This is a genomic window from Mycobacterium sp. IEC1808 (assembly GCF_002101935.1).
Classification (GTDB): Bacteria; Actinomycetota; Actinomycetes; order Mycobacteriales; family Mycobacteriaceae; genus Mycobacterium.
On the sequence record NZ_LQPV01000067.1, the window covers coordinates 1 to 57671 of the forward strand.

General features: G+C 68.4%; 55 protein-coding genes and 1 pseudogene (1 of these 56 running past the window's edge). 9 read left to right on the top strand and 47 right to left on the bottom strand.

Annotation, left to right across the window (positions count from 1 at the left end; translation table 11 throughout):
* From AWB92_RS25770 to AWB92_RS25790, 5 genes are all read right to left on the bottom strand, one after another.
* On the bottom strand, window positions 1-936 hold a 936-nt coding region (locus AWB92_RS25770; RefSeq protein ID WP_142282320.1), incomplete at its 3' end, for a 13E12 repeat family protein.
* Between the two features lie 35 nt (window positions 937-971).
* Window positions 972-1895: a DUF4436 domain-containing protein gene (locus AWB92_RS25775; RefSeq protein WP_068104543.1), complete on the bottom strand. Its 924-nt coding sequence runs from the start codon at window positions 1893-1895 to the stop codon at window positions 972-974.
* A 147-nt stretch (window positions 1896-2042) separates the two neighbouring features.
* Window positions 2043-2903 carry a DUF4436 domain-containing protein gene (locus AWB92_RS25780; RefSeq protein WP_067158790.1) on the bottom strand — a complete coding sequence of 287 codons (861 nt, stop codon included), beginning with the start codon at window positions 2901-2903 and terminating at the stop codon, window positions 2043-2045.
* Window positions 2904-3196: 293 nt separating this feature from the next.
* Window positions 3197-4087 carry a formylglycine-generating enzyme family protein gene (locus AWB92_RS25785; protein ID WP_085190735.1) on the bottom strand — a complete coding sequence of 297 codons (891 nt, stop codon included), beginning with the start codon at window positions 4085-4087 and terminating at the stop codon, window positions 3197-3199.
* Between the two features lie 33 nt (window positions 4088-4120).
* Complete coding sequence (locus tag AWB92_RS25790) at window positions 4121-5062, bottom strand: DUF4436 domain-containing protein (RefSeq protein ID WP_085190737.1); 942 nt, start codon at window positions 5060-5062, stop codon at window positions 4121-4123.
* Window positions 5063-5409: 347 nt separating this feature from the next.
* Here AWB92_RS25790 and pstS point away from each other — a divergent pair, with 347 nt between their 5' ends.
* Entirely contained in the window at window positions 5410-6486 is a 1077-nt protein-coding gene (pstS, locus tag AWB92_RS25795; RefSeq protein ID WP_085190920.1) for a phosphate ABC transporter substrate-binding protein PstS, read from the top strand.
* A 4-nt stretch (window positions 6487-6490) separates the two neighbouring features.
* Here the strand turns inward: pstS and AWB92_RS25800 are convergent, their stop codons facing one another.
* From AWB92_RS25800 to AWB92_RS25865, 14 genes are all read right to left on the bottom strand, one after another.
* Complete coding sequence (locus AWB92_RS25800; RefSeq protein WP_085190739.1) at window positions 6491-7417, bottom strand: DUF4436 domain-containing protein; 927 nt, start codon at window positions 7415-7417, stop codon at window positions 6491-6493.
* A gap of 137 nt (window positions 7418-7554) precedes the next feature.
* Complete coding sequence (locus tag AWB92_RS25805; RefSeq protein WP_085190741.1) at window positions 7555-9912, bottom strand: arylsulfatase; 2358 nt, start codon at window positions 9910-9912, stop codon at window positions 7555-7557.
* Window positions 9913-10106: 194 nt separating this feature from the next.
* Window positions 10107-10466, bottom strand: a complete 360-nt coding sequence (gene rpsQ / locus AWB92_RS25810) for a 30S ribosomal protein S17 (protein ID WP_082964266.1) — start codon at window positions 10464-10466, stop codon at window positions 10107-10109.
* 9 nt (window positions 10467-10475) lie between these two features.
* Complete coding sequence (gene rpmC / locus AWB92_RS25815) at window positions 10476-10712, bottom strand: 50S ribosomal protein L29 (RefSeq protein WP_085190742.1); 237 nt, start codon at window positions 10710-10712, stop codon at window positions 10476-10478.
* Window positions 10712-11128 (bottom strand): 50S ribosomal protein L16, encoded by a 417-nt coding sequence (rplP, locus tag AWB92_RS25820; protein ID WP_067012938.1) that lies wholly within the window; start codon window positions 11126-11128, stop codon window positions 10712-10714. The genes rpmC and rplP overlap by 1 nt, the downstream gene beginning before the upstream one ends.
* A gap of 3 nt (window positions 11129-11131) precedes the next feature.
* On the bottom strand, window positions 11132-11968 hold the full coding sequence (rpsC, locus tag AWB92_RS25825) for a 30S ribosomal protein S3 (RefSeq protein WP_068129310.1): 837 nt from the start codon (window positions 11966-11968) through the stop codon (window positions 11132-11134).
* The gene (gene rplV / locus AWB92_RS25830) at window positions 11968-12525 is read right to left on the bottom strand and encodes a 50S ribosomal protein L22 (protein ID WP_085190744.1); all 558 of its coding nucleotides are present in this window, start codon (window positions 12523-12525) and stop codon (window positions 11968-11970) included. Before rplV ends, rpsC begins: the two co-directional genes overlap by 1 nt.
* Window positions 12522-12803 carry a 30S ribosomal protein S19 gene (gene rpsS, locus AWB92_RS25835; RefSeq protein WP_025738376.1) on the bottom strand — a complete coding sequence of 94 codons (282 nt, stop codon included), beginning with the start codon at window positions 12801-12803 and terminating at the stop codon, window positions 12522-12524. The genes rplV and rpsS overlap by 4 nt, the downstream gene beginning before the upstream one ends.
* A gap of 15 nt (window positions 12804-12818) precedes the next feature.
* Window positions 12819-13661 carry a 50S ribosomal protein L2 gene (rplB, locus tag AWB92_RS25840; RefSeq protein WP_085190746.1) on the bottom strand — a complete coding sequence of 281 codons (843 nt, stop codon included), beginning with the start codon at window positions 13659-13661 and terminating at the stop codon, window positions 12819-12821.
* Between the two features lie 16 nt (window positions 13662-13677).
* Window positions 13678-13980, bottom strand: a complete 303-nt coding sequence (rplW, locus tag AWB92_RS25845) for a 50S ribosomal protein L23 (RefSeq protein ID WP_067012931.1) — start codon at window positions 13978-13980, stop codon at window positions 13678-13680.
* Complete coding sequence (gene rplD / locus AWB92_RS25850; RefSeq protein WP_068104439.1) at window positions 13980-14645, bottom strand: 50S ribosomal protein L4; 666 nt, start codon at window positions 14643-14645, stop codon at window positions 13980-13982. Before rplD ends, rplW begins: the two co-directional genes overlap by 1 nt.
* Entirely contained in the window at window positions 14645-15298 is a 654-nt protein-coding gene (gene rplC, locus AWB92_RS25855; RefSeq protein ID WP_067159527.1) for a 50S ribosomal protein L3, read from the bottom strand. The genes rplD and rplC overlap by 1 nt, the downstream gene beginning before the upstream one ends.
* 14 nt (window positions 15299-15312) lie before the next feature.
* Complete coding sequence (gene rpsJ, locus AWB92_RS25860) at window positions 15313-15618, bottom strand: 30S ribosomal protein S10 (RefSeq protein ID WP_003873519.1); 306 nt, start codon at window positions 15616-15618, stop codon at window positions 15313-15315.
* A 330-nt stretch (window positions 15619-15948) separates the two neighbouring features.
* A complete protein-coding gene (locus tag AWB92_RS25865; RefSeq protein WP_277622337.1) occupies window positions 15949-16560 on the bottom strand; it encodes a TetR/AcrR family transcriptional regulator in 612 nt (203 codons plus the stop codon).
* Between the two features lie 242 nt (window positions 16561-16802).
* On the opposite strand from AWB92_RS25865, the gene AWB92_RS25870 reads away from it, so the two are divergent.
* Window positions 16803-18356 carry an MFS transporter gene (locus AWB92_RS25870; protein WP_346962961.1) on the top strand — a complete coding sequence of 518 codons (1554 nt, stop codon included), beginning with the start codon at window positions 16803-16805 and terminating at the stop codon, window positions 18354-18356.
* Between the two features lie 552 nt (window positions 18357-18908).
* Entirely contained in the window at window positions 18909-19766 is an 858-nt protein-coding gene (locus AWB92_RS31200; RefSeq protein ID WP_085190752.1) for a PE family protein, read from the top strand.
* On the opposite strand, the gene mftG is transcribed toward AWB92_RS31200, so the two are convergent.
* From mftG to mftA, 7 genes are all read right to left on the bottom strand, one after another.
* Complete coding sequence (gene mftG, locus AWB92_RS25880) at window positions 19763-21184, bottom strand: mycofactocin system GMC family oxidoreductase MftG (RefSeq protein WP_085190754.1); 1422 nt, start codon at window positions 21182-21184, stop codon at window positions 19763-19765. The genes AWB92_RS31200 and mftG overlap by 4 nt on opposite strands.
* A gap of 15 nt (window positions 21185-21199) precedes the next feature.
* Complete coding sequence (mftF, locus tag AWB92_RS25885) at window positions 21200-22612, bottom strand: mycofactocin biosynthesis glycosyltransferase MftF (protein WP_068187584.1); 1413 nt, start codon at window positions 22610-22612, stop codon at window positions 21200-21202.
* Window positions 22609-23340 (bottom strand): mycofactocin biosynthesis peptidyl-dipeptidase MftE, encoded by a 732-nt coding sequence (mftE, locus tag AWB92_RS25890; protein WP_085190756.1) that lies wholly within the window; start codon window positions 23338-23340, stop codon window positions 22609-22611. The genes mftF and mftE overlap by 4 nt, the downstream gene beginning before the upstream one ends.
* A 229-nt stretch (window positions 23341-23569) precedes the next feature.
* A complete protein-coding gene (gene mftD / locus AWB92_RS25895; RefSeq protein ID WP_085190758.1) occupies window positions 23570-24751 on the bottom strand; it encodes a pre-mycofactocin synthase MftD in 1182 nt (393 codons plus the stop codon).
* Between the two features lie 2 nt (window positions 24752-24753).
* Window positions 24754-25920 (bottom strand): mycofactocin radical SAM maturase, encoded by a 1167-nt coding sequence (mftC, locus tag AWB92_RS25900; RefSeq protein WP_085190760.1) that lies wholly within the window; start codon window positions 25918-25920, stop codon window positions 24754-24756.
* Window positions 25917-26189, bottom strand: coding sequence for a mycofactocin biosynthesis chaperone MftB (gene mftB, locus AWB92_RS25905; RefSeq protein WP_173817493.1), 273 nt, complete (start codon window positions 26187-26189; stop codon window positions 25917-25919). Before mftB ends, mftC begins: the two co-directional genes overlap by 4 nt.
* A 5-nt stretch (window positions 26190-26194) precedes the next feature.
* Window positions 26195-26284 (bottom strand): mycofactocin precursor MftA, encoded by a 90-nt coding sequence (mftA, locus tag AWB92_RS25910; RefSeq protein ID WP_066934826.1) that lies wholly within the window; start codon window positions 26282-26284, stop codon window positions 26195-26197.
* Window positions 26285-26374: 90 nt separating this feature from the next.
* Here mftA and mftR point away from each other — a divergent pair, with 90 nt between their 5' ends.
* The 4 genes from mftR to AWB92_RS25930 are packed head-to-tail and all read left to right on the top strand — an operon-like array spanning window position 26375 to window position 29823.
* On the top strand, window positions 26375-26968 hold the full coding sequence (mftR, locus tag AWB92_RS25915) for a mycofactocin system transcriptional regulator (RefSeq protein ID WP_085190764.1): 594 nt from the start codon (window positions 26375-26377) through the stop codon (window positions 26966-26968).
* Window positions 26965-28017 (top strand): DUF2332 family protein, encoded by a 1053-nt coding sequence (locus tag AWB92_RS25920; protein ID WP_085190766.1) that lies wholly within the window; start codon window positions 26965-26967, stop codon window positions 28015-28017. The genes mftR and AWB92_RS25920 overlap by 4 nt, the downstream gene beginning before the upstream one ends.
* A 52-nt stretch (window positions 28018-28069) precedes the next feature.
* Window positions 28070-28591 carry a sigma-70 family RNA polymerase sigma factor gene (locus AWB92_RS25925; RefSeq protein ID WP_085190768.1) on the top strand — a complete coding sequence of 174 codons (522 nt, stop codon included), beginning with the start codon at window positions 28070-28072 and terminating at the stop codon, window positions 28589-28591.
* Window positions 28588-29823, top strand: a complete 1236-nt coding sequence (locus AWB92_RS25930; RefSeq protein WP_085190770.1) for a VOC family protein — start codon at window positions 28588-28590, stop codon at window positions 29821-29823. The genes AWB92_RS25925 and AWB92_RS25930 overlap by 4 nt, the downstream gene beginning before the upstream one ends.
* Here the strand turns inward: AWB92_RS25930 and AWB92_RS25935 are convergent.
* The 12 genes and pseudogenes from AWB92_RS25935 to AWB92_RS25985 all read right to left on the bottom strand — a co-directional run bounded on the left by AWB92_RS25935 (window position 29805) and on the right by AWB92_RS25985 (window position 41991).
* On the bottom strand, window positions 29805-30803 hold the full coding sequence (locus tag AWB92_RS25935; RefSeq protein ID WP_241523590.1) for a D-2-hydroxyacid dehydrogenase family protein: 999 nt from the start codon (window positions 30801-30803) through the stop codon (window positions 29805-29807). The two genes, AWB92_RS25930 and AWB92_RS25935, sit on opposite strands and share 19 nt — an antisense overlap.
* Window positions 30800-31972: an FAD-dependent oxidoreductase gene (locus AWB92_RS25940; RefSeq protein WP_085190775.1), complete on the bottom strand. Its 1173-nt coding sequence runs from the start codon at window positions 31970-31972 to the stop codon at window positions 30800-30802. The genes AWB92_RS25935 and AWB92_RS25940 overlap by 4 nt, the downstream gene beginning before the upstream one ends.
* A 25-nt stretch (window positions 31973-31997) precedes the next feature.
* Window positions 31998-32825: a mycofactocin-coupled SDR family oxidoreductase gene (locus tag AWB92_RS25945; protein ID WP_068187607.1), complete on the bottom strand. Its 828-nt coding sequence runs from the start codon at window positions 32823-32825 to the stop codon at window positions 31998-32000.
* A gap of 49 nt (window positions 32826-32874) precedes the next feature.
* On the bottom strand, window positions 32875-33705 hold the full coding sequence (locus tag AWB92_RS25950; protein ID WP_085190777.1) for an SHOCT domain-containing protein: 831 nt from the start codon (window positions 33703-33705) through the stop codon (window positions 32875-32877).
* Between the two features lie 85 nt (window positions 33706-33790).
* On the bottom strand, window positions 33791-34591 hold the full coding sequence (locus AWB92_RS31205; RefSeq protein ID WP_085190779.1) for a PE family protein: 801 nt from the start codon (window positions 34589-34591) through the stop codon (window positions 33791-33793).
* 133 nt (window positions 34592-34724) lie between these two features.
* Window positions 34725-36446: a PE family protein gene (locus AWB92_RS31210; RefSeq protein ID WP_085190781.1), complete on the bottom strand. Its 1722-nt coding sequence runs from the start codon at window positions 36444-36446 to the stop codon at window positions 34725-34727.
* 160 nt (window positions 36447-36606) lie between these two features.
* Entirely contained in the window at window positions 36607-37797 is a 1191-nt protein-coding gene (tuf, locus tag AWB92_RS25965; RefSeq protein ID WP_066934798.1) for an elongation factor Tu, read from the bottom strand.
* 99 nt (window positions 37798-37896) lie between these two features.
* Window positions 37897-40002, bottom strand: coding sequence for an elongation factor G (gene fusA / locus AWB92_RS25970; protein ID WP_068104580.1), 2106 nt, complete (start codon window positions 40000-40002; stop codon window positions 37897-37899).
* A 70-nt stretch (window positions 40003-40072) separates the two neighbouring features.
* A complete protein-coding gene (gene rpsG, locus AWB92_RS25975; protein ID WP_067012878.1) occupies window positions 40073-40543 on the bottom strand; it encodes a 30S ribosomal protein S7 in 471 nt (156 codons plus the stop codon).
* Complete coding sequence (gene rpsL / locus AWB92_RS25980) at window positions 40543-40917, bottom strand: 30S ribosomal protein S12 (protein ID WP_003879423.1); 375 nt, start codon at window positions 40915-40917, stop codon at window positions 40543-40545. Before rpsL ends, rpsG begins: the two co-directional genes overlap by 1 nt.
* 245 nt (window positions 40918-41162) lie before the next feature.
* Window positions 41163-41341: pseudogene (locus AWB92_RS30875) on the bottom strand (hypothetical protein); the annotation flags it as partial.
* On the bottom strand, window positions 41338-41991 hold the full coding sequence (locus AWB92_RS25985; protein WP_085190783.1) for a TetR/AcrR family transcriptional regulator: 654 nt from the start codon (window positions 41989-41991) through the stop codon (window positions 41338-41340). The pseudogene AWB92_RS30875 and the gene AWB92_RS25985, both read right to left, overlap by 4 nt.
* A gap of 114 nt (window positions 41992-42105) precedes the next feature.
* Here AWB92_RS25985 and AWB92_RS25990 point away from each other — a divergent pair, with 114 nt between their 5' ends.
* Window positions 42106-42471, top strand: coding sequence for a DUF3060 domain-containing protein (locus tag AWB92_RS25990; RefSeq protein ID WP_085190785.1), 366 nt, complete (start codon window positions 42106-42108; stop codon window positions 42469-42471).
* 36 nt (window positions 42472-42507) lie between these two features.
* On the top strand, window positions 42508-42990 hold the full coding sequence (locus AWB92_RS25995) for a DUF3060 domain-containing protein (RefSeq protein ID WP_068133370.1): 483 nt from the start codon (window positions 42508-42510) through the stop codon (window positions 42988-42990).
* A gap of 10 nt (window positions 42991-43000) precedes the next feature.
* Here AWB92_RS25995 and AWB92_RS26000 read toward each other — a convergent pair whose 3' ends face one another.
* The 9 genes from AWB92_RS26000 to AWB92_RS26040 form a co-directional block, all read right to left on the bottom strand.
* Complete coding sequence (locus AWB92_RS26000; protein WP_085190788.1) at window positions 43001-43768, bottom strand: crotonase/enoyl-CoA hydratase family protein; 768 nt, start codon at window positions 43766-43768, stop codon at window positions 43001-43003.
* On the bottom strand, window positions 43765-44487 hold the full coding sequence (locus tag AWB92_RS26005; RefSeq protein WP_085190790.1) for a PaaX family transcriptional regulator C-terminal domain-containing protein: 723 nt from the start codon (window positions 44485-44487) through the stop codon (window positions 43765-43767). Before AWB92_RS26005 ends, AWB92_RS26000 begins: the two co-directional genes overlap by 4 nt.
* A 3-nt stretch (window positions 44488-44490) precedes the next feature.
* Window positions 44491-45429, bottom strand: coding sequence for a crotonase/enoyl-CoA hydratase family protein (locus AWB92_RS26010; RefSeq protein ID WP_085190792.1), 939 nt, complete (start codon window positions 45427-45429; stop codon window positions 44491-44493).
* Between the two features lie 8 nt (window positions 45430-45437).
* Complete coding sequence (locus AWB92_RS26015) at window positions 45438-47066, bottom strand: acyl-CoA dehydrogenase family protein (protein WP_085190794.1); 1629 nt, start codon at window positions 47064-47066, stop codon at window positions 45438-45440.
* Between the two features lie 46 nt (window positions 47067-47112).
* Window positions 47113-47949: a PHB depolymerase family esterase gene (locus tag AWB92_RS26020; RefSeq protein WP_085190796.1), complete on the bottom strand. Its 837-nt coding sequence runs from the start codon at window positions 47947-47949 to the stop codon at window positions 47113-47115.
* Between the two features lie 11 nt (window positions 47950-47960).
* Complete coding sequence (locus tag AWB92_RS26025; protein WP_085190798.1) at window positions 47961-48716, bottom strand: deoxyribonuclease IV; 756 nt, start codon at window positions 48714-48716, stop codon at window positions 47961-47963.
* 135 nt (window positions 48717-48851) lie between these two features.
* Window positions 48852-52799, bottom strand: a complete 3948-nt coding sequence (locus tag AWB92_RS26030) for a DNA-directed RNA polymerase subunit beta' (RefSeq protein WP_085190800.1) — start codon at window positions 52797-52799, stop codon at window positions 48852-48854.
* A 44-nt stretch (window positions 52800-52843) separates the two neighbouring features.
* Window positions 52844-56368, bottom strand: coding sequence for a DNA-directed RNA polymerase subunit beta (locus AWB92_RS26035; protein ID WP_142282321.1), 3525 nt, complete (start codon window positions 56366-56368; stop codon window positions 52844-52846).
* A gap of 388 nt (window positions 56369-56756) precedes the next feature.
* Window positions 56757-57671, bottom strand: the 3' portion of a protein-coding gene (locus AWB92_RS26040) for an ABC transporter ATP-binding protein (protein WP_068104611.1). 99 nt of this gene lie beyond the right edge of the window; 915 of the gene's 1014 nt are visible here — the last part of the coding sequence; the start codon falls outside the window, past its right edge; the stop codon is at window positions 56757-56759.

A 57671-nucleotide genomic window follows, 5' to 3' on the forward strand; every position in this document is an offset into this window, starting at 1 on the left:
GGCCGACGTGGCCAGTTCGGCGAGCAGGTCGGGGGTGATCAGCCCATCCGCGCCCACCTCCGAGCCCGGCGCGCTGCTGTGCCCGTCCAGGGCGGCCTGCTCGGCGATCACATGAATCACCACCGGGCCCGCGGGCGGGCGTTTCCCCGCCGCGCAGCCGGTTCTGCCGCAGCGACAGCCCAGCCGATCCGCCCCGGCCGCCAACGCCCCCAACGCATCAGCGCGGCGCTGCTCCCGGGTGCGCGGATCATGCGCACACACCGTGGCCGCCAACGCATTCAGCCGCTTGTCCAGCGCATGCGCGTCCGGGGACAGCAGGCTGCCGCCGATCTCGGCGCTGCCGTCCTGATCCGGCCCGATCCACACTTCCCGATCGCGCTGGGCCTTGGCGCGCCGGCGCACCGCATCCACATCGGCTTTGGCCACGATCCGATCCACCTGCCCAACCAACCGGCCCTGGGTCATCGACGGCCAGCGCGCCACATTGGCCGCCACCTGGGCATCCACCCTGGCCAACACCTCGGGATCCTCGATCAGATCGGTGCGATACACGATCGTCTGAAACGCCCGGTAGTCGATGTCGCCGGCCCGAAACACCTCCCCCACCAGCGGCAGCCGCTCGCGCATCGCGCGCGCGTAGCGCAGCCGGCTGGCCGCCAGCCCCTGGCTGATCCGCAACGCCGCGCCCACCTCGGCGGCGAGGGCCTCCATCGTATCGATCGCCCAGTCCTCGGTGTCCGCACACCGCGACAGCCGATACCCGAACAACCGCCCGATCGCCGCCAACTGCGCCGCCGCCGCCCGGTTTTCCACCCGCGCCCACACGCCGATCTCGTCCAGCAGCGCAGTCGACTCCGCCGTCGAAGACGGATAGCACCGCTCGATCATCTCGTCGAACCGGGCAATCACCTCAGCACGAGCAGCTTCATCGAACATGTGTTCGAGTATGCCACGGCACTACGACACGAGCCTCAGCTCGAATGTCGATACCAGGCGACGATATAGAGGACCAGCGCCGTCGCCAGCGCGATCAGGACCCAGATCACCACGGCCTGGTCGATCCATGAACCCGCGGGCGGGGTCCCGGGCAGGATGTTGCGCAGCGGCACGACGGCGAACAGCATCGCGGCGTACCAGGTGGAAAACGGCGGCAGGAATTGCCGCCGGCCGGTCAGCATCTGAATGGCCACGAACAGCGCCAGCGTCGGCAGCGTGATCAGGACCAGGCAGATTCCGAGGTCGAACACCAGCGGGCCCTTGGCCCGGTGCAGCGTGACGATGACATTGTCCGGGCGGTCTGGGTCGCTGGGGTTGCGTGCGACGCGGGTGGCCGAGATGTCCCAGCCGTCCAGCTTTCCGGTCACTTCGACCCGGCCGGGTTTTAATACGCGGTTTTCGCCCGACCCGACGAGGACGTCGGACTGGATGATGTCGGTCCTGTACGAGTCGAATGGCCAGTCGCTGGGGTCACCGTGCGCCTCGATGGTGGTAGCCACCTGCGCCGGCAACTTCCCCACCGGGTACTGCAGGTCTCCGAGGTCGTTCTGCGGAAAGATGCGCACGGATGTGTCGGTGTTCAAGACGTTGAGGCGCTTGTTGATCATCGAATCGTCGGGCATCACCAAGACCTTCACGTCGAGGCGATTGGCCACGGTGTGCAGCTGCTCGAAACGCATCAAGACCACCGTGCCGTCGGCGGTGTTCAGTTCCGGGTCGGGAAGCGGGCCCGGCGCGGTGGCCAACCAGTGATAGCCGAGCAGCGACAGGACGTAGACGACGGCGACGCCCACGATGATCGAGATGTCGAGGACGAGGTGCCGTCGTCGGGGCTTACGCTCCGGCGCGGCCGGTGCGGGCGGCGCCGTGGGAGCAGTGCCGTGGCCGTTCGAGGGCAGCGCTACGACGACGTCCCGTTGAACCGACACGGACGCAGACTAGCAACGGTGCTGTTTGCTGGCACCCTGAAGCGAGCCCCGCTACGAGTTCTTAACAAAGGGCGCTACCAGCTTTAACATGCCACCGTTAACCGGCGCGCCCGGACATCAGTCGCCTTGCCGAACCCAGGCGAAGATGTACAAGCTCATCGCCGTCACCAGAGCGATCAGCACCCACTGGACGATGGCCTGGTCGATCCAGGAACCGGGCGGTGGCGCACCGGGAAGGATGTTGCGCAACGGGACGATGGCGAACAGGTTCGCGGCGTACCAGGTTGCGAAGGGCGGCAAGAACTTACGCCGGCCCAGCGCCATCGGGATGGCGACCAACAGCGCCAGGGTGGGCAGGCTGATGAGCACCAGGCAGATGCCGAGGTCGAAAATCAGCGGCCCCTTGGCCCGCTTCAAGGTGATGACCACGTTCCCGTTGTCCGAACCACGCTGGGTTGGCAGCGCGGCCGGGTCGTGAAGGCGGGTGACCGTGGCGTCCCACCCGTCCAGCTCCCCGGTCACTTCCACCCGGGCGGGCACCTTCTTGACGTTGTCGCCCGACCCGACGAACGCATCGGCCGAGATCGGCTCGGTGCTGTAGGAGTCGAAGGGCCAGTTACCCGGATCGCCGTGCGCCTGGACGGCCGTAGTGAGCTGCCCCGGGGCCTTCCCCTTCGGGTAGTGCAGGTCCCCCAACTCGCTCGTCGGATACAGGCGCACGCCGACGTCGGTACCCAGCACGTCGAGTCGATTGTCGTAGGCCGAAATTCCTGGGTAGACAAGCACATTCACGGTCAGGCGATTCGCCACCGTCTTGAGCTCTTCGAGGCGCAGCTGCACGATGGTGGCATCGCCGCCACCCTGGCTCAGGTCCAATGGCGGAAGCGGGGCCTCCGCCTCCTGCAATTGGTGCACGCCGAACAGCGACAGGGCATAGGTGGAGACGACAACCACCAGGATCGCGATGCCGATCGCGATGCGCGGTCGCGACCGTGGTTTGCGCGCCGGGGGCGGGGGCGTCGGCGGTGTGTCCGGAGGTGGCGGCGGGGCCTGTGTCGTCGGGGCCTCGGTGGTCGCTGCAACCCCGTCGATGACATCTGGCTCGTCTACGGCCGACACGTGGCGATGCTAGCGAATTCGCGGCGACCGCGCGCGATGACGGAAGGTCCGTCACTCGCCGTCCACCCGACGGTAACCCCTTGGTCGCATTTGCTGGCTGAGGTGCGGCGCAGAGCCGGTCCCGGTTTGCTGCGCGGCCGGCGCCGGGCCGTCTATCCCGACGCGTGGTCCGCGACGCAGCGAAACCCGATGTGCGTCGTCGCGGTGTCCTGCGACTGCGGCGACCGTGCGGCCGGCCGGTAGCGGTGGCAGTATTCCGGCGCGCACAGGTGCGACCCGCCCTTCAACGTCTGGCTGACGCTCGGGTCCGCGGGCCCCGACGGCGCGCAACAGGCCTTCGGTGGCTGATCGAGCCGGTGGTGCGCGGAAAACTCGGTGGCCGTCCACTCCCACACGTTGCCGATCATGTCGAGCAGCCCAAATCCGTTGGGCGGGAAGGCCCCCACCGGGGAGGTGCCCACCCAGCCGAGCGCGCCGTCGTTGCGGTACGGGAACTTTCCCTGCCACGTGTTGGCCATCAGCCGACCATCGGGGTTCGCTTCCTCCCCCCAGGAGTAGGTCCATGCATTTCCGCCGCGGGCCGCATACTCCCACTCGGCCTCGGTGGGCAGCCGCCGGCCGGCCCAACGCGCGTACGCCGCGGCGTCGGGATACGCCACCTGCACCACCGGATGATCCGCCCGGTCCGTGAGATCGCTGTTCGGTCCGAGCGGATTTCGCCAGTTGGCCCCGGGCACCCACTCCCACCACTGGCGCCAGTCACGCAGGTCGACCGGCCCCGCCGTCGGGCGGAAGACCATGGCGCCGGGCACCAGGTCCTTCGGGTCCGCCCCCGGGTAAAGTGCCGGGCCGATCGGTTGCTCGGCCACCGTGAGATAGCCTGTGGCGGCGACGAATTCGGCGAACTGCGCGTTGGTCACCGGGTGCCGCTCGACCGCGAACGGCCCCACGCTGACGGTGTGGATCGGCGCCTCTTCGGGGTAGAAGCTCGTCGAGCCCATGCGGAACGATCCGCCGGGCAGGTCGACCAGCTCGGTGAGCACCCCTTCAGGGTAGGACGACCGTGCGCCGGGTCCTCAGTCCGATTGTCGGTACCAGGTGAACATGTACAGGGCCATCGCTGCGACGAGCGCCATCAGCACCCAGATCACCAGGACCTGGTCGATCCACGCGCCCGGTGGCGGAGACCCGGGCAGGAAATTGCGGATCGGGATCACGGCGAACAGCATGGCGGCGAACCACGTCACAAACGGCGGCACGAATTTCCGCCTGCCCAGGGCGATTTGGATGGCCACGGCGAACGCCAGGGTGGGCAGGGCGAACAGCACCAGGCAGATGCCCAAGTCGAAGATCAGCGGCCCCTTGGCGCGGTGCAACGTGATGATCACGTTGTCCGGGCGATCCGCCTCCTGGCTTGCCTCACCCACCCGCTGGACGCTGACGTCCCAGCCGTCCAGCGCCCCGGTGACCTCGACCCGGGCGGGTATGTACTGGCGGGCATCGCCTTGCCCGACGAGCACCTCCGCCGACAGGGTGTCGGTGCTGTAGGAGTCGAACGGCCAGTTGTTGGGATCGCCGTGGGCCTCGATCGTGGTGGCGACCTGCGCCGGCGACTTCCCCGCCGGATATTGCAGGTCGCCCAGGTCGTTCGGCGGGTCCATCCGCACCGCGGTGTCGGTCTTCAGCACATCGAGGCGCTTGTCGAACATGGAATCCTCGGGAATCACGAGCACCTTGACCGTCAGGCGATTCGCGATGGTTTCCAGCTTTTCCAGACGCACCAGCACGACCGTGTCGTTGGTCGCGTTCAGGTCCGGCGGCTTGATCGGCGCCGCCGATTTGGCCAGCAAATGGACTCCGAACAGCGACAGACCGTAGACGATGAGGAACGCGACCAGGATGCCGATCACCAACAGAGTGCGGCTTCGCTTGCGGGCGGGGGGCGCGTCCGGGGGCGCCGCGGCGGGTTGCTCCGGTGGCGTTGGAGGCGGCGGAGCCGGTGGGGCTTGATGGGTCATCGGTCAGCACCTCCGTTGGGTTGCAGCAACTCGGCGGGCCATGCGCGGATTAGATCGTAGCGAACCGGTCGCGTCCGCGCGAGGAGTCATAATTTACTTCATCAATCAGGTAATTTCCGTCAACCCGCGCAACGGTTGCTCGCTACTCAGCGAAACCCGGCGGTCGGCCCAATTGCCGACCCGTTCATCCGTTGTTGGTTTGCCTGTTAATTCGGTGGCTGTACAAGTCGAGGTGTATCCGGACACAACAGCTCGCCGTCGACGCCGGGCGCCCCCCTCGCCTGGAGGCAATCACCGTGAGGCACACGCGACCGGCCGCCGCCATCAGCTTGCTGGCAGCGGTTGCCATGGTGGGCTCGGCATGCAGCAACTCCCACGCGACCCTGGCGTATGCCGCGGGCGCCAAGGTCGACTGCGGCGGCAAACAGACCCTGATCGCCAGCGGATCGACGGCCCAGGCGAATGCGATGACGAAGTTCGTCGACGCGTACCACCGGGCCTGCCCGGGGCAGAACCTCAACTACACCGCCAACGGGTCGGGCGCCGGGATCAAAGAATTCCTGGCCGGCAAGACAGATTTCGGCGGATCGGACATACCGCTCGCCGACGATCAATACGCCGCCGCCAAACAGCGGTGCGGCGGCGCCGACGCCTGGAACCTGCCCGTGGTGTTCGGCCCGCTGGCCATCACCTACAACCTCGGCGCCGTCGACTCCCTGGTGCTCGACGCGCCCACACTGGCGAAGATCTTCAACGGCACCATCACCCGCTGGGACGACCCGGCGCTTACCGCGTTCAACACCTCCATGCCGGCGGAGGACATCAAAGTCATCTACCGCAGCGACGATTCGGGCACCACCGACAACTTCCAGAACTACCTGCAGTCCGCGTCCGGCGGGGCGTGGAAACAGGGCACCGGCAAGGCGTTCAAGGGCGGGGTTGGCGTCGGTGCGTCCGGCAACAAGGGCACCTCGGAGCTCGTGAAGACGACCGAGGGTGCGATCAGCTACAACGAGCTGTCATTCGCGCTGCAGCAAGGCCTTTACGCGGCCGAGATCAAGACCCCCGCGAGCCGCCGCTCGCTGCGCCCGGTGCGCATCGGCACCGACACGGTCGGCAAGACGATCCTGGGCGCCAAGATCACCGGCGCCGGAAACAATCTTGTGCTCGACATTTCGTCGTTCTACAACCCGGCCCAGCCGGACGTCTACCCGATTGTCCTGGCCACCTACGAGGTTGTCTGCTCGAAGTACCCCAACGCCGATGACGCCAAGGCGGTCAAGGCGTTCCTGCAGGCGGCAATCGGGCCCGGCCAGGTCGAGCTGGCCAGGAACGGCTACATCCCCCTGCCGCCCGACTTCCAAGCCCGTGTCTCGAGCGCCGTCGACGCGATCAGCTGGGCCGGAGCGGCGGTTGCGGAGTAGGCGTTCAGCCCTTCTTCGGTGACCTTCGGTCCCGTTGCTGCCACCAACCGGACAGGAACAGTGCCATCGCGCTGACCAGTCCGATCAGCACCCAGAGCACGACGGCCTGATCGATCCACGAACCGTACGGCGGGCTCCCCGGCAGGATGCTGCGCAACGGGACGATGGCGAACAGCATCGCGCCGTACCACGTCACCATCGGCGGCAAGAACGAGGTTTTGCCCAACGCCACCGGAATGGCCACCCACAGTGCCAACACGGGCAGGGCGATAAGGACGAGGCAGATGCCGAGGTCGAAGATCAGCGGGCCCTTGGCACGCTGCAGGGTGATGGTCACGTCGTCCTGAATGTCCGGGTTGGAGTCCGCCGGGTCATGGACGCGGGTGACGGTGGCGTCCCAGCCATCGAGCTTTCCGGATACCTCGACGCGCGCGGGCAACTTCTCGCGGTTCTGACCGGAACCGGTGAACACGTCGGCCGCGATGACCTCCGTCTTGTAGGTGTCGAAGGGCCAGTTACCGGGATCGCCGTGCGCCTCGATGGTGGTGCTGACCTGCGCCGGCGCTTTTCCGACCGGGTATTGCAGGTCGCCGAGGTCGTTCTCCGGATACAGGCGCACGGCCGCGTCGGTGGTGAGCACCCCGAAGTTCTTGTCGTAGAGCGAATCCTTCGGGTAGACAAGGACATTCACCGTCAAGCGGTTGGCGACGGTATCGAGTTTCTCGAGGCGCACCTGCACGACGCTGTCCTCGGCCTCGACCTTGCTCAGGTCCGCCGCGGGCAGCGGGGGCGTCGATTTCGCCAGGAGGTGCACCGCGATCAGGGACAGGACGTAGATGACGATGAGGGCGACGATGATCCCGAACGCGATCGCAAAGCGCGGTCCACGCGACTGGGGTGGCGCCGGCGGCGGGGGTGCTTCGGTGGTCATTGGGGCATCACGGGGCCAGATGCTACCGCCCGCCGGCCCTGAAACCGCTCTTTTCAGGGGATGACGACCGCAAATTGTTGCATCACCGTGGATTTCGCCGCGTCGAAACCGGACGCGCCGGCGGATCGGCCGCCGACTCAGTCGCGCGAAAACGCAAGCGCCAGTTCCCTTTCCACGTCCTCGTACGGCCTGCCCGAGAAGTCGACGGTGACCTCGGCGATGGTGCCGCCGGTGAACGTGAACGGCGCCTTATAGCGGCTCGACACCCGCGAGCCGCCGTTGCGCCCGACGGTGATCCCGGCCCCCGCGAGGCCGAACGTCCCCGGATGGGTCGCCACGTCCGCCAGGGTGCCGACCACCTCGGCGTCGACGAACAGGGTCAGGTCGCCGAGCGGGGTGTGGCTGTTCTCCACCGTTCCGGTCCGCGCGTAACGAACCCCCAGCAGGTGCCGGCCCAGCGGCACCGGGCCGGACGACGACACCAGCTGCTGGCGCTCGCCGAGGAAGTTGTAGACGTAGTGCAGCCGCCCGTCCTGGACGAACAGCACGTGCCCGCCGTGCGCGCCGCCCTGCTTGAACAGCACGCCTTCGGCACCGGTGGTATCCACGGTCACATCGGCCAGCACGGCGAACGAGCGCCCGCGGATCTCGGCGGCGGCGCCGATGCCGACGTCGGCGCAGTCGGGATAGTAGGTGTAGCTGGACCGTTCGCCGACCAGGTAGGGCCGCGAGCGCATCATCGTCTCGATGATGTTCAGGTCCGACAGCGGCAGGCCGTTGTACTTGGCGGCCTCGGAATACCACAGCGCCTTGAGCTCTTCCAGCTTCTCGGGTTGCTCGCCGGCCAGGTCGTGGCACTGGCTGCGGTCGGCCTCGATGTGGAAAAGCTCCCAGCGGTCGGCGTCGAAATGCGACCAACCGGCCGGTGTGGCGGCATGGACGGTGTTGGCGAACCAGCCCTCGTGCCAGATCCCGCGGGTGCCCAGCATGGTGTAGAACTGGGTCCGTTTGCCGGTGTCGGCACCCGGATCCGCAAGGGCCACTTTGAAACTCACGCCGTCCACGGGTTTCTGCGTGATGCCCTTGACCGTCTCCGGCGGCGTCATGCCCAGCAGGTCGTAGACGGTCGGGGTGATGTCGCAGACATTGACGTAGTTGTCGCGGACCTCGCCGTGCGCGGCAATTCCGTTGGGCCACGAGACGATTGCCGTGTCGGCGATGCCGCCCTCGTGGGAGGCGTAGCGCTTGTACAGCTTGTACGGCGTGTTGAATGCCATCGCCCACCCGATCGGATAATGGTTGTAGGTCTCCGGGCCGCCCAAGTGGTCGAAGAGCTTCATGCTTTCCTCGACGGTGTCGATGTAGCCGTTGAAGAACTTGCCCTCGTTCACCGAGCCGTTCGGGCCGCCCTCCCCGCTGGCGCCGTTGTCGGAGATCACCACGATGATGGTGTCGTCCAGCTGGCCGGACTCCTCGAGGTAGTCCAGGATGCGGCCGATCTGGGCGTCGGTGTAGCTGAGGAAGCCGGCGAACACCTCGGCCATGCGGCAGAACAGCTTCTTTTCTTCCTCGCCCAGCGAATCCCAGGGCCGCACGGTGTCCTGCAGCGGCCACGGCTCGCCGTTGGGCCCCTTCACGTCGGCGTACGGGTTCACCGGCGACAGCTCGGTGTCCTGCGGAACGATGCCCATCGACTTCTGGTTTTCCAGCACGATCTCGCGGTAGCGCTCGTAGCCCATGTCGAACCGGCCCGCGTAGCGATCCGCCCACTCCTTGAACACGTGGTGCGGGGCGTGGCCCGCGCCGGGGCACACATAGCTGAACCACGGCTTGTCCGGGGCGATCACCTTGGCGTCGCGGATGAACTCGATGGTCTTGTCCGCGATGTCCTTCGACAGGTGATAGCCGTCTTCCGGGGTGGCCGGCGGGTTGACCGGGTGGTTGTCGTACACCAGGTCCGGATACCACTGGTCGGTCTCGCCGCCCATGAACCCGTAGAACCGCTCGAATCCGCGCGAGGTGGGCCAATGCCGTTTCGTCGACGCCAGGTTCGACTCTTCCAGCGGTGTGAGGTGCCACTTCCCGACGCAGTAGGTGTTATAGCCGCGCTCGGCGAGCACCTCGGAGATCAGCGCGGTGTCGGCGGGGATCCGCCCGTTGCAGTTGGGAAACCCGTCGGTGAACTCCTCGATGGTGGCCATGCCGACCGTGGTCGCGTTGCGCCCGGTCAGCAGGGACGCTCGCGTGGGCGAGCACAGCGCGGTGGTGTGGAACTGCGACAACCGCACGCCGCGCTCGGCGATGCGCGTCATCGCGGGCATCTCGACCAGGCCGCCGAAGCAGTCCCAGGTGGCGATCCCGGTGTCGTCCCAGACGAGGTAGAGGATGTTCGGCGAGTTCTCCGGCGCCGTCGGTGCCGCGTACGGCCCCCAGTCCGGCTCCGAGTCGCGGATATCCAACTCGATCTTGCCCTGAAACTCGGTCGACCCCGTCATTGCTGCCAGCCTCACTCGTGTTGGACCCCGTTACGCGCGTGGCGTGGAGACTACACCGGGCAGGTGAGAGCAAGGTGTGAATCTCAAGACGCGATCGCGGGACGCCACCCGTTCGCCAGCAGACGCAAAAGCCCCCTACACGCCGAGCGCGCGGGGGCTTTTGTGTCTGCTCGCCGCAGACCGGTTCGGTCGGGCTACTTGGCCTTCTCGAGGATCTCGACGAGCCGCCAGCGCTTGGTGGCCGACATCGGGCGCGTCTCCATCAGTGAGACGCGGTCCCCGATGCCGGCGGTGCTGTTCTCGTCGTGCGCCTTGACCTTCTTGGTGGTCCGAATGATCTTGCCGTACAACGGGTGACGCATGCGGTCTTCCAGCTCGACCACGATGGTCTTCTGCATCTTGTCGCTGACCACGTAGCCGATGCGCACCTTGCGCCGGCCGCGCGACTTCGGGTTGGCCGGAGTGTGCTTAGGGCCCTTGTCCTTCGCCGCGGCGTCGGTGGGAGCGGCCTTCTTGGGGGCAGCCTTGGCGGGCGCCTTCTTAGCTTCTGCCATCACGAATCCTTATTTCTCTTCGGTGCCGTCGGGTCCGCTGGCCAGGCCCAGTTCCCGTTCGCGCAGCACGGTGTAGACGCGCGCGATTTCCTGACGCACCGTGCGGAGCCGGCGGTTGTTGTTGAGCTGTCCGGTCGCCATCTGGAAGCGCAGGTTGAACAGCTCCTCCTTGGATTCGCGCAGGCGATCGGTGAGCTCTTCGTCGGTGAGCTCGCGCAGTTCGCCCGGCGAAATGCCCAGTGCCATCAGAACTGATCCTCTCGGGTCACGATGCGTGCCTTGATCGGCAGCTTGTGGATTGCGCGGGTGAGCGCGGCGCGGGCCGTCTGCTCGTTGGGGTAGCTGAGCTCGAACAGCACCCGGCCCGGCTTGACGTTGACGACCCACCACTCCGGGGAGCCCTTACCCGAACCCATCCGGGTCTCGGCGGGCTTCTTGGTCAGCGGGCGGTCGGGGAAGACGTTGATCCACACCTTGCCGCCACGCTTGATGTGCCGGTTGATCGCGATACGAGCCGACTCGATCTGGCGGTTGGTCACGTACGCGTGCTCGAGCGCCTGGATGCCGTAGTCACCGAAGTTCACCTGCGTGCCGCCGCTGGCGATGCCGCGCTGGCGCGGGTGGTGTTGCTTGCGGTGCTTAACCTTGCGGGGAATCAACATGATTCAGCTCTCCGTACTCTGCGGTTCGGGGGCCGGCGCGGCCTCGACCGGGGCCGCCGCGGCCTGATCCTCGGCACCCGCGGCCCGGCCGGCCTCGGTGCTGGTCGCCGTGGTGCCCGACGCCCCGCTGCGCCGCGGACGCGTGCCCGACGGGCGCTCACGACGGGGACGGTCGGCGCCCGCCGGTGCGGCGGCGGTCAATTCGCGCTTGCCGCCGACGATGTCGCCCTTGTAGATCCACACCTTCACGCCGATGCGGCCGAAGGTGGTCTTGGCCTCGTACAGGCCGTAGTCGATGTCGGCGCGCAGCGTGTGCAGCGGCACCCGGCCCTCGCGGTAGAACTCCGAGCGGCTCATCTCCGCGCCGCCGAGACGGCCCGAGCACTGCACCCGGATGCCCTTGACGTTCGGTTGCCGCATCGCCGACTGGATGGCCTTGCGCATCGCGCGGCGGAAGGCGACCCGGTTGCTCAGCTGCTCCGCGACGCCCTGCGCCACCAATTGTGCCTGCGATTCGGGGTTTTTGACCTCGAGGATGTTGAGCTGGACCTGCTTGCCGGTCAGCTTCTCCAGGTCGGCCCGGATCCGGTCGGCCTCGGTGCCGCGGCGGCCGATGACGATTCCGGGGCGCGCGGTGTGGATGTCGACCCGGACCCGGTCGCGGGTCCGCTCGATCTCCACGTCGGCGATGCCGGCGCGCTCCAGGCCGGTGGACAGCAGCCGGCGGATCGCCACGTCTTCCTTGACGTAGTCGGCGTACTGCTTGTCGGCGTACCAGCGGGACTTCCAGTCGGTGGTGATGCCGAGCCGGAAGCCATGCGGATTGATCTTCTGGCCCACTAGTCTGAGCCTCCCTTCGTTTCCGAAGCCTCAGAAGTAGTAGGGGTTTGAGCCCTTTTGGCCGGAGCCTTCTTGGCGGCCGGCGCCTTCTTGGCGGGAGCCTTCTTGGCGGGGGCCTTCTTCGCCGGCGCCTTCGCGGCCGCCTTGCTGGCCTCGGCGCGACGGGCCCGGGTGGACTTCGCCGAACGCTCGCCGGAGGCCGGCCGGCTTTCCACCACGACCGTGATGTGGCTGGTGCGCCGACGAATCCGGAACGCGCGGCCCTGGGCGCGCGGACGGATGCGCTTGGCGGTCGGGCCCTCGTCGGCGTACACGGTGGCGACCACCAGCGTGGCGGGGTCCAGGCCGTTGTTGTTCTGCGCGTTGGCCGCGGCGCTGGCGATCACCTTGGCCACCGGCTCGCTGGCGGCCTGCGGCGCCCAGCGCAGGATGTCGAGCGCGTCTTCCACCGACTTGCCACGCACCAGGTCGATCACCCGGCGCGCCTTGGTCGGCGACACCCGCACGAACCGTGCCTTGGCGACGGCCGACGGATATTCAGTCGTCGTGGTGCTCATCGGCGCTTGGCCTTTCGGTCGTCCTTAATGTGGCCCTTGAAGGTGCGCGTCGGGGCGAACTCGCCCAGCTTGTGGCCCACCATCGCCTCGGTGACGAACACCGGGACGTGCTTGCGCCCGTCGTGCACGGCGAAGGTGTGGCCGATGAAGTCCGGGATGATCGTCGAACGACGCGACCAGGTCTTGATGACCTGCTTGCTGTTCTTCTCGTTCTGCACGTCCACCTTCTTGAGCAGGTGGTCGTCGACGAACGGTCCCTTTTTCAGGCTGCGAGGCATGTCTTGCTGCTCCTGTTACCGCGAGTGCTTCTTGCCGGTACGCCGGCGTCGGACGATGAGCTTGTTGCTCTGCTTGTTCGGGTGGCGGGTGCGGCCCTCGGGCTTGCCCCACGGGCTGACCGGGTGCCGGCCGCCGGAGGTCTTACCCTCACCACCGCCGTGCGGGTGGTCGACCGGGTTCATCACGACACCACGGACCGACGGGCGCTTGCCCTTCCACCGCATCCGACCGGCCTTGCCCCAGTTGATGTTTGCCTGCTCGGCGTTGCCCACCTCGCCGACCGTGGCGCGGCAGCGCACGTCGACGCGGCGGATCTCGCCGCTGGGCATGCGCAGCGACGCGTAGCTGCCCTCCTTGCCGAGCAGCTGGATGCTCGACCCGGCCGAGCGCGCGAGCTTGGCGCCGCCACCCGGGCGCAGCTCCACGGCGTGCACCAAGGTACCGGCCGGGATGTTGCGCAGCGGCAGGTTGTTGCCGGGCTTGATGTCGGCGTTGGGGCCCGACTCCACCACGTCGCCCTGCGAGAGCCCAAGCGGGGCAATGATGTAGCGCTTCTCGCCATCCAGGAAGTGCAGCAGCGCGATGTTGGCCGTGCGGTTCGGGTCGTACTCGATGTGCGCAACCTTCGCGTTGACGCCGTCCTTGTCGTTACGACGGAAGTCGATCACCCGGTAGGCGCGCTTGTGGCCACCACCCTTGTGGCGGGTGGTGATCCGGCCGTGCGCGTTGCGGCCGCCGTGACCGTGCAGCGGGCGCACCAATGACTTCTCCGGCTCCGAACGGGTGATCTCGGCGAAGTCGGACACGCTGGCGCCGCGGCGACCCGGGGTCGTCGGCTTGTACTTACGAATTGCCATGTCTCATCAGTTCTTTCTAGCTCGGTGCGCCGAAGAGGTCGATCGGCTTGCTGCCCGGGGCCAGGGTGACGATGGCGCGCTTGGTGCCCTTGCGCTTGCCGTAACCGGTCCGGGTGCGCTTGCGCTTGCCCTGCCGGTTCGCGGTGTTCACCGACGCGACCTTGACGGAGAAGATCTTCTCGATGGCGATCTTGATCTGCGTCTTGTTCGAGTCGGGGTGCACCACGAACGTGTACACGTTGTCGTCCAGCAGCGAATAGGACTTCTCGGAGATGACCGGCGCCAGGATGATGTCGCGGGGGTCAGCGATGGTCGCCATCAGGCCGAAACCTCCTCGGCAGAGCTGGTGTTGGCGGCAGTGTTAGCCGCGATGTAGGCGTTGAGGGCCTCGACGCTGAACACCACGTCGTCGGAGCGCAGCACGTCGTAAGTGTTGAGCTGGTCGGGCGCCAGCACATGCACGCCGGGCAGGTTGCGCACGCTCTTCGCACCGGTCTCGTCGGCGCGGCCGATGACCAGCAGCAGCCGCTTGCGATCGGACAGCGTGTCCAGAAATGCCTTGGCGCTCTTGGTCGACGGGGTCTGGCCCGCGACCAACTCGGTGATCGCGTGGATGCGTCCGTTGCGCGCGCGGTCGGACAGCGCCCCGCGCAACGCCGCGGCGATCATCTTCTTGGGCGTCCGCTGGCTGTAGTCGCGCGGCTTCGGGCCGTGCACCGTGCCACCGCCGGTGAACTGCGGCGCCCGCGTCGAACCCTGCCGGGCGCGTCCGGTGCCCTTCTGCCGGTAGGGCTTGCGGCCACCGCCGCTCACCTCGCCGCGCGTCTTGGTCGAGTGCGTGCCCTGGCGGGCGGCGGCCCGTTGCGCGGTGACCACCTGGTGCATCAGCGCGATATTGGCCGGGGCGTCGAACAATTCGGCGGGCAGCTCGACGGAGCCGTCGACCTTGCCGTCCGGCGTCTTGACGTCAATCTTGAGTGCCATCAGTTCTCACCTCGTTTGATCGCGCTGCGAACCATCACGAGTCCGCCGGTGCGGCCGGGGACCGCACCCTTGATCAACAGCACGCCGTTCTCGGCATCGACCTTGTGCACCAACAGGTTCTGCACGGTCACCCGGTCGTTGCCCATCCGGCCGGCCATCCGGGTGCCCTTGAAGACCCGGGCGGGCGTGGCGCAGCCGCCGATGGAACCCGGGCGGCGATGCACCGCCTGGGCGCCGTGGCTGGCGCCCTGGCCGCGGAAGCCGTGCCGCTTCATGGTGCCGGCGAAGCCCTTGCCCTTGGACGTGCCGGTCACGTCGACGTAGGCGCCGTCGGCGAAGATCTCCGCCGTCAGCTCCTGGCCGACCTCGTATTCGGCGGCGGCGTCGGGGTTGTCCAGCCGCAGCTCGGCCAGGAAGCGGCGCGGGTTGACGCCCGCCGCCGTGTACTGACCGGTGACCGGCTTGTTGACCTTGCGCGGGCTGATCTCGCCGTACGCCAACTGCACGGCGCTGTAGCCGTCGCGCTCCGGCGTGCGGATGCGGGTCACCACGTTGGGACCGGCCTTGACCACCGTCACCGGCACGACCCGGTTGTTCTCGTCGAACACCTGCGTCATGCCCAGCTTGGTACCCAGAATGCCTTTTCTTGCCATGAGTTCTGGATCTCCTACTGGATGTTGACGTCGACACTGGCCGGAAGGTCGATGCGCATCAGCGCGTCGACCGTCTTCGGCGTCGGATCGAGGATGTCAATCAACCGCTTGTGCGTGCGCATCTCGAAGTGCTCCCGCGAGTCCTTGTACTTGTGCGGGGAGCGGATGACGCAATACACGTTCTTCTCGGTCGGCAGCGGCACCGGCCCTACGACGCTGGCACCCGTGCGGACGACGGTCTCGACGATCTTGCGCGCCGATGCGTCGATGGCCTCATGGTCGTAGGCCTTAAGCCTGATGCGGATCTTCTGTCCCGCCACGCTTTCTCCTACCCTCACTCCTCTTAAAGCCCGTGTCCCGGGCTGGTGCCCCCGGCGCGCGGATCGGCCCAGCCTTGGGCCGGTCGAGCGTCGCGCCGGATACTGCGCCGCTGTTTACCTGTCGTGGTCCACCGGCCCCCGCGGTCGGGCGTGTCACCCTTACGCAGCCTCGTGCGCGGCCGAAATTGGTCGCATTCCGAGGTTGGGACCGGACGCGCCCGGTTGGGCGCTGGTCGTATGCCCGGCCAGGCAGAACCCGGCGCAAGGCAACCTGAACAGTATGCCTCAGATCATGGGTTTGGCCAAATCCCGGGCAAACCTCGCCGGGACTCAGGCACCAGCGGATTCGGTGGTCGCCGCGTCGGCCCTCTGCTGGGCCCGCTGCACGTGCAGGAAACCGTCGACGGCGGCGCGCGCGCACTCACGGTAGTCGAAGTCGGGCAGGGTCGACAGGCGTCCCAGCATCAGCGGGCCGATCAGCAGCGCGATGGCGCGAGACCGGTCGACCTCACCGAGTTCGGCGGCGGCCTCGGGGCTGTCGAAAACCGCGTCGAACGGCGCGGCGTATTGCTGCGCGATGCGCTCCCGCAGCGTGCAAATCGACGCGCTGTCGGCGGTGCCGACCTGGTGGGGTTCCGGCAACTTGTCCAGGTCGCGACCCAGCGAGAGCCACGACATGGCCGTCAGCAGGGCCGGCGCCTGCGCCACGGTTTCGGCATGGGCAAGGACCAACCCGATCAGGCGATCGCGCAGCGAGCCGTCGGCCGGCGGCATCGGCGGCGGCGGTATCAGGCTGTTGAATGCCGCTGCCAGCAAATCATTTCCGCTCGGGAAGTGGCGATACAGGGTCGCCCTCGCTACATTGGCGCTACGAGTGACCGCATCGACGGTCACCGCGCTGGGACCCCCCGAACGCAGCAGCGCAGCGGCGGCCTCGAGCAAACGGGCCCTGGACCGCGCTGGACGGGGGTCGGTACTTCCGCCGGTAATTGTGAGCTACCTCCCGGTTTGGAACCAAGACTATCGGTTTACCTACAAGACCAAGAGTCTCGAAAATCTTGCTACGCCCCCGTTAGGAGGCGCTCCATATGGCCGAAACGCTGGTACGGCCTGATCAGCGTACTGATGTAACGCGCATCGGGGGTAGCCCCCGCGCCCGAACTTGGACCCTGGCCGTCGCCTGCATGGGCGTCGGGCTGGTCGTCGCGTCGATGACGGCGCTGAACACCACGCTGGGCGACCTTGCGGTCGCGACCTCGGCGACCCAGTCCCAGCTGACCTGGGTCGTCGACGGTTACACGGTGGCGCTGGCCTGCTTGCTGCTGCCCGCCGGCGCGATCGGCGACCGCTACGGCAGGCGGGGCGCGTTGCTCGTCGGCTTGCTCGTCTTCGCCCTGGGGTCGGCGGCGCCGGCGCTGTTGCACAGCCCGCTGCAGATCATCGCGGGACGCGCGGTCGCCGGCGTCGGCGCCGCGTTCGTGATGCCCGCGACGCTGTCGCTGCTGACGGTGGCCTACCCGAAGGAGGACCGCATCAAGGCCGTCGGGATCTGGGCCGGGACGGCCGGTTCCGGCGGGGTGCTGGGCATGTTCGGATCCGGCCTGCTGCTGCGCTTTTGGGACTGGCACGCGATCTTCTGGTCGTTGGGCGCCGCCGGGCTGGCGATTTTCGCGCTGGCGTGCACCGTCGCGTCGTCGCGGGAAGCCAACGCGCCCCGGGTCGATTCGCTGGGCGCGGTGCTGATCGGCGCGGCCGTCGCGATCGCGGTGGCCGCGATCCTGGAGGCGCCCGACCGCGGCTGGAGCGACCCCCTGATCTGGGGCGGGCTGGTCGCCGGGGCGATCATCGCGGCCGTGTTCGGCGTCGTCGAATTCCGGACCCGCCATCCCCTGCTCGACGTGCGACTGTTCCGCGATCCGAGTTTCGCCACCGGCGTGGCGACGATCGTCGTCCTGTTCGGCGCTACGTTCGGCTTCTTCTACCTGGGCATGCAGTACGTGCAGCAGATCATGGGCTACTCCCCGCTGATGACGGCGGTGGCGTTCGGCCCGTTCATGGTGCCGCTGGGCATTTTCTCGGCACTGTCGTTTTGGTATGTGCCGAAGTTCGGGCTGCGCTTGGTGCTATTCGTGGGCACGTTGACGATGGCGGTCGGCTTCCTGTGCATGCAGACGCTCGACCTGCATTCGAGTTTCCTCGGCATGGCGTGGCCGACGCTGATCCTGAGCACCGGCATCGGATTCTGCACCGCGCCTACGACTTCGGCGATCATGGGCGCGGTCCCGGACGAAAAGCAGGGGGTCGCGTCCGCGGTCAACGACACGTCGCGCGAGATGGGCGGCGCCCTGGGCATCGCCGTTGCCGGCTCGATACTGGCCGGCCGCTACTCCCACGAGCTGGCGCCCAGGTTGGCGGGGTTCCCAGCCCCGGTGCGCGGTCCCGCGACCGACTCGCTCGCCAAGGCGGTCGAGGTGGCCGGGAAGCTGGGGCCGCAAGGGGGCCAGCTGGCCGAGGTCAGCAAAGCGGCGTTCATGATGGCGATGCACGCCTCGACGACGGTCATGGCCGTGATCGTCACCATCGCCGCGGTCCTGATCGGCCTATGGGCGCCCGGCCGCGACGGGCGGCAGCTGAAGGTCGTGCGCCGGCTCTTCGCCGGGGAGCGCCCCGGCGTCGGGCGGCATCGAGAACCGACGCGCTGGCGCCCAATGTCGCTGCCGGAGAACGACACCGGCTGACCGGTGGTCGCTGATCGGGCCCGCTCGACCTTAATTTTTTTCGGTGGTCAAACCGGACTGGCTCAGATACTTGCGAACGTCCGCTCGTCGTGGTATTTGAAAATATATATCGACAGGTGCAGGTCATCTCGCGGGTTGAGGTGGATGTGGTGTTGATGGGTATCGACTCGTTCAGCAAACAGGCGCCGGTTTTACGGGAGCGATCGCCTCCGGGAAACCGGGTGCGGATCGCGGATCGCTGAAGGGAGGTGATATTCGACATCGGGGTATTCGACGTCGGGACGTCGTGCCGTCCACGAACATTGCGACGCAGAGTTCGCGCCTGACGGGAAGTCAGCCGCGCGCCCGCCACTTGTCGTGGCCATCTACGTGGGCAGCATGAATGTCACCGCATTTTCGGGGCGGGTCACGCTGCGGCGTGGCCCGCCCCACTGAATGCATGGTGAAGATCCGCCGAAAACGCCTCGGGAGACCCCGGGTGGGCGATAGTGTGCGCTGAAGCGGTGTCCGTGATGGGGAGGCGGACGACGTCGAGACAGGCGGGGGAGCCGAATGTCGTATGTGTTCGCAGCGCCCGAGTATGTGGCCAATGCCGCAATGGATTTGGCCAACATCGGTTCGGCGATCAGCGATGCGAACTCGGCCGCCTTGGGACCGGTATCCAGCGTGTTGCCCGCGGGCGCCGACGAGGTGTCGGCCAACATCGCGAGCCTGTTCGACGCGCACGCCCAGGTCTATCAGGCGCTCAGCGCCGCGGCGCAGGCCTTCCACACCCAGTTCGTCCAGCTGATGAGCGCCGGCGCCGAGCAGTACGCCCTCACCGAGGCGGCGAACGCCGCGCCCCTGCAAACCGTCCAGAACATGGTGACGGGCAATGTCCCCGGCCAGGCGCTGTCGAGCGCGCAACCGCTGGCGAGCACCGCGGCGTCGGCAGGCTCCGCCGCGGCGGGGGTGCCTGCGGCAGCGGCCGGCGTCTCTGGTGGTGCGGCGCCGGCAGCACCGGCAGCCCCCTTGGCGACGGCGGCCACGCCGGCCGCCGCGGTCACGCCGGCTCCCGCCGCACCGGTTGCCGTAGCGCCGACCGGCACGCCACTCGCGGCTGCGCCGGTGGCCGCGCCGCTTGCACCGGCCGGCGCGCCGGCCGCCGCCGTGCCGGCGGAGGTCGCCGCTCCGACACCCGTCAGCGCGCCGGTGGCGGCGGCGCCGGTGGAAGCTGCGCCGGTCGAAGCGCCCGCGTTCTCCCCGGCGACGGCGGCGCAGGCGATGCCGATCGGCACGCCGTTGACGGCGGCGCCCGCGACGACACCGAACTATTCCCCCGCGACACCTGCCTACTCCCCGGCTTCCGCGGCCGCCTCCCATGAGGAGCAATCGGCACCGATCGGCGTGCCGATCGAGATGCAGCCCTAGGCGACGAATTCCGCGGCCCGGTGGCCCAGCATCACGATGGTCGCGTGCGGCCCACGGCTGGTTATCGCGGGCAGAATGGAACCGTCTATGACCCAAAGGTTTTCGATGCCGTAGACGCGGCAGCGCGGATCGACGACCGTGCCCATCGGCGCGGTGCCGCACAGGTGTTGCGACGTCGACCACACCGGTGACCCGACAGACGTTGCGGCACCGGCCAGTTCGCGGGCCAGGTCGCTGCCCCGGCGCAGCGCGGCGACGTCGTCGGGCTCGCTGTCATAGCGGTGCTCGATGTGCGGCAGCACGTCAGGATCCGGAGAGACCAGCGTGATGCGCCCGCGCGCCCGCGGCCGCATCAGCGCCACCCCGATGTGCGGCCAGTCGGGGTGTCCGGCGGTGCCGTCGCCGGTCATCGCGACGAATCCGCCCGTGTACGGCCGGATCTCGATCCCGTCGTCGGTGCTGAGCACGACCTCCACCACGGGCCGGCCTGGAGCCACGGCCCAGTTGGTCGGCAACACCCATTCGGGGTGATCGCTGCACGACGTCGCGACCGGCAGCGGCGCCACCACCGGAACGCCCGCGGCACGCAGCATTGCTTCGTCGCCGATGCCGGAAAGCATCAGCAGGTGCGCCGACTCAATCGCGCCGGCGCACAACACTATTCGATCGGCGGAAACCGTCGCCCGGCCTTGCGGGCCGATCACCTCGACACCCACCGCCGTGGCGCCCGCGAAACGCAGTCGCACCGCGCGGGTCCGCTCCAGCAACGTCAGGTTGGGCCGCCCGAGCGCCGGCAACAGGTATGCGGCACCCGATCCGGTGCGCACGCCATCGACGATATTGAGCGGGACCGCCCCCAGCCCCGAAACCAGTTCCGGCCCAGCATCGTTGAGATCGTCGATCCACCCGAACCCGGCGCGCTCCGTCTGCGCGATGAAAGCTTCCGTGGTACCGGTCATTTCGCGGGTTCGGCGCACCGGGATCGGCCCGGCCCGGCCGTGGGCGGGGCCGTCGAAATCGAGGTCGGTCTCGATGGCGCGGAAGTGCTCGAGCACATCCGACCATGCCCAGCCGGGCACCCCGGCGCGGTCGAAGTCGCGCGGCAACGCGCGACAGAAGTAGCCGCCGTTGATCGCACCCGAACCGCCGACCGTGGCGCCGCGCACGATCGGCAGCTTCAGGGCGTGCCGATCGGTCAGCGTGGTCAGGTAGCGCCGGGCCAGCGGGCTGCCGACCCCGATCGGCAGTTGCAACCCGTTGGCGGTCAGGGCCAGCAACCCCGGGTCGGCCAGCGCGGGGCCGGCCTCCAGCACGGTGACTGTGCGGGCGGGATCGGCGGAAAGGCGTTCGGCGACAACCGAACCAGCGCTGCCGGCACCGACGATCAGCACATCGCTGTGCGGGGCGGCTGCGGTCAAGGGGCGTCGAAACCGCTATGTGCGAATCTGCGGCTTGAGCGCCCGCACGTTGCGTTCGCGGGCCACACCCCACCACAGCCCGAGGCCGTAGGCCAGGTCGTCGACGCGCTTGAGCAACACGTAGGTCAGCAGCCCGATGGGTTCGGCCTCGTCGCCGGTGGCGTCGCGGCGGCGCAGCCAGTCCACCACGCCGTCCATGACGGCGGCCACCAGCACGACGCGTCTGCAGTGGCGCGACAGGATCGCAGCGACCAACGCCAGCGGCCAGTAGTGCCGGCACAAGGCCGACGCCAGCTGCAGCGCCGCCGACCACAGGCCGCGGGTCGCGATCGTGAGGACGTCCACGAGCGAAGTCTCGGCGCCGCGCATCGCCTTGGCGATCCGCCGGCCGGTCACCAGGGCGACGACGATCGAGGCGAGCTGGCTGAGGCTCGTCCCCAGCGCCACCAGGATCCAGGCCATCAGCGCCCAGCCGGAGATCACCACCGGGGCCGTCTTGTCCGGGTGACGCACGGACAGCGGGGCCGCCGAGCCGCCGTAAAAGGCCTTGCGCGCGAGCCAATCCCGTAACTCGGTGCGGTGATCGTGGGCGACCTGGGCGATCGGCTCGTAGCGAAGCCGAGCGCCCGCCTCGATCAGCCGCCAGCACAGGTCGACGTCCTCGCCGGACTGCATCGTCTCGTCGAAGCCCCCGACGTCACGGATGGCCGAGCGGCGGCAGATGATCGCCGCGCTGGGAACGTAGGACACCGTGCTGTGGGGCAGCACCGGGGCCTCGCGCTCCCCGAGGTCCAGCGACGAGTGCACCGCCTCGTAGCGGGCGACCACGTTCTCGCTGTGCGACAGCCCGACGATGCGCGGCGCGACCAGGGCGACGGTCGGATCGCAGAAGTGACCGAGCAGGGCCTCGAGCCAGCCGCGGCGCGGCGTCACGTCGGAGTCGAGAAACGCGACGAAGTCGGTCGTGCAGGCGGCCAGCCCGGTGTTGCGCGCCGCGGCCGGACCCCTGCTGTGGGGGTGGCGCAGCACCTCGACGTCGCAGTGCGCGCCGATGAAGTCTTCCGGCTCGATCGGCGGGAACGAACCGTCGTCGACCACGATGACGCGCAATCCGCGCAGACAGCTGACCAGGTGGCGCACCCCGGAAACGTTGTCCCGCACCGGAATTACCACGGTCACGTCGCGGTGCGACGGGCCGCCCGCGGGGCGCGGGTGCGCCACGGTGGCGTCGAGCAGGGTGCGGGCCAGCTGGGCGCTGACGTCGTCGCGGACCTTCAGCCGGCCGTCGGAAAGCATGCTCTGGGCGGCGGGGGCCAACTTCAGCAGGCGCGTCGGTGAGCCGCCCAGCAACGCCGAACCGTCACCGAGCACCCGCACGCGGCGGTCGACCTGGACGGCGAACCCGTCCGGCAATCGCGTTGCCGTCATGTCAGCTTCCCGTCGCGCCCGGGCGACCACCTGGCGACCCGACGGACACAGTCGTCGACCATCTCGGCGAAGATGCGCTTGCCCTCGGCGGCCGTCGCGGTGGTGGGGTCCCCCAGCACCCCGACCCGGCTGACCGCCGCGACGCCCCCGCGGCGCATCGACGGGAGCAAGTCTGCCAACGGCGCCCGGTTGCCGCTGAGCCACCGGTCGGTCAGCACATCGGCCGGCGAGATATGGAGCAACACCGATGTTTCGGTATGGCCGGCGTGGGCGTCGCCGCCGGCGGCGACGCAGGGGCACCAGGCGGCGTCTCGGCCCTCGGCCCGCAGCGCGCTCACCGCGCCGCGCAACGCGCCGACATTGCCGCCGTGCCCGTTGACGAACACGAGCCGCGGGGCCCAGCAGGCCGCTGACCTGCCGTACTCCACCAGCAGCGTCGTGAGGGCCTCGGTACCGATCGAGATCGTTCCGGCGAAGTCTTGGTGCTCGCCGCTGGCGCCGTAGGCGATGGCCGGCGCGACCAACCAGTCCTGGTCCAGGCGGGCCCTGGCCCCCCGCGCGACCGCCGTCGCGATCTGGGTATCGGTGTCCAGCGGGAGGTGCGGACCGTGTTGTTCGGTCGATCCCACCGGGACCATTAATGACGGCGAGGTGCCGAATAGCTGGCTCGACGCCATCGTTGCTAATTCGCCGAGTACGGGCACTGGCTGATGGTAGGACGAATTCACCTGGCGTGCACCAATTGTTGACCCTACAAAATTATTTTTTTCTGGGCTGTTCACCAAGCGGTCGAATTTGATGGCTCGTTCGTCACGGTTGCCTCGCAAGTACCACAATTTTCGCCGCCGTCGATTCACGCTAGAGGGCCATTTCACGCTGTTGGTGAAAACGGCCCATGTTCAATCCCTGTAAAGAGACCCGACATACCCAGATTTAGGCCCAGATTTAGGCCCAGATTTATGCGGGCGGCACCCCGAGCGCCCGCGCAAAGCCGTCGGGCACCAACAGGTCGTCCGGGGTGAGGTCGTGAACCGAGGAGCGCCCCAGGCCCATCAAGGCCGAGTCGATGCCGCCGCGCAAGATGTCGAGGACGTTCTCCACCCCGGCCTGCCCGCCGGCCGCGAGGCCCCACAGGTACGCGCGGCCGATCATCACCGCCCGCGCCCCGAGCGCCACCGCCTTGACGACGTCGCTGCCGCGGCGGATGCCGCCGTCGAGCAGCACCTCGACCTGGTCCCCGACCGCCGCGACCACCGCGGGCAGGGCGCGGATCGACGCCGGCGTGCCGTCCAGGTTGTTGCCGCCGTGATTCGACACCGAGATCGCCGAAACACCGGCGTCCACAGCCCTTTTCGCGTCGTCGACGCGCATCACGCCCTTGAGCATGAACGGTCCGCCCCACAGCTCGCGCAGCCAGGCGATGTCGTCCCAGGTCGGCGGCGGCGTGCCCATCCATTCGCCGTACGCGGCGAAGAAGGGCGGGCCGGGCTCGCCGCGGCGCGCCTGGTTCGGCACCCGCAGGTTCGGCGGGCGCAGCGTCTTGCCGTACTTCCACAACCAGCGGGGCTTGAAGACCGCCTCCGGAGACTGGCGCAGGATGGTCCGCAGGTTCATCTCTTCGGGGATCTTCGGACTGCCCCAGTCGCGCCCGTGCGAGAACGACCAGTCGGTGGTGACGATCAGGCCGACCGCACCGGCCTGGCGCGCACGTTCCACGCGCTCCGCGATGGCGTCGCGGCCGCCGAGCCAGTACACCTGGAAGAACAATTTGGGGTTGGCGGCGATGACCTCTTCGATCGGTTTACTGGCGAACGAGGAAAGCCCCATCGCCGTTCCCCGCGCCGCCGCCGCCCGTGCGACGGCCACCTCGCCGTCCGGGTCGACCGCCTGGACGCCGGTTGGCGAAATGACCACCGGCAACGAAATATCCTGCCCCATAACGGTAGTCGATTGGTCGCGCTTTTCCGGGGCGCCGACGACGTGGGGCGCGAATCCGAGTTCGCTGAACGCTTCGACGTTGCCTGCGACGGTGATGCCCTTTTCACTGCCCGCAAGCAGCGCCGAATAAACCGATTTCGGTAGCCGCCGCTTCGCGCGCTGCTGGGCGATGGCGACCGTTTCGAACCATTGGTCGGCCATGGCTAGACGGGGCTTTCGTTGCACAGCCGCGCCGGGGGTCGCGAGAGTTTCAGGAGCACCGGCCCACTCGTCTTGCGGGAATGGTCGGCGCGGGGCCGCGGGGTGGTGCGGTCACGCGCCAGGGCCTGCTCGCTATGGCCTTGCACGCATTCGGGATCGGGCCCGTCCATCGGCAGGCCGGTGAAGAACTTGGCCGCCATGCATCCGCCCCGGCAGCTGTCGTAGTGCCCGCAGCTGCTGCAGGCCCCGGCCGACTGCGGTTCGCGAAGCTCGCGAAACAGCGGTGCGTTCTTCCAGACGTTGTCAAATCCCCCGTCGGACAAGATGTTTCCGGCCAGGAAGCGGTCGTGGATGGCGAACGGGCAGGCATAGACGTCGCCCACCGGGTCGATCAGGCACACCACCCGGCCGGCGCCGCACATGTTCAAACCGGCCAGGGCGCCGGAGGAGCCGAGCGGTGCGAGGTGGAAGAAGGAGTCACCCGTGAGCACCCGCTCCCCCTTGGCGACCAGCCAGTCGTAGAGCTGGATCTGCTGGGCGGCGGTCGGGTGCAGCTCTTCCCACACGTCCGCCCCCCGACCGGAGGGCCGCAGCCGGGTGATCCGCAGGGTGGCGCCGTAACGGCTTGCCAGCGCGGCGAATTCGTCGAGTTGGTCGACGTTGTGCCGGGTCACGACGACCGAGATCTTCGCGTCTTTGAAGCCGGCCGCCGCCAGGTTCTCCAGCGCGCGCACCGCCATCGCGAACGAGCCGGCGCCGCGGACGGCGTCGTTGACCTCCGCGGTGGCGCCGTCGAGCGAGATCTGGACGTCGACGTAGTCACTGGCGGCCAGGCGGGCGGCGACCTGCGGGGTGATCCGGACGCCGTTGGTGGAGAACTTCACGCCGACGTGGTGCGCGGTCGCATAGTCGACCAGCTCCCAGAAGTCGGGCCGCACGGTGGGTTCGCCGCCCCCGATGTTGACGTAGAACACCTGCATGCGTTCCAGCTCGTCGATGATGTCCATGCACTGGCGCGTGGACAACTCCCGCGGATCCCGTTTGCCCGACGAGGACAGGCAGTGCACGCACGCCAGGTTGCACGCGTAGGTCAGCTCCCACGTCAGGCAGATCGGGGCGTCCAGGCCGCGCTCGAACTGTTCGATGAGCCGCGGAACAGCGAGACTCATTCGGCCTCCTTGGCTACCAACATGTTTGACTCCGCCAGCACACCCAGCGCGTGCAGGTACGGACCCTGCCCCGGGTCGTCCACGCCGGCGGCACGGCAGGCCGACCGGACGTCGGGATGGTCGGCCAGCGACCGCACCACCTCAAGGATGGTGCGGTTCTTCAGGAAGGACAGCTTGCGGGTGCCGAAGTGGTACAGCAGCGCGCCGAACGGCTCCGGCCGAACCGCCACCTGCGGGTGCAACCGCCAGCCGCGGTCGGGATCGAACACGCGGATCAGTAGACCCCGCACATCCCGTCGATGGACACCTCTTCCACGAGGGTCTCGGTGACGAGCTCGGCCTCGGTCTCGTTTTCGTGCTCCATGGAAATTTTCCTCCCGTTGGGACTCGACAAGGATGGATCGTTCTGGACACAATATGGCATCGAGTGCCGCAATGGAAGGGCGGGTCTGACATGCCGCAGCCGCGGGTGGGCCGGCGCCGCTCGACGACCCCGGGGCACATCACCGACGTCGCCCTCGAGTTGTTCGCGGCCCGGGGATTCGACGAGGTGAGCGTCGACGACGTCGCGCACGCGGCCGGCATCGCCCGCCGCACGCTGTTTCGCTATTACGCCTCCAAGAACGCGATCCTGTGGGGTGATTTCGACGCCCACCTAGCGCACCTGCGGGAGCTGCTCGACAACGTCGACCCGCGGGTGCCCCTCGACGAGGCGTTGCGCGGGGCGCTGTTGGCGTTCAACACCTTCGACGAGTGCGAGACGGTCCGGCACCGCCAGCGCATGCGGGTCATCCTGGAAACCGCGGAGCTGCAAGCTTATTCGATGACGATGTACGCGGGCTGGCGTGAGGTGATGGCGGGTTTCGTGGCCCACCGGTTGGGCGTCAAGACCACCGACCCGCTGCCGCAGACCGTCGCCTGGACCATGCTCGGGGTCGCGCTGAGCGCCTACGAGCACTGGCTCTCCGACGAATCCGTCCCGCTGCCCACCGCGCTCGGCAACGCGTTCGACGTCGTCGGCGCCGGGCTGGAACGGCTGGACCGATGAGCGGGGGCGCCGAGCACCTGCTGCACATGCTGCGCTCGCAGGGCCGGTTCTGCGCGGGCTCCGGCTCCCCGATGTACGGGGAGCTCTTCGAGTTGGTGGCCGGCGACGTCGAGGCGGGCGGCGTCTTCGCGACCGTCCTGGCCGGCCACGAGGACGCGCCCTCGCGCCACGCGGTGCCGCTGCGGCTGCTCGGCGGCCTGCACCGGTTGGTGCTCGACGGGCGGGCGCCGCAATTGCGCCGCTGGTATCCCAGCACCGGCGGCGCCTGGGACGCGGCGACCGCCTGGCCCGAAATCCTGCGCACCGCGGCGGAGAACACCGACGCGTTGCGCGCCGTGCTCCATCAGCCGCCGCAGACCAACGAGGTGGGCCGGTCCGCCGCGCTGATCGGTGGACTGCTGCGGCTCAATCGCGGATTCGATTTGCCGATAAGGCTTTTCGAGATCGGATCGAGCGCCGGCCTGAACATGCGCGCCGACCACTACCACTACCGCCACGACGGCGGCCGATGGGGGCCGCCCGACTCGCCGGTCACCATCGACGACGCCTGGCGCGGTGCCCTGCCGCCCGACGGCGCCCTGCGCATCGTCGAGCGAAACGGCTACGACATCGCGCCCATCGACGTCACCGGCGCCGAGGGGGAAGTGACCGCGTTGAGCTACGTCTGGCCCGACCAGGACGCCCGGTTGCGCCGGCTGCGCGGCGCGATCGCCGTCGCCCGGACCGTCCCGGCGGCCCTCGAGCGCCGGACGGCGGCCGAGGCGGTGGCCGGCCTTACCCTCGCCGCCGGCGCGCTGACGGTGCTGTGGCATTCGATCACCTGGCAGTACCTGTCCGACGACGAGCGCGCTGCGGTCCGCGCCGGGATCGAGGCGCTCGGGCGGCGGGCCGACGCCCGGTCGCCGTTCGCGCACCTGACGCTGGAGCCGGCGCGCGACGGGCCGGGCACGCCGATCCGATTTTTGGTGCGGGCCCGCAGCTGGCCGGGCGGCGAGGCGGCCGTCCTCGCCGAATGCCATCCGCACGGCCCGCCGGTGAATTGGCAGTAGTTTTTCTCCTCCGCCCCGTCGGAGTTCGGCCCGCCGCGGCGACTATATAGATGTGAGCGCCGAAGCGGATCCGAGGTCCGACGCTCGATGCGCGTTGCTCGAGCTGTACGACGAGGCGTTGCCCGTGGTGTACGGGTACTTCGTCCGCCGCTGCGGCGATCGCGCGACGGCGGAGGACCTGACGTCGGAGACGTTTCTCGCGGCCATGGACGCGGCGCGGAAGAGCGCTCCGCCGCCGGTGTCGATTCCGTGGCTGCTCGGGGTGGCACGCCACAAGCTGGCCGACCACTATCGGCGCGGCGCGCACCGGCTGACCGTGCCGGTCGCCGAACCGCCGGAGCCGGCGGACGCGGTCGACGACTGGGACGCCGAGTTGGACCGCATGGTCGCCGAGGCGGTGCTGGCCCGGCTGGCCGAGCCGCACCGCGCCGTGCTGGTGCTGCGCTACATGGACGACTGCTCGGTCGGCGAGTGCGCCGAGCTGATCGGGCGCACCGTGCACGCCACCGAGGCGCTCCTGGTGCGGGCCCGCCGGGCCTTCAAAGAACAGTATCCGGAAGGAGGCACGCCATGAGTCGGCACGACGATCCGCTGGACGTGCTGCGCGCCGACGACCTTCCGGTGCAACCAGATCCGGGTTTCGCCGCGCGGCTGCGCCGGCGGCTGGAATCCGCGATGTCCCTACCGGAAGGAGTTGTCATGAGCGGCATTGCGACTCAGATCGCCCCGCACCCGGCGGCGCTGCCCTACCTGAGCGTGGCGAACGCGCGGGCGGCGATCGCCTGGTACGCCGACGCGTTCGGCGCCGCCGTCGTCGGTGAACCGATCGTGATGGACGACGGCCGAATCGGGCACGCGGAGATCGCGATCGGAGGCGGGGTGCTCTACCTGGCCGACGAGTATCCCGAGCTCGGGCTGAAGGCCCCGGCGCCCGAAGCGGTTTCGGTGAGCCTGATGCTGCACGTGGCCGACACCGACGCCGCCCTGGCCAAGGCGCGGGAACAGGGCGCCACCGTCCAGCGCGAGAGCTACGAAAGCCACGGGAGCCGCAACGCGACCGTCATCGACCCGTTCGGGCACCGCTGGATGCTGTCCGGACCCGCTAAGGACCCCGCGGGCATCCGGCACGGCGACATCGGATACGTGTCGGTGTGCAGCCCCGACACCGATCGCGCGGCCGCCTTCTACGGCCACGTCCTGGGCTGGACATACGACCCGGCATCCCACCGGGTCACCAATACCGATCTGCCGACCGGCATTTCGGCGCAACCCGGGAAGCCCACCCTGTTCTGCTGCTACGCCGTCACCGACGTGCGGGCCGCCCGCGCGGCGATAACCGAGGCGGGCGGGGTCGCGGGCGAAGTGCGCCGGACCGACTACGGCGTGGTGCTCGAGGCCACCGACCCGCAGGGGGCGGCGTTCGCGGTGTTCGAACCGGCGGCGGGGCGAAAGCGTCCGGAGCTCAACGGGTCCGGGACGGGCGAGCTGTCCTACGTCACCTACGAGGTGCCGGATTCCGCGGGCTTCCGCGACTTCTACGGCCGGGTGCTGGGATGGAGCTTCGAGCCCGGCCGGGTGGTCGACGGCTGGCAGGTGGTGGGCACCCACCCGATGGCCGGCGCGGCCGGGGGCAGCGCCACCCCGACGACCGTGCCGATGTGGACGGTCTCGGACATCGACGCGGCCGTCGCCCGGGTGCGCGAGGCCGGCGGCACGGTGCTCGCCGAGCCGGCCCGCCAGCCGTATGGCGTGACCGCCCAATGCGCCGACGATCAGGGGGCCCGGTTCTACCTCGGCGACTTCTGAGCCTCGGGGTTGGCGATGCGGACCGGCGTCCCGTCCAGCCAGGCGACGACGGCCTCGACGGTGTCTTCGTAGAAGGCGCTGAGCATTTCGCGGGTGACGTACCCCAGGTGGGGTGACAGCGTCACGTTCGCCAGCGCCCGCAGCGGATGGTCGGGCGGCGGCGGTTCGGTGTCGAAGACATCGAGCCCGGCCCCGGCGATGCGGCCGGTTCGCAGCGCGTCGATCAGCGCGGCCTCGTCCACGATCGGCCCGCGCGAGGTGTTGATCAGGAAGGCATGCGGCTGCATCAGGGCCAGCTCCGGTTGGCCGACCAGCCCGCGGGTGCGTTCGGAGAGCACCAGGTGGATCGAGACCACGTCGGCCTCGGCGAACAGGGCCGCCTTCTCGACCCGGCGGGCACCGGCCGCCGCGGCGGCCTCCTCGGTGAGGTTCTGGCTCCACGCAATCACTTGCATGCCAAAGGCTTTCGCGTATTCGGCCATGCGCTTGCCGGTCCGGCCCAGGCCGAGTAGCCCAAGAGTCTTGCCGGACAACGTCATACCGGTGGTCGACTGCCATCCCCCGTCGCGCATCCGCCGATGCTCCTCGGCCAGATTGCGCACCGTCGCGATCAACAGCCCCCAGGCCAGTTCCGGGGTCGCGTCGCGCACCGCGGCGAACCGCGGATTGGCGAAGTCCGAGTGGGCGACCAGCACGCCGCGCTCGGTGGCCGCGGCCATATCCAGGTTGGGCAGCCTCCTGCCCACGATGGTGATCAGCTTGAGGTTCGGGAGCCGCTCGATGAGCGTGCGCGGCAACGCCATCCGCTCGCGCACGGTGCAGATCACGTCGAAGGGCCGCAACGCGTCGGCGGCCTCGGCCGCTGACAGGTGCCGGTCGAAAACCGTTACGTCCGAACGGGTCCGCACCGGCGACCAGTCGGCGAGGTCGAGCGCCACGCCGGCGTAATCGTCGAGTATCGCGACCTTGGGGAGCGTCAGCCCAGCACCTCGGCGATGGGTACCGCGGCGGCGATCTTCGCGCGGACCTTCATGACCTTGCCCGGCATCCCACCGCCGACCACCCCGACCAGCACCCCGTCCCGCTCGTAATACGCCAGGAACTTGCGCCCGTCGTCCTCGACGAGGTGCACGGTGTCGGTGGCCTCGGGCTCACCCAGGCACTGGATCTTGACGTCGTACTGGTCGCTCCAGAAATACGGCACCACCACGGCCGACGGCACGTCCTGTCCGAGCATCGCGGGCACCACCACCCGGGCCTGGTCGGCGACGTTGCTCCAATGTTCCACGCGCGCTTGGTGTCCCGTCGTATCGCGCCAGGAGGCGACATCGCCGAGCGCCCACACGTTCGGCGCGCTGGTGCGGCCGGCCTCGTCGCAGATGACGCCGTTATCGACGTCGACGCCGCTGCCCTCGAGCCACTCGGTCGCCGGTCGCGAGCCGATGCCGACCACGACGAGGTCGGCGGCGAGCTCGCTGCCGTCGGTCAGCACCACGGTGTCCACATGCCCCTCGCCGCGCACCTCCGCCACCCCGAGGCCGAGCCGGACGTCGACGCCCTCGTCGCGATGCAGCCGCGCCACCAGCTGGCCGATCTGCTCGCCAAGTATCGCGGCCAGCGGCGTCGGCTGGGGCTCGACCAGCACCACGTCCACGCCCAGGCTGCGCAGGCTGGCCGCCACCTCGCAGCCGATGAAACCGGCGCCCACGACCACGGCGCGCTGCGCCTCGGACGCGTGCTCCCGCAACGCCATGCTCTCGTCGAACGAGCGCAGCACCCGAATGCCGTCCAGATCCGGAAACGCCGGGATGCGCCGCGGCACCAGCCCGGTGGCGATGACGAGTTCGTCGTAGCCGAGCGCCGTCCCGTCGGCCAGCGTCACCGTCTGCTTGGCCGTGTCCAGCGCGGTGGCCGCCGACCCTAACCGCAGCGTGATGTCCTTCTCGTCGTACCACTCGCGCGGCTTGAGGGCCACGTCGTCGACCTCTTTGCGCAGCACCTCCTTGGACAGGGGCGGGCGGTCGTAGGGCAGGTGCACCTCGTCGCTGACGATCGTGATCCGGCCGGCGTATTCCGACCGGCGCAGTTGCTCGGCCGTGCGGGCGGCGGCCAATCCGCCGCCGACAATCACGATGCCTTTTTCAGTCACGTGGAGTTCATACCACGATCGCCGGTCAGTACTTCAATGCGCCCTTGTCGACGGGGACCTGTGTGCCCGACAGTGTGCCCGACCCGTCGCCGGCCAACCAGACGACGACGTCGGACACCTCGTCGGGCGTCATGAATCCCTTGTACTGCATCGGCATTGGCGGGAAGCTGTGCACGTAACGGGGGTGCTTGGCAAAGATTTCCATCATCGCCTCGGGCTCGATCATCGGGGTTTCGACCGAGTAGGGGTGGATGGAGTTGACCCGGATGCCGTATTCGCCGAGCTCGATCGCCAGGGTGTTGGTCAGGCCCGTGAGCCCGAATTTGCTGGCGGCGTAGTGGCCGTTGCCGGGCGTGGCCTTCAGGCCCGCCGCCGAGCTGACGACGACGATGGAACCGCCGTTGCCGGCCTCGATCATCGCCGGGATCGCCGCGCGCAGGGTGCGCCAGGTGCCGGTCAGGTTGATCCCGATCACGGTGTCCCACTGCTCGTCGGTGAGCTCCCAGACCCGGCCCCAGCCCAGCACCCCGGCGTTGGCGACCAGGACGTCGAGCCGGCCGAATTGTTCGACGCCGTCGGCGACGAGTTGCCGCAGCGCCGCGTCGTCCCGGATGTCGACCTCCCGGGCCAGCACCTTGCGGCCCTCGGCTTCGACCAGGCGGACGGTCTCGCTCAGATCCTCGGGCGTAGCCGGCGTGTAACTCAGGGTGTCCGAGGCCCGCGCGCAGATGTCGAGCGCGATGATGTCCGCGCCTTCCCGGGCAAGCCGCACCGCGTGCGACCGTCCCTGCGCTCGGGCGGCCCCGGTAACGAACGCCACCCGTCCTTGCAGTGATCCAACCTGTGCAGCCACGAGGACAGGCTAGCAGCGGAACTGAAACGTGTTCTAGTGCGGCTCCGGTTCAGATTTCTGAGATGATCTGGGCCCGCCGGCTGTTGTACTCCTGGTCGGTCAGCGCGCCGCTGGCGCGCAGGGTCTCCAGCTCTTGGAGCCGCTGGGCGATCGACGGTTGCGCGGGCGTCCCGGCCGGCGCCGGACCGCCGGCCGCCGCGGGCTGGGGTGCCGGCGCCTGTTGTGCGGCCGCACGGCGCACCACGGCCTGGATCTGCTGGCGCACCACCGGGTTCGACCGGAGGTCGCCCGCCTGGTTTAGCGGGATGTTGTTGGCCTTCAGGATCTGCAGGATCTCCATCAGCGGGCCGGCCTGCCCGCTGAGGTCGTACGTCCGGTTGTCTTCGGTCAGGGTGAACTGCGCGGGCACCAGCCCGTTGACCAAAGCGCTTCGCTCCCAGTCGATGCGGTATTCCTGGGTGGTGGGATTGACCAGCACCACCACCTTGCGGGCGTTGAGGTTGCCGAGCCGGGTGAGGTGGGCAATGACCCGGTCCTCGCTGTCGAACGGCAGGAACCCGGGCCCGGAAATGTGCAGGTGCACCTTGACCACCTGCTGATTGTTGATCCACGTCCCGGTCTCGGTGAGCCCGGTGATCTGGGCGATCGCCAGCACGCCGCTCTGCTCGAGCTCCGCATTCTTGGCGGACGACTTCGCCCCGAAGTTGGCCAGTGCGATCGCGATCACCACGTCGGCGACGGTGATCAGCAGGCCGACGTAGAGCATCCACTGCAGCAGGTCGCCGAATCCCATGGTGAAGTAGACGACCAAAAAGATCGGCCCGACCAGGCCGCCGCACAGCAAAACGATCAACTGTGCTTTCAGGTAGCGCGCCAACACGTGTCTCTCCTCGCCTCGCCGGGAAGTCCGTGTCAGATTAACGCCGTCGCCAGCGGGACGCTCGCAAAGCGCGATCGAGCGCCGGTCACTCCTCGGCGGGTTCGGACGCCCCGGCCGGCGCGGGAGAGTACGCCGGTGTGCCGGGGCGGGCGGCCGCGGCGGGGGCGGCGGATCCCGGCGTCGGCAGGCCCGCCAGGGGGGTGACCGCCGGGGCGGACGCCACGGGGGTTTCGCCGATGCCGAGGTCTTCGGCGGCGGCGGTCTCGACGGCACCGCCGGACTCGGCCAACGCGCCGCTGCCACCGGCCGCGGGAGCGGCGCCGAAGTTCTGGCCGGCGACCAAGCTGCCCGTGAGGCCGGCCCCGCCGGGACTGAAGGTTCCGCCGGTTCCGGCGGCCGCCGCGGCGGGGTCGGCGCCGACGCTGCTGATCAGCTGCCCGGCCGCGCCGCTACCCCCGGCACCGAACGCGCCGGGTCCGACACCGGCGGCGGCCGCCGGGGACCCGCCGGCGCCAGTGGCGGCCTGGATGGCCACCCCAGCCGCCTGGGCGGGCGCACTGAGCGCGCTCGTCGCCCCTTGCTCGAGGGTCTGCAGCGGCGACGCGTTGGTGGCCTCGGCGAGCGCATATTGCACCCCACCGCTGCTCATGAGGTCGACGAACTGCTGGTGGAACAGCGCCGCCTGGGCGCTGAGCGCCTGATAGACCTCCGCATGGGCGCCGAACAGCGCGGCTATGCTCGCCGACACCTCGTCGGCGCCGGCGGCCAGAACCCCCGACGTGGGGCCCGACGCGGCGACGTTGGCGGAGCTGATGGTCGAACCGATGTTCGCCAGGTCGGATGCCGCCGCGGCCAGGTATTCGGGCGTCGCGAACACGAACGACATCCGAACCTCCAGGGCAGGCCACTCAATAAGGGCGATCGCCGGTCGTTAGACACGGACGCAATAGGCTGAATCTATAGTAACTCGCGCGACCCGCCTCCAGTTTCGGCAATAGAGGGAGCCGGATGGGCGGGATTTACGGCAGTACGGCGCCGGCCGGACCGTGCGCGCCGAATATGGTGCCGCCGACGCCGCCGGGACCGGCCTTACCCGTGAACTGAGTGCCGTTGCCGCCGGCGCCGCCATTGCCGATGAAGTGGGCGTTACCGCCGGCGCCGCCGTTGCCATCCAGGCCGGTGCCGGACCCGCCGGCGCCGCCATTGCCGATCCATCCCGCATCACCGCCGGTACCGCCCTGGCCATTGGCACCGGTGGCGGCCCCCGCGGCACCTCCGTTGCCGATGAACATGCCACCGGGGCCGCCCCATCCGCCGTGCCCCTGGGGTCCGGTGGCCACTCCGCCGGCGCCGCCGTCGCCGAAGAGCAGCGCCTCGCCGCCAATTGCGGCAAAACCGTCCGTGCCGGTGGCGTTCCCGCCGGCGCCCCCGATGCCGAATATCAGCCCGCCGATCCCGCCGAGCCCGGCGAAGCCGTGGGTGCCGGTCGCGGTGCCGCCCGCGCCGCCGATACCGAAGAATCCGGGTTCGCCGCCGATCCCGCCAAAGCCCGTTCCGGTGGGTCCGCCGGCGCCGCCGACGCCGCCCAGCAGCCCACCGGGGCCGCCGTTACCCGCGAGTCCGTCGATTGCGGTGCCGCCGCCCAGGTAAACGCCGGACGCGCCGCCCATCCCCCCGGTACCGAACAACCCGACGCCACCGCCGACACCGCCCTGGCCCCCGGCGAAGTGCAGCGGCAACGCGGTTGCTTCCGTGGTGCCGCCGCCTCCGCCGGCTCCGCCGGTGCCGAACAGCAGCCCGCCGCGGCCGCCGCCGCCGCCCGCTCCGCCGAAACCGCCGTTCCCAGCCCCGCTTGACCCTGGCATGCCGAGATCGCCAAACCCGGCGATGGCGCCGCTGCCGCCGCGGCCCCCGGTGCCGACCAGCCCCGCATTCCCACCGTGACCGCCTGCGCCTCCATTACCGCCGTCTCCGCCGAACGAGGGGTGCGTGAAGGCGTTACCGCCCCGGCCGCCATCTCCGCCGGCCCCTGCGACGCCACCGAACAATCCCGCGCCGCCGCCGGCGCCACCGTTGCCGCCGTTACCGCCGCTGTCCCCAGACACCAGCCCGTTTCCACCGGCCCCGCCGGGCGCACCGGCCCCGCCGTTGCCGTACAACCACCCGGCGTGACCCCCGGCGCCGCCATTGGTACCGGCACCATTGAAAAAACCCGGGGAACCGGCGCCGCCAGCCCCGCCGTTGCCGATAAGGCCGGCCGGGCCGCCGTTACCGCCGTTCATCCCGAAGGTGCCAGGACCGCCGTCGCCGCCATTGCCGATGATCCAGCCGCCCGCCCCGCCGTTTTGGCCCGGGCCGCCGTTGGCGCCGTCGCCGATCAGTGGGCGATTCGTCAGCAGCTCACTCGGGGCGTTGATAACGCCCAGCACATCCTGCTCCAGGGTCTGCAGCGGCGAGGCGTTCGCGGCCTCCGCCAGCGCGTATTGCGTCGCGCCGCCGGCCATGAGCCCCACGAACTGCTTATGAAAGGACGCCGCTTGCGCGCTGAGCGCCTGATATGCCTCGGCGTGGGCGCCGAACAGCGCCGCGATCGCCGACGAAACCTCGTCGGCACCGGCGGCAAGCACCTGCGACGTCGGCGCCAAGGCGGCAACGTTGGCCGCGCCGATCGTCGAGCCGACGTTCGCCAGATCTTTCGCCGCCGCCACCACGTATTCGGGCGCCGCAACCACGAACGACATGTCAACCTCCCGGCATGCCCGGTGCCGTCAGAAATCGCGCGGTAATTGAACACACACGCAATACGCGCCGATGGTAACGCGATCCGAGTTGCCCGGTGCCCCGAATGCACGAAGCCCGGACCGCCGATCAACGGCAATCCGGGCTTCGCGCGAGCGAGATTTACTTGATGATCTTGACGACCCGGCCGGCGCCGACCGTGCGGCCGCCCTCGCGGATCGCGAACCGCAGGCCCTCGTCCATGGCGACGGGCTGGATCAGCTTCACCGAGATGTTGGTGTTGTCACCGGGCATCACCATCTCGGTGCCCTCCGGCAGCGTCACCACACCGGTCACGTCGGTGGTGCGGAAGTAGAACTGCGGACGGTAGTTGTTGAAGAACGGCGTGTGCCGGCCGCCCTCGTCCTTGGACAGGATGTAGACCTGGCCCTCGAACTCAGTGTGCGGCGTGGTGGTGCCGGGCTTGGTCACGACCTGGCCGCGCTCGACGTCCTCACGCTTGATGCCACGCAGCAGCAGCCCGACGTTGTCGCCGGCCTGGCCCTGGTCGAGCAGCTTGCGGAACATCTCCACACCGGTGACGGTCGTCTTGGTGCTGGTCGGGCGGATGCCGACGATCTCGACTTCCTCGTTCACGTTGATGACGCCGCGCTCCACACGACCGGTGACCACGGTGCCGCGGCCGGTGATGGTGAAGACGTCCTCGACGGGCATCAGGAACGGCTTGTCGGTCTCGCGGACCGGGTCCGGAATCGACTCGTCGACCGCGTCCATGAGCTCCTCGACGGACGAAACCCACTTCGCGTCACCCTCGAGCGCCTTGAGCGCGGAAACCCGCACGACGGGGGCGTCCTCGTCGAACTCCTGGGCGGCCAGCAGTTCGCGGACCTCCAGCTCGACGAGCTCGAGCAGCTCCTCGTCGTCGACGGCGTCGGCCTTGTTCAGCGCGACCAGGATGTAGGGCACGCCGACCTGACGGGCGAGCAGCACGTGCTCACGCGTCTGCGGCATCGGGCCGTCGGTCGCGGCGACCACCAGGATCGCGCCGTCCATCTGGGCGGCGCCGGTGATCATGTTCTTGATGTAGTCGGCGTGGCCCGGGGCGTCGACGTGCGCGTAGTGACGCTTGTCGGTCTGGTACTCGACATGCGCGATGTTGATGGTGATACCGCGCTGACGCTCCTCGGGGGCGTTGTCGATCTGGTCGAACGCCTTCGACTCGTTCAGGTCCGGGTACTTGTCGTGCAGGACCTTGGTGATAGCCGCGGTCAGGGTCGTCTTGCCGTGGTCAACGTGACCAATGGTCCCGATGTTGACGTGGGGCTTGGTCCGCTGGAACTTCGCCTTCGCCACTGTTATGTCCTCCGACTTGTTGGTGCTTTGTTAAGCAGTGTTGATTTTTTGGGTTTCGGCCGCGGTGTTAACCGGGCCAGCTTACTCGTGCGCACGAACTCACTGGCCCGTCGCCTTCGCGATGATCTCCTTCGACACGTTCGCCGGAACCTCGGCGTACGAGTCGAACACCATGGAGTAGTTCGCCCGGCCTTGAGTCTTGGACCGCAGGTCGCCGACGTAGCCGAACATCTCCGACAGCGGCACGTGCGCCTTCACGACGCGCGCACCCGCCCGCTCCTCCATGGCCTGGATCTGGCCACGGCGGGAGTTCAGGTCGCCGATCACGTCGCCCATGTAGTCCTCGGGCGTGGTGACCTCGACGGCCATGATCGGTTCCAGAATCACCGGCTGCGCTTGCGCGGCAGCCTTTTTCAGCACCTGCGAGCCGGCGATCTTGAACGCCATTTCCGACGAGTCGACCTCGTGGAAGGCGCCGTCAAGCAGGGTGACCTTGAGGTTCACCAGCGGGTAACCGGCCAGCACGCCGTACTGCATGGCGTCCTGCGCGCCGGCGTCCACCGACGGGATGTACTCGCGCGGGATGCGCCCACCGGTGACCTTGTTCTCGAACTCGTAGGTGGCACCGTCTTCGCCGTGGAACGGTTCCAGGTTGATCAGCACCTTCGCGAACTGGCCCGAACCGCCGGTCTGCTTCTTGTGGGTGTACTCGACCTTCTCCGCCACGCGGCGGATGGTCTCCTTGTACGCCACCTGCGGCTTGCCGACGTTGGCCTCGACCTTGAACTCGCGGCGCATGCGGTCCACGAGGATGTCCAGGTGCAGCTCGCCCATGCCGCCGATCACGGTCTGGCCGGTCTCGACGTCCTGATGCACCTTGAAGGTCGGGTCCTCCTCGGCGAGCTTCTGGATCGACAGGGAGAGCTTCTCCTGGTCGCTCTTGGTCTTGGGCTCGATGGCCACCTCGATCACCGGGTCGGGGAAGGTCATCGACTCCAGCACGATCTGGTGGTTCGGGTCGCTCAGGGTGTCGCCGGTGGTGGTGTCCTTCAGCCCGATGACGGCATAGATGTGGCCGGCCGAGGCGGTCTCCACCGGGTTCTCCTTGTTGGAGTGCATCTGGAACAGCTTGCCCAGCCGTTCCTTCTTGCCCTTGGTGGCGTTGATGACCTGGCTGCCGGAATCGACCTTGCCCGAGTACACCCGGACGTAGGTCAGCTTGCCGAAGAACGGGTGCGTGGCGACCTTGAACGCCAGCGCCGAGAAGGGCTCGTCGGTCGACGGGTTGCGCACGACCTCCTCGTCCTCGTTGCCCGGCGCGTGCCCGACGGCCGGCGGCACGTCCAGCGGCGAGGGCAGGTAGTCGATCACGGCGTCGAGCATGGGCTGCACGCCCTTGTTCTTGAACGCGCTGCCGCACAGCACCAGGTAGGCCTCGGAGCTGATCGTGAGCTTGCGCAGCGCGGCCTTGATCTCCGCGACCGACAGCTCCTCGCCGCCGAGGTACTTCTCCAGCAGCGCCTCGTCGGTCTCGGCGACCGCCTCGAGCAGCTTGGTGCGGTACTCGTCGGCCTTCTCCGCCAACTCGGCCGGGATGTCGATGGTGTCGTAGGTCTCGCCGAGCTTGGTCTCGCCGCGCCACACCTTGGCCTTCATCTCGACCAGGTCGACGACGCCCTCGAAGTCACCCTCCGAGCCGACGGGCAGCTGGATCGGAATGACGTTGGCGCCGAGGCGCTCCTCCATGGTGCGCACGGAGAAGTAGAAGTCGGCGCCGATCTTGTCCATCTTGTTGACGAAGCAGATGCGGGGGACGTCGTACTTGTCGGCCTGCCGCCAGACCTGCTCGGACTGCGGCTCGACGCCCTCCTTGCCGTCGAAGACGGCGACGGCACCGTCGAGCACGCGCAGGCTGCGCTCGACCTCGACGGTGAAATCGACGTGGCCGGGCGTGTCGATGATGTTGATCTGGTTGCCGTTCCAGAAGCAGGTGGTTGCCGCGGAGGTGATGGTGATCCCCCGCTCCTGCTCCTGCTCCATCCAGTCCATGGTGGCGGCGCCGTCGTGCACCTCACCGATCTTGTAGCTGATGCCGGTGTAGTAGAGGATGCGCTCCGTCGTCGTCGTCTTGCCGGCGTCGATGTGCGCCATAATGCCGATGTTGCGGACCTTGGTGAGGTCGGTCAGCACGTCCTTCTGTGCCACAGAAGTCTTCCCACTCTTTCGATTGCTTGGTTGCTGTCTTTCTGGCCTCCCGCATCATCGCGGGCGGCGATCACCAGCGATAGTGCGCGAAGGCGCGGTTGGCCTCGGCCATCTTGTGGGTGTCCTCACGCCGCTTGACGGAGGCCCCGAGGCCGTTGCTGGCATCCAGGAGTTCGTTTGCCAGCCGCTCGATCATGGTCTTCTCCCGGCGCTGCCGCGAGAAGCTGACAAGCCAGCGCAGCGCCAGGGTGGTGGACCGGTCGGGACGCACCTCGACGGGCACCTGGTAGGTCGCACCACCGACGCGGCGGCTGCGCACCTCCAGGGCGGGCTTGACGTTGTCGAGAGCGCGCTTGAGCGTGATCACGGGGTCGGTGCCTGTCTTTTCCCGCGCTTGCTCGAGCGCTCCATAAACAATGCGCTCGGCGAGCGATTTCTTCCCCTTGAGCAGAACTTTGTTGACCAGCTGGGTGACCAGCTGCGACCCATAGACCGGGTCGTTGACCAGCGGACGCTTGGGCGCGGGCCCCTTGCGCGGCATCAGCTCTTCTCCTTCTTGGCGCCGTAGCGGCTACGAGCCTGCTTGCGGTTCTTGACGCCCTGGGTGTCGAGCGAACCGCGGATTATCTTGTACCGAACACCGGGCAGGTCCTTAACCCGGCCACCACGCACCAGCACCATGGAGTGCTCCTGCAGGTTGTGCCCCTCGCCGGGGATGTACGCCGTGACCTCGACCTGACTCGTCAGCTTGACGCGCGCGACCTTCCGAAGCGCCGAGTTCGGCTTCTTCGGAGTGGTGGTGTACACGCGGGTGCATACGCCACGGCGCTGCGGGCTGCCCTTCAGAGCCGCGGTCTTGACCTTTCCGATCTTGTCCCGACGACCCTTGCGGACCAGCTGCTGAATGGTTGGCATCTAGGAGGCTTTCTGTGTCGAAGTTTGCGTTCTGGCTCAGCTATTAAGTCTGTGTACTGCAGTTTTGCCCCGCCTCGGACTAACTCGTGTACCCCGCGGCCGGGTGTGTCGCAAGCGCTCAGCATGGAGTTCGATCCGATGCGTCGTGGACATGCGAATTAGCCCGGCATCCGCTTCCTTACGTCAGGCGCCGTAAGCCGCCAGGCACGAGCTACCACAATACCTGCCGCCGGTCTCGCAGGTCAAAGCGGCCGTGGCGATCGCAAGCGCGGCGTAGCCGGGCGCAGCGGGTCGCCACCATCGGGGCCCCGTGGCGATCGCAAGCGCGGCGTAGCCGGGCGCAGCGGGTCGCCACCATCGGGGCCCGTGGCGATCGCAAGCGCGGCGAAGCCGGGCGCCGCGGGTCGCCACCATCGGGGCTCAGTCCGGTGCGGCCCGCTGGTGCGCGGAGCGCCTTTCCAGCCCCTCCAAACCCCGAGCCAGCCGCAACACCATGTCGGAGAACAGGGCGTCGGTGTCGATGTCGTCCATGACGCCGGTCATTTCCAGCAACACGAACCCATGCATCGCGGACCAGAACTCGAGCGCGGCGTGGAACGCCTCGACGCCGTCCAGACCGTAGGACGCCAGCACGGCGATCACCGGGGCGGCCGCGCCCCTGGTAGCGGCCGCGTACTCGGGGTCGTCGCCGCCCAACGGCATCCGGGTGAAGGCCGAGTACCGACCGGGGTGGTGATGGGCGTAGCTGCGGTAGGCGGCGGCCATGACGAGCACCGCGTCGTCGCGGGCGCGCCCCTCCCCGACCCGGTTCAGCATCGTGATGATGTCGTCGATCACCCGGATCCGCACCGCCCGCCGCAGGTCCTCCAGGCTGTCCACGTGGTTGTACAGCGACGGCCCCTTGGTGCCCAGCTGCGTGGCCAGCGCGTTGATGGTCAGCGAGTCCCAGCCCTCCCGGTCCAGGAAGGTCAGCGCGCCGTCGACGATGCCGTCGCGGCTCAGTTTGGCCGGGCGGGACCCCGACTTCGCGGCGCGCTGGCGCCCAGCCGCCGACGGCGGGTCCGGAGCTGCCATGCGATCGCCCTTCGATTGATCCCGGGTGGGTTAACTAATGACTCTAGTTGACGGCGGCCGGGAAACTCGTAGGCTCATTCGAGCGAATTCACCCGTGTTAAGAGGGGGCGTGCAGTGAACTGGACAACCGTCGCCGGGCCGCTGGTCACCTGCGCCGTCATCGTCGCCGTCCCCGCGCCGGCCGCGGACGCCAAGAACGGCGACACCCACGTCACCGGGCAGGGCGTCGACCAGACGCTGGACTGCAACGACGCCACCCTGATCGTCAACGGCACCGGGAACACCGTCAACGCCAAGGGAAACTGCTGGGCCGTCACGGTGATGGGGTCGGGCAATACCGTCATTGCGGACTCGGTCACCCACGACATCACCGTGTACGGATACGACGAGACCGTCTTCTACCACGGCGGCACACCGATCCTGTGGGACCGCGGGCGCGAACTGGGCATGACCAACCGGCTCCAGCAGGTGCCGGGCTGAGGCACGGCACCATCTCAACTCCGGAATCGAGGATCAATGCGCGACCACACCACCGACCGCTCGTCCAGGCTGGCCGCGCTGGCCCTCGCGCCGGCCGCCGCGGCCTTAGTGCTGGCGGGCTGCAGCTCGACGGCCAATCCGCCCGGCGGCACCACGGCGACCACGACGAAGAGCACCGCCACCACGACGAGCGGCGCCGCGGCGCCGACGAGCTCGGGTGGGGCGAGCACGACCGCCTCCGTCGAGATCGGGAACTCGTTGAACTACGGGTCGATGGGGACCACGGCCACGCTTGATTGCGCGAACGGCAAGTCGCTCAACGTCGGTGGCTCCAACAACACGCTGACCGTCACCGGCACCTGTGTGACGGTGACCATCGGCGGTGCCAACAACAAGATCACGATCGACAAGGTCGACACGCGCATCAGCGTGGTGGGGTTGAACAACACCGTCACCTACAAGGACGGCGAGCCGAAGGTCGACAACCTCGGCTCGGGCAACACGATCAGCAAGGGCTAGGGCTGCCAGGCTAATTCGCCGCCGCGCCGTGGCGCCCGGCCCCCGCGGCGAACCTCCCGGCCCCTTCCGCCGCCTCCACGGCGACGCGCGCGATGCTGGCGAATTCGAAATCGATCGCCTCCGACTCCGGCCTGCCCCACTGCGCCAGCGCCGAGAGCCGATCCGACCGCAGGCACTGTTGCGGCAGGGCCGCGAGCGCAGCCGCCAGTTCTTCGGCCGCTTGGCGCGCTTGGCCTTTGGGCACGACGCGGTTGGCCAGCCCCATGGCCAGCGCCTCGTCGGCCTGGACGCCGCGGCCGGTGAGGATCATGTCCATGGCGCGGCTCTGCCCGATGAGCCGGGGCAGCCGCACGGTGCCGCCGTCGATCAGCGGGACTCCCCAGCGCCGGCAGAACACGCCGAACACGGCGTCCTCCTCGGCGACCCGCAGGTCGCACCACAGGGCCAGCTCCAGGCCGCCGGCGACGGCGTAGCCGCTCACCGCGGCGATCACCGGCTTTGACAGCACCATCCGCGTCGGCCCCATCGGCCCGGGGCCGGTGCGGTGCACGGCGTTGGCGTCGGGCGTGCCGAACGACTTCAAATCGGCTCCGGCGCAGAAGGTTCCGCCGTCGCCCCACAGCACAGCCACCGATGCGGCGTCATCGCGCTCGAACTCCTCGAACGCGGCGAAGAGCGCCGCCGCGGTGGGGCCGTTGACGGCGTTGCGCGCCGCCGGCCGATCGAGGATGACCGTGGTCACCGGACCGTTTCGCTCGATACGCACCGGGTCGCTCATTTTGCCTCCACTAGTCGGGGTAGGTTGCGTCGCTGCGCCAGCTCGGTGGCGAAGTCGTGGTAAGCGTCGCGCAGCCGGTCGCCGGGCCAATCGGCGGGCAGCAGTTCGGCCGGCAACATCGGATCGGTGAGCAGGTGGCGCACGATCGCCGCGGCCGCCAGGAACCGGCCCGGAATGTCCGACGCGGTCGCCATCTCACCGAGCAACCGATGGCCGGTTTCGGCCCACCCGGGCAGGTCCCACAGCTCGCCGGCCAGCTCGGCGGGTGCGTCGTCGCGGGCCCGGAGCGTCCGCATCCGGGCCGCGACATCCGGGTCCAGCTCTGAGGCCAGGTTGTCGGGCCGCATCCAGACGCCTTCGCGGAGTTCGCCAAAGCGGTTGTCGTGCATCGCGGTTCGCAACGCCGCCCGGGTGCGGGCGTCGCCGCCCACGCTGGTCACGATCAGCACCAGCCAGTCCCCGCGCCACGGCCGGGTTTGGGGCCGCATGGCATCGTCCTGCCGGCGTTGGCGCGCCAGCAATCGATCCGAGAGCCGGTAGCCGTCGGCGGATCGGATCAGGTCGCCCGCGCCGACCATGCGGGTCAGTGCCACCCGAAGCGCGGTTTCCTTGATGCCGAAATCGGCGGTGAGACCGATCAATTCGCCGGCCGTGGCGCACGCGGGGTGGGCGCCGAGCAGCACACTGAGCACCACCGACCGGGCCGTCATGTCCGGCATGGCTTACACCTGTGACGCTTTCCGGCCGTGGTCACCGAAGGGCTCGTCGCGATGCCGAACCGCCTCCCGGAAGCCGTGCTCGACCGCATCGGCCACAAAGGCGTGCCCCTCGGGGGTGTGCCGCGCGACCCCGTCGAACACCGTGCTGACCATCCTGCTGGTGGCCACTCCCTGTTGCAGCAGAGCCGAATTGAGCGCGAGCTTGACCATGATCAACTGGTTGACCGGCACGGCGGCGATCCTTTCGACCAGCCGCTCGGTCCGCTCGTCGAGGTCCTCGGGGTCCGGGGCCTCCACCGCCAGGCCCCACTCGGCGGCCTGCGCGCCGGTGATGCAATCGCCGGTGAACAGCAGGCGTTTCGCGCGCTGGTCGCCGAGCCGGTGCGCCCACAGACCAGCCGCCGGGACGCCCCACACCCGGGTCGGCGGGTAACCGATCTTGGCGTCGGCAGCGGCGATCACCTGGTCGGCGTGCAGCGCGATGTCGGTGCCGCCGGCCACGCAGTACCCGTGAATCTTGACCACCGTCGGCTTGTCGGCGTGCATCAGGCTGGAGAACCCGCGCACGAAGCGGCTCATCATCTGGTAATCGATCATCGGGTCCCACGGCTGATTCGGCAGGTGGTTGATGCCTTGGGTTTTCCCGTCGAGCACGGTGCCCTGATAAGCGCCGGTCCCCCCGGCCGACCCGGTGCGATCGGCGTACGCGGACAGGTCGAAGCCCGCACAGAAGCCCTCGCCGCGCCCCGACACGAGGATGACGTGGACGCTTGGGTCGAGGTCGGCGCGCTCCACCAACGCCGAGAGCTCGAGCGGGGTGTCCGCGACGATCGCGTTGCCCTTTTCCGGCCGGTTGAAGGTGATGCGCGCAACCCGATCGGTGACCTCATAGGTCATCGTCTTCAGGTTGTCGAAGTCGACCGGCCTGATGGCGTGGGTCATGTTGTGGCTCAGCCCTTTACGAGGGCACGCTCGAGAATCGGTGCGAGGTCGAGGCCCGTGGGCATCGTGCCGAATGCGCCGCCCCACCGGCCGTCGAGCCGCGTCGCCAGGAATGCCTCGGCGACGGCGGGGTGGCCGTGGCGCACCAGCAGCGAGCCCTGCAGCGCTAGGCAGATGTCCTCGGCGACTTTGCGGGCGCGGTAGGCGATGTTGTCCAGGTCGGCCAGGTGCTGGCGCAGCCTTTCGACGTGGCCGTCCAGCCGGCGATCCTGGCCTGCGGTCTTGCCCAGCTCGCCGAACAGCACCTCGACGCATTCGGGGCGAGTTGCCATGGCGCGCAACGTATCCAGCGCACTGACGTTGCCCGAGCCCTCCCAGATGCCCATCAGCGGCGCCTCGCGGAACAGTCGCGGCATGCCGGAGTCCTCGACGTAGCCGTTGCCGCCCAGGCATTCCAGCGCCTCGGCGGCGTGCGGGGTGGCGCGCTTGCACACCCAGTACTTGCTGGCGGCCAGGCCGATCCGGCGCAGCAGGGCCTCCGTCGCGTCGCCCCGGATCGCGTTGTCGGTGGCGCCGGCCATCCGCATCGCGACAATCGTGGCGGCCTCGGCCTCGACGGCCAGGTCGGCCAGCACGTTGCGCATCAACGGCTGGTCGATCAGATAGGCGCCGAACGCCTTTCGGTGCTGGGCGTGATGGATGGCGCGGGTCAGGCCGGTGCGCATGCTGGTGGCAGAGCCGAGCGTGCAGTCCAGCCGAGTGAGGTTGACCATCTCGATGATGGTGGGGACGCCGCGGCCCTCTTCACCCACCAGCCACGCGACGGCGCCGTCGTACTCCACCTCGCTGGAGGCGTTGGCATGGTTGCCGAGCTTGTCCTTGAGCCGCTGCAGGAACATCCGGTTGCGGGTGCCGTCGGGGAGGATGCGCGGCAGCAGGAAGCAGGACAGCCCGCCCGGCGCCTGCGCCAGCACCAGGAAGATGTCGCACATGGGTGCCGAGGTGAACCACTTGTGGCCGGTCAGGCTGTAGCTGCCGTCACCGTTCGGGGTCGCCTGGGTGGTGCCCGCGCGCACGTCGGAGCCGCCCTGCTTCTCGGTCATCGACATGCCCGCGGTGATGCCGGCCTTCGTGGTGGCCAGTTTCAGCTCGGGGTCGTACTCGCGACTGGTCAGCAACGGCTCGTACACGGCCGCCAGTTCGGGGTTGTAGCGCAGGGCCGGGACGACGGCGTACGTCATCGAGACGGGGCAGGTGTGTCCGGGCTCGACGTTCCAGACCGACATCTTGGCGGCGCGCACCACGTGCGCGCCCGGGCGCGTGTCCGCCCAGGGCGCCGCGTGGATGCCGTGGCGGATCGCCGCGCGCATCAGCTCGTGATAGGCCGGGTCGTACTCGATCTCGTCGATGCGGTGCCCGTACTGGTCGTGGGTGTGCAGCACCGGCCGGTTGCGGTCGGCGAGCTCGCCCCACCGCTGCGCCTCGCGGCTGCCGGCGAGCGCCCCGAGCTCGTTCACCTCTTCGGCGCCCCACTGCCCGCCCTCGCGGATCAAGGCCTCGACAAGAACGGCGGACGTGGCCGGGTTGTAGTTCTCCAGGGGCGGAACCTGGTTGGTCACGACATGGGTATCAGGCATGCAACCATGTTACATTTTTCCGACAGTCGCACAAGAGCTGTAATGATCAGCGTGGGTGCGCCGCGAAGAATTGCCAAAGCGTCTGGGTCGCGAATGGCGGCCACTCGTGGCCGCCGCCGTCGACGGTGACGAGGACGACGCCGCGGTTGTCCGCGCACGACGCCGCCGAGGTGGTAACGGGGCCGCTGGTCGTCGTGGTCGCGGCGCCACATTGGTCGAGGTGGCGCCAGAACGCATTGACGTCGGGCACCGAGGGGCCGTTGATGACGCTGAAGCCCTGCCCGCCGGCGTACGGGACGAGCCGATCGGCGGTGCCGTGAATGTGGACGACCGATGTCGGGCGCGGGCTGCGGCACGTGTTCAGCTGGGTGCCAGCAACCGGGCCGATCGCCGCGAAGATGTCGGTGGTGCACGCCAGCGTGAACGACATGATGGCGCCGTTGCTCATGCCGGTGGCGTAGACCTTGGCGTGGTCGATGCCGACGTTGCGGGCGATGTCGGCGACGACCGCGCTGATGAAGGCGACGTCGTCGACGCCTTCCCGGCCCGGCCGGCCGCAGCAACCCTCCCCGTCGACGTTCCAGGCCCGGTCGAGCCCATCGGGATAAGCGACGACGAATTTGGCCGAATCGGCCAAACCGTCCCAGTCGTAACCCCTTTCGGCTTGAGCGGCGCTGCCGGAATAGCCGTGCATGACCACCACCAGCGCGGCCGACGCGGGCGCTCCCGCGGGCTTGTAGAGCCGATAGTCACGATCGTGGCCGCCGACGTTGAGGTGGTGCAGGCTGGTGCCGGTGACGAAGCCCGACGGGAGCTCGCGCCACGGCGCGCAACCGGCGACCAGCAGGACCACGCCGAGAAGCGCCGTGAGCCGACCGCGCATGGGCTCGCGGATCAGCCGCCGGTGTTTTCCCGCAGGAACGCGATGTCGTCCTTGCGGCCCTCGTCGGCGGTCTCGCAGATCACCGGCGCGTCGGCGGCCTTGACCACCGCGACCAGCAGGTCGGGGTCGATCTGACCGGTGCCGAAGTTGGCGTGCCGGTCGGCGCCCGAGCCCGCGGCGTCGCGCGAGTCGTTGCAGTGCACCAGGTCGATGCGGCCCGTCAGCGCCTTGATCCGGTCGACCGCGTCGATCAGCTCCTCACCCGCGGCCCACGCGTGGCAGGTGTCCAGGCAGAAGCCGATCCCCTTGTCCCCGATGTGATCCCAGAGCCTGCCGATGGTGTCGAAATAGCGGGCCATGGCGTGGTCGCCGCCCGCGGTGTTCTCCAGGTACACCTGCACATCGGATTCGAGGTAGTCCAGCGCCTTGACCCAGCGCTCGAACCCGGCCTCCATGTCGTCGTCGTCGGCGTGGCCGCCGTGCACGATCACCGCCGTCGCGCCGATCTCCGCCGCCGCGTCGCAGGTGTCCTGCAGGATCTTGCGCGACGGGATGCGGATGCGGTTGTTGGCCGAGGCCACGTTGATGAGGTACGGCGCGTGGACGTACAGCGGGATGGTCGACGCCTTCAGCGCCTCGGCGTCGTCGCGCGGCTTGGGCTTCTTCCAGCTCTGCGGGTTGCCGAGGAACAACTGCACCGCGTCGGCGCCGTCGGCCTGCGCGGCGGCCAGGGGGTCTTCGGAGTGGACGTGCGAACCGATGAGCACGAGGGCCAGTGTAGTAAGCGCGGCCGACGCGAGCGTCACGCCAGCGTGACATTGGGACGCCAGAGCCACGCTGGCGTGACACTCGGCGGGTACGAAAAAGCCCCGGGCCGAAACCCGGGGCTTTTTCTGTGTGGACTAGCGGTAGTCGGAGTACCCGTAGTCGTCCAGCGGAACCGCGGCTCCGGTGGCCTGGCCGAAGTCCGGGCTGTAGTAGTGATCCTCGTAGGACGGGATCGTGTACGCCGCGGCGCGGGCCTCCTCGGTGGGCTGCACCTGGATGTTGCGGTAGCGGTTGATGCCGGTACCGGCCGGGATCAGCTTGCCGATGATCACGTTTTCCTTCAGACCGTTGAGCTTGTCGCTGCGGCAGTTGATCGCCGCATCGGTCAGCACTCGCGTGGTCTCCTGGAACGACGCCGCACTCAGCCACGAGTCGGTGGCCAACGACGCCTTCGTGATACCCATCAGCACCGGACGGCCGGCGGCGGGCTCGCCGCCCTCGGCCACCACCCGGCGGTTCTCCGCCTCGAACTCCGCGCGGTCGATCAGCGAGCCGGGCAGGAACTCCGTCGAGCCCGAGTCGATGATGGTGACGCGGCGCAGCATCTGGCGAACGATCACCTCGATGTGCTTGTCGTGGATCGACACACCCTGGGCGCGGTAGACCTCCTGGACCTCGCGGACGAGGTGGATCTGCACCTCGCGCGGGCCCTGCACGCGCAGCACCTCGTGCGGGTCGGCCGAGCCCTCCATCAGCTGCTGGCCCACCTCGACGTGGTCACCGTCGGACAGCACTCCCTCGGACCCGTCCTCGTGCTTGTACACACGCAGCCGCTGCCGCTTGGAGAGCTTGTCGTAGACAACCTCCTCGCCGCCGTCGTCGGGAACGATGGTGATCTTGTAGAACCGCTCACCGTCCTCCAGACGAACCCGGCCGGTGACGTCGGCGATCGGCGCCTTGCCGCGCGGCACGCGGGCCTCGAACAGCTCCTGAACCCGGGGCAGACCGCCGGTGATGTCCTCACCGACACCACCCTGGTGGAACGTCCGCATCGTCAGCTGGGTGCCGGGCTCACCGATGGACTGCGCCGCGACGATGCCGACCGCCTCGCCGATGTCGACCAGCTTGCCGGTGGCCATCGAGCGTCCGTAGCACGTCGCGCAGACGCCGGTGCCGGTGGTGCAGGTGAGCACCGAGCGCACCTTGACCTGCGTGATGCCGGCCGCCAGCAGCGCGTCGATCTCCGGGTCACCCAGGTCCTCGCCACGCGCGACGACGACGTTGCCCTTCTCATCGACCGCGTCGGTGCCCAAAGTCCGCGCGTACGCCGAGGTTTCGATGTACGGGTCGCGGATCAGCGTGCCGTCGGGCTGGCGCTCGGCCAGCTCGACGACGATGCCGCGCTCGGTCTCGCAGTCGTGCTCGCGGACGATGACGTCCTGGCTCACGTCCACCAGACGACGGGTCAGGTACCCGGAGTCGGCGGTACGCAACGCGGTGTCCGCCAAGCCCTTTCGAGCGCCGTGGGTGTTGATGAAGTACTCCAGCACCGTCAGGCCCTCGCGGAACGAGGACTTGACCGGACGCGGGATGAACTCACCCTTCGGGTTGGTCACCAGGCCCTTCATGCCGGCCAGCGTTCGGGTCTGGGTGAAGTTACCCGTGGCACCCGAGTCGACGATCGTGATGATCGGGTTGTCGGCCGGGTAGTGCTCGCGCAGCGCCTGACCGACCTCGTCGGTGGCTTCCTTCCAGATCTCCACCAGCGCCTCGTTGCGCTCGTCGTGGTTCAAAGCGCCACGCTGGAACTGCTTTTCGACCTTGTCGGCGCGCTCCTCGTACTGGTCGAGGATCTCCTTCTTGCGCGGCGGCACCAGCACGTCGGCCATCGACACCGTGACACCGCTGCGGGTCGCCCAGTAGAACCCCGCGTCCTTGAGCTTGTCCACGGTCTGCGCGACCACGATCATCGGGTAGCGCTCGGCCAGGTCGTTGATGATCGCGGCCTGCACCTTCTTGTGCATCTGCTTGTTCACGAACGGGTAGGCCACCGGCAACAGCTCGTTGAACAGCACCCGGCCCAGCGTGGTCTCGGCCATCCAGGAGTCGCCCGGCTGCCAGCCATTGGGGAACAGCTCCGCCTCGATCTCGGCGGGCGGGCGCAGCTGGGTCAGCCGCACCTTGATCTTGGCCCGCACCGACAGCACACCGCGGTCCGACGCCATGATCGCCTCGGCGGGCGAGGAGTACACCCCGACCTCCGGCTGGTCCTTGGCGGCGGGCCGGTATTCGCCGGTGTCGCCGTCGACCTCGGTGGTCAGGTAGTACAGCCCGGTCACCATGTCCAGTCGGGGCATGGCCAACGGGCGGCCGGACGCCGGCGACAGGATGTTGTTCGAGGACAGCATCAGGATGCGGGCCTCGGCCTGCGCCTCGGCACTCAACGGCAGGTGCACCGCCATCTGGTCACCGTCGAAGTCGGCGTTGAACGCCTCACACACCAACGGGTGCAGCTGAATCGCCTTGCCCTCCACCAGCATCGGCTCGAAGGCCTGGATGCCCAGCCGGTGCAGGGTGGGCGCGCGGTTCAGCAGCACCGGGTGCTCGGCGATGACCTCTTCGAGCACGTCCCACACCTGGGGACGCTGCCGCTCGACCATCCGCTTGGCGCTCTTGATGTTCTGCGCGTGGTTGAGGTCGACGAGCCGCTTCATCACGAACGGCTTGAACAGCTCCAGCGCCATCAGCTTGGGCAGGCCGCACTGATGCAGCTTGAGCTGCGGGCCGACCACGATGACCGAACGGCCGGAGTAGTCGACACGCTTACCGAGCAGGTTCTGGCGGAACCGGCCCTGCTTGCCCTTCAGCAGATCCGACAGCGACTTCAGCGGACGGTTGCCCGGCCCGGTGACCGGGCGGCCGCGACGGCCGTTGTCGAACAGCGCGTCCACGGACTCCTGCAGCATCCGCTTCTCGTTGTTGACGATGATCTCGGGCGCGCCGAGGTCGATCAGCCTCTTGAGGCGGTTGTTGCGGTTGATCACGCGGCGGTACAGGTCGTTGAGGTCGCTGGTGGCGAACCGGCCACCGTCGAGCTGGACCATGGGGCGCAGCTCCGGCGGGATCACCGGCACCGCGTCGAGCACCATGCCCATCGGCGAGTTGCCCGACTGCTGGAAGGCGGCGACCACCTTGAGGCGCTTCAGGGCGCGAAGCTTCTTCTGCCCCTTGCCGTTTCGGATCACGTCACGCAGCGAGTCGGCCTCGGCGTCGATGTCGAAGTTCTCGATCAGCTTCTGGATCGACTCCGCGCCCATCGCACCGGTGAAGTACTCGCCGTAGCGGTCGACGAGCTCGCGGTAGAGGTTCTCGTCGACGATCAGCTGCTTGGGGGCCAGCTTGGTGAAGGTGTTCCAGATGTCCTCCAGCCGGTCCAGCTCGCGCTGGGCGCGGTCGCGGATCTGGCGCATCTCGCGCTCGCCGCCGTCGCGAACCTTGCGTCGCGCGTCGGCCTTGGCGCCCTCGGCCTCCAGTTCGGCGAGGTCCGCCTCGAGCTTTTGCGCACGCGCCTCGAGTTCGGCGTCGCGCTGGTCCTCAACTCCCTTGCGCTCGACCATCATTTCGGCCTCGAGCGTGGACAGCTCGTTGTGGCGCATCTCGTCGTCGACGGACGTGATCACGTACGCGGCGAAGTAGATGATCTTCTCGAGGTCCTTCGGCGCCAGGTCGAGCAGGTAGCCCAGGCGCGACGGCACACCCTTGAAGTACCAGATGTGCGTGACGGGCGCCGCCAGCTCGATGTGGCCCATCCGCTCGCGGCGCACCTTGGCGCGCGTCACCTCGACGCCGCAGCGCTCACAGATGATGCCCTTGAAGCGGACGCGCTTGTACTTGCCGCAGTAGCACTCCCAGTCCCGAGTCGGTCCGAAGATCTTCTCGCAGAACAGGCCGTCCTTCTCCGGCTTCAGCGTGCGGTAGTTGATCGTCTCCGGCTTCTTGACCTCGCCGTAAGACCATTGCCTGATGTCCTCCGCGGTGGCCAGGCCGATACGGAGTTCATCGAAGAAGTTGACGTCGAGCACGTAACTCCCTTTCCCCTTGCGGGTTTAGATACCTAAAAACTTGATTAAGCGAGGTCCTCAACGGACGCGGATTCGTTGCGGGACAGGTTGATTCCCAGGTTGGCGGCGGCCCGCTCAAGGTCCTCGTCCTCGCCCTCACGCAGCTCGATGGCCGCGCCGTCGGAGGACAGCACCTCGACGTTGAGGCACAGCGACTGCAGCTCCTTGAGCAGCACCTTGAACGACTCGGGGATGCCCGGCTCGGGAATGTTCTCGCCCTTGACGATCGCCTCGTAGACCTTGACCCGGCCGACGGTGTCGTCGGACTTGATGGTCAACAGCTCCTGCAGCGTGTACGCGGCGCCGTAGGCCTGCATGGCCCAGCACTCCATCTCACCGAACCGCTGGCCACCGAACTGCGCCTTACCGCCCAGCGGCTGCTGGGTGATCATCGAGTACGGACCGGTGGAGCGGGCGTGGATCTTGTCGTCCACCAGGTGGTGCAGCTTCATGATGTACATGAAGCCGACGGTCACCGGGTACGGGAACGGCTCGCCGCTGCGGCCGTCGAACAGCACCGCCTTGCCGTCGCCGTTGACCAGCACCTCACCGTCGCGGTTGGGCAGCGTGGCCGACAGCAGCCCCTGCAGCTCGGCCTCCTGCGCGCCGTCGAACACCGGCGTGGACACGATGGCGTTGGGCTCCGCGTGCAACAGGTCCTCGGGCAGGTTGGCGGCCCAGTCGGGAACGCCCTTGCCGGTGTCGACCTTCCAGCCGCTGTGCGCGCACCAGCCGAGGTGCGTTTCCAGGATCTGGCCGATGTTCATCCGTCGCGGCACACCGTGCGTGTTCAGGATGATGTCCACCGGGGTGCCGTCCGGGAGGAACGGCATGTCCTCGACCGGCAGGATCTTGCCGATCACGCCCTTGTTGCCGTGCCGGCCGGCGAGCTTGTCGCCGTCGGAGATCTTGCGCTTCTGGGCCACGTACACGCGGACCAGCTCGTTGACCCCGGCGGGCAACTCGTCGTCGTCCTCGCGGGAGAACACCCGGATGCCGATGACCTTGCCGGACTCGCCGTGCGGCACCTTCAGCGAGGTGTCGCGGACCTCGCGGGCCTTCTCACCGAAGATCGCCCGCAGCAGCCGCTCCTCCGGGGTCAGCTCGGTCTCACCCTTCGGGGTGACCTTGCCGACGAGGATGTCGCCGTCGCGAACTTCGGCGCCGATCCGCACGATGCCGCGCTCGTCCAGGTCGGCGAGGACCTCGTCGGAGACATTGGGGATGTCCCGGGTGATCTCCTCGGCGCCCAGCTTCGTGTCGCGGGCATCGATCTCGTGCTCCTCGATGTGGATCGAGGTCAGCACGTCCTCTTCGACCAGGCGGTTGGAGAGGATGATCGCGTCCTCGTAGTTGTGGCCCTCCCACGGCATGATCGCCACCAGCAGGTTCTTGCCCAGCGCCATCTCACCGTTCTCGGTGCAGGGGCCGTCGGCGATCACCTGGCCGGCCTCGACGCGGTCGCCCGCGTCGACGATCGGCGACTGGTTGGCGCAGGTGCCGTGGTTGGAACGGGCGAACTTGCGCATCCGGTAGGTGTGCCGGGTGCCGTCGTCAGCCATCACGGTGATGTAGTCCGCGGAGACCTCCTCGATCACCCCGGCCTTCTCCGCGACGACGACGTCGCCGGCGTCGATCGCGGCACGCAACTCCATGCCGGTGCCCACCAGCGGCGCCTCGCTGCGCACCAGCGGAACCGCCTGGCGCTGCATGTTGGCACCCATCAGGGCGCGGTTGGCGTCGTCGTGCTCGAGGAACGGGATCATGGCGGTGGCCACCGACACCATCTGGCGCGGCGACACGTCCATGTAGTCGACCTCGGACGACGGCACGTACTCGACCTCGCCCGCCTTGCGGCGGACCAGGACGCGCGGCTCGACGAACCGGCCGGTCGCGTCGATCGGCGAGTTGGCCTGCGCCACCACGTGGCGGTCCTCCTCGTCGGCGGTCAGGTACACGATCTCGTCAGTGACGACCCCGTCCACGACCTTCCGATACGGCGTCTCGATGAACCCGAACGGGTTGACCCGCGCGTACACCGAAAGCGAGCCGATCAGACCGATGTTCGGACCCTCCGGGGTCTCGATCGGGCACATGCGGCCGTAGTGCGACGGGTGCACGTCACGGACCTCCAGGCCGGCGCGCTCACGGGACAGACCGCCGGGGCCCAGCGCCGACAGGCGGCGCTTGTGGGTGAGACCGGACAGCGGATTGTTCTGGTCCATAAACTGCGACAGCTGGCTGGTGCCGAAGAACTCCTTGATCGCGGCGACCACCGGCCGGATGTTGATCAGCGTCTGCGGCGTGATGGCCTCGACGTCCTGGGTGGTCATCCGCTCGCGGACGACGCGCTCCATCCGGGACATGCCGACCCGGATCTGGTTCTGGATCAGCTCGCCGACCGTGCGCAGCCGCCGGTTGCCGAAGTGGTCGATGTCGTCGGTCTCCACGGGAACCTCGACGCCGCCGGGGACGGTCATCACCGACTGCCCCTCGTGCAGGCGAACCAGGTACTCGATGGTCGCGACGACGTCCTCTTCGGTCAGCGTGGTCGTCGTGATCGGGTTCTCGGTGTTCAGGCCGAGCTTCTTGTTGACCTTGTAGCGGCCCACCCGGGCCAGGTCGTAGCGCTTCTCCTTGAAGAACAGGTTCTCCAGCAGGGTCTGCGCGGACTCCTTGGTCGGCGGCTCGCCCGGACGCAGCTTGCGGTAGATGTCCAGCAGCGCCTCGTCGGTGCCGGCGGTGTTGTCCTTCTCCAGCGTCGACATCATGATCTCGGAGAAGCCGAACCGCTCGGTGATCCGCTCGGTGGTCCAGCCCAGCGCCTTGAGCAGCACGGTGACCGGCTGGCGGCGCTTGCGGTCGATGCGCACGCCGACGGTGTCGCGCTTGTCGACATCGAACTCGAGCCAGGCCCCGCGGCTGGGGATCACCTTGACGCTGTGCAGCGTCTTCTCCGTGGACTTGTCGATCGTCTCGTCGAAGTAGACGCCGGGCGAGCGCACCAGCTGGCTGACGACGACGCGCTCGGTCCCGTTGATGATGAAGGTGCCCTTCTCGGTCATCATCGGGAAGTCGCCCATGAACACCGTCTGGCTCTTGATCTCGCCGGTGTTGTTGTTGATGAACTCGGCCGTGACGAACAGCGGGGCCGCGTAGGTCATGTCCTTGTCTTTGCACTCGTCGACCGGCGCCTTGACCTCGTCAAAGCGGGGATCGGAGAAAGACAGCGACATCGAGCCCGAGAAGTCCTCGATCGGCGAGAGCTCGTAGAGCACCTCTTCGAGGCCGCCCACCGGGTTGGCCCCTGCCGTGCTTCCCGCGCGGGCCATTGCGCTCTCGCGCCAGCGCGGCGACCCGATCAGCCACTCAAAGGAGTCCGTCTGCACGTCGAGGAGCCCCGGAACCTCAAGCGGTTCGCGGAGCTTGGCGAAGGAAACTCGGTTGGGTGCTCCGGGCACGGAGCCGTTGGTGGAATTTGAGTCTTTGGAACTCTGGTGGCGACTCTTGCTCTGGCGGGAATCTGCCAAGATGCGTCCTTCCAGCACCTCGTGCGACTCACGGCCCCGGGGAAACCGGCTGCGTTCGCCGCATCAATTTGTCGGTACGGCTGGCGAACGATCTGCCCGGATCTCACGCGCGCAACTAAGTAGCTAAGCCGCGGGAGGGGGCTCAGGCTAAGACCACAGTGTCAGTGGCGGGTGAGGTGGGCAGGAGGTAGCCAGCGCAACGTCCAACAATAGCGCAGGACCGCGCATTCCTCAACTACCCACAACAATCAACCCAGGGACATCGGCGCTGGCTCGCGATCTCGACTTCCCGTGGGTACATGCTGCCCAACAGACTGACCCGTTTAGGCCCGGTCGTCAAGAGGGCGGGGCGGCAAGTTGCACCGTGTTATCGCGTTATTCCAAATTTTTACGACCCGCCGAACTCGTTGGCCTTGAACCGGTGGGTGCCTTCGAGGTCGTCGAGGATCGCCGCCTGGGCATTCTTGGGCAGGGTGTGCAGGATCTCGCGCACCCGGGCCTGGCGCCGGGCGACGGCCTTGCGCTCCGGCATGCCCGGCGTCGCGGTGATCTGCGGCGGCACCCCCTCGATCTCCTCGACGCCGCCGGCGTGGTGGCCGGCATCCAGCAGGGCCTGCTCCTCGGCCATGGTGGCCTCGTCCTTCTCCTCGGACATGCCGATCGGCCCGATGCGCCGGCCGTTGAGGAACTGCCGCACGACGGGCTCGTCGCTGGTCAGCAGCACCTCCCGCGGCCCGAACATGACCAGCTTGCGGCGGAACAGCATGCCCATGTTGTCCGGCACGGTCCGGGCGATGTTGATGTTGTGCGTCACGATCAGGACGGTGGCGTCGATCTGGGCGTTGATGTCGAGGATCAGCTGGCTCAGGTAGGCGGTACGAACAGGGTCCAGACCGGAGTCGGGCTCGTCGCACAGGATGATCTGCGGGTCCATCACCAGCGCCCGGGCCAGGCTGGCGCGCTTGCGCATACCACCGGAGATCTCACCGGGGAACTTCTTCTCGTCGCCGCCGAGGCCCACCAGGGTCAGCTTCTCCATGACGATGTCACGGATCTCGCTTTCCTTCTTCTTTGTGTGCTCGCGCAACGGGAACGCCGCGTTGTCGAACAGGTTCATCGAACCGAACAGCGCGCCGTCCTGGAACATGACGCCGAACAGCGTGCGGATCTCGTAGAGCTCCTTGGCCGAGCACTCGAGGATGTCGGTGCCGTCGATCATGATCGAGCCGCGCTCCGGGCGCAGCAGACCGATGAGGGACTTCAGGAACACCGATTTGCCGGTACCCGACGGCCCGAGCAGGAC

What these genes read in the sequence shown, in the direction of transcription:
- AWB92_RS25790 (WP_085190737.1), bottom strand. Translation starts at nt 5,062, where the DNA reads ATGACCCATCAAGCCCCACCGGCTCCGCCGCCTCCAACGCCACCGGAG.
- pstS (WP_085190920.1), top strand. Translation starts at nt 5,410, where the DNA reads ATGGTGGGCTCGGCATGCAGCAACTCCCACGCGACCCTGGCGTATGCC.
- AWB92_RS25800 (WP_085190739.1), bottom strand. Translation starts at nt 7,417, where the DNA reads ATGACCACCGAAGCACCCCCGCCGCCGGCGCCACCCCAGTCGCGTGGA.
- AWB92_RS25805 (WP_085190741.1), bottom strand. Translation starts at nt 9,912, where the DNA reads ATGACGGGGTCGACCGAGTTTCAGGGCAAGATCGAGTTGGATATCCGC.
- rpsQ (WP_082964266.1), bottom strand. Translation starts at nt 10,466, where the DNA reads ATGGCAGAAGCTAAGAAGGCGCCCGCCAAGGCTGCCCCCAAGAAGGCC.
- rpmC (WP_085190742.1), bottom strand. Translation starts at nt 10,712, where the DNA reads ATGGCACTGGGCATTTCGCCGGGCGAACTGCGCGAGCTCACCGACGAA.
- rplP (WP_067012938.1), bottom strand. Translation starts at nt 11,128, where the DNA reads ATGTTGATTCCCCGCAAGGTTAAGCACCGCAAGCAACACCACCCGCGC.
- rplV (WP_085190744.1), bottom strand. Translation starts at nt 12,525, where the DNA reads ATGAGCACCACGACGACTGAATATCCGTCGGCCGTCGCCAAGGCACGG.
- rpsS (WP_025738376.1), bottom strand. Translation starts at nt 12,803, where the DNA reads ATGCCTCGCAGCCTGAAAAAGGGACCGTTCGTCGACGACCACCTGCTC.
- rplB (WP_085190746.1), bottom strand. Translation starts at nt 13,661, where the DNA reads ATGGCAATTCGTAAGTACAAGCCGACGACCCCGGGTCGCCGCGGCGCC.
- rplW (WP_067012931.1), bottom strand. Translation starts at nt 13,980, where the DNA reads ATGGCGACCATCGCTGACCCCCGCGACATCATCCTGGCGCCGGTCATC.
- rplD (WP_068104439.1), bottom strand. Translation starts at nt 14,645, where the DNA reads ATGGCACTCAAGATTGACGTCAAGACGCCGGACGGCAAGGTCGACGGC.
- rplC (WP_067159527.1), bottom strand. Translation starts at nt 15,298, where the DNA reads ATGGCAAGAAAAGGCATTCTGGGTACCAAGCTGGGCATGACGCAGGTG.
- AWB92_RS25870 (WP_346962961.1), top strand. Translation starts at nt 16,803, where the DNA reads ATGGGCGTCGGGCTGGTCGTCGCGTCGATGACGGCGCTGAACACCACG.
- AWB92_RS31200 (WP_085190752.1), top strand. Translation starts at nt 18,909, where the DNA reads ATGTCGTATGTGTTCGCAGCGCCCGAGTATGTGGCCAATGCCGCAATG.
- mftF (WP_068187584.1), bottom strand. Translation starts at nt 22,612, where the DNA reads ATGACGGCAACGCGATTGCCGGACGGGTTCGCCGTCCAGGTCGACCGC.
- mftD (WP_085190758.1), bottom strand. Translation starts at nt 24,751, where the DNA reads ATGGCCGACCAATGGTTCGAAACGGTCGCCATCGCCCAGCAGCGCGCG.
- mftC (WP_085190760.1), bottom strand. Translation starts at nt 25,920, where the DNA reads ATGAGTCTCGCTGTTCCGCGGCTCATCGAACAGTTCGAGCGCGGCCTG.
- mftA (WP_066934826.1), bottom strand. Translation starts at nt 26,284, where the DNA reads ATGGAGCACGAAAACGAGACCGAGGCCGAGCTCGTCACCGAGACCCTC.
- mftR (WP_085190764.1), top strand. Translation starts at nt 26,375, where the DNA reads ATGCCGCAGCCGCGGGTGGGCCGGCGCCGCTCGACGACCCCGGGGCAC.
- AWB92_RS25920 (WP_085190766.1), top strand. Translation starts at nt 26,965, where the DNA reads ATGAGCGGGGGCGCCGAGCACCTGCTGCACATGCTGCGCTCGCAGGGC.
- AWB92_RS25930 (WP_085190770.1), top strand. Translation starts at nt 28,588, where the DNA reads ATGAGTCGGCACGACGATCCGCTGGACGTGCTGCGCGCCGACGACCTT.
- AWB92_RS31205 (WP_085190779.1), bottom strand. Translation starts at nt 34,591, where the DNA reads ATGTCGTTCGTGTTCGCGACGCCCGAATACCTGGCCGCGGCGGCATCC.
- AWB92_RS31210 (WP_085190781.1), bottom strand. Translation starts at nt 36,446, where the DNA reads ATGTCGTTCGTGGTTGCGGCGCCCGAATACGTGGTGGCGGCGGCGAAA.
- rpsG (WP_067012878.1), bottom strand. Translation starts at nt 40,543, where the DNA reads ATGCCGCGCAAGGGGCCCGCGCCCAAGCGTCCGCTGGTCAACGACCCG.
- rpsL (WP_003879423.1), bottom strand. Translation starts at nt 40,917, where the DNA reads ATGCCAACCATTCAGCAGCTGGTCCGCAAGGGTCGTCGGGACAAGATC.
- AWB92_RS25985 (WP_085190783.1), bottom strand. Translation starts at nt 41,991, where the DNA reads ATGGCAGCTCCGGACCCGCCGTCGGCGGCTGGGCGCCAGCGCGCCGCG.
- AWB92_RS25995 (WP_068133370.1), top strand. Translation starts at nt 42,508, where the DNA reads ATGCGCGACCACACCACCGACCGCTCGTCCAGGCTGGCCGCGCTGGCC.
- AWB92_RS26000 (WP_085190788.1), bottom strand. Translation starts at nt 43,768, where the DNA reads ATGAGCGACCCGGTGCGTATCGAGCGAAACGGTCCGGTGACCACGGTC.
- AWB92_RS26005 (WP_085190790.1), bottom strand. Translation starts at nt 44,487, where the DNA reads ATGCCGGACATGACGGCCCGGTCGGTGGTGCTCAGTGTGCTGCTCGGC.
- AWB92_RS26010 (WP_085190792.1), bottom strand. Translation starts at nt 45,429, where the DNA reads ATGACCCACGCCATCAGGCCGGTCGACTTCGACAACCTGAAGACGATG.
- AWB92_RS26015 (WP_085190794.1), bottom strand. Translation starts at nt 47,066, where the DNA reads ATGCCTGATACCCATGTCGTGACCAACCAGGTTCCGCCCCTGGAGAAC.
- AWB92_RS26020 (WP_085190796.1), bottom strand. Translation starts at nt 47,949, where the DNA reads ATGCGCGGTCGGCTCACGGCGCTTCTCGGCGTGGTCCTGCTGGTCGCC.